We start from the raw sequence: 57,671 nt of genomic DNA on the forward strand, positions 1-57,671 counted from the left end.
TGCCTTTTGATCTGCTGCCTGCTCCTCGTTTCACAACCTGCGCTTGCCCAGGATGACGCCTTTATCCCGACTACCCCCGCGCGCCTGAAGACCACATTTGAAACACTCTCTCTCCCCGGCGGCGAAAAGATGGGCCTGCTGGGGGGCTCTTTTTTATTTAAAACCACAGATTCGCTGTCTCTGGGCGGCAGCAGCTACGGCGCGCTCACGGGCAACCGCGGCGGATTTATAACCCTCGGTCTGGCGGCTGAGCTACAAAAGCAGCTTCCCGGCAGCACTGAGGTTAACGCCGGGATGTTTATCGGCGCGGGCGGAGGTCGTGGCGGCAACGCCCTGCAAGGTGGCGGGCTGATGCTGCGCTATCATCTGGGTGGGCAATATAACACCCGAAAGTTTGGCAGCCTGGGTGCGGGCCTGAGTTATGTTGATTTTCCAAACGGGCATATCGAAAGCCTGCAGCCCTATCTCTCCTATGCCTACCCCTTTACCACCCTGTTCTCAACCGGCTGGTTCTCTGAACCTCCGCAACCATCCCGGGCCGATGACGCAGTCACAATCGTCAACCAGGAATTCGCCGTCGTTTACCAGGTCTATGACATCCCGTCGGATGTGCACAAGGATAATGGCAACCTGCAGCACCAGAGGCTCAATTTGATGGGGGTTGAATGGGATCGCTACCTCAATGACAACCTGTTTCTCAAGCTCGGATCTGCCGGTGCCATGGGGGGTGAAAGTAACGGCTACATGCAGTTGCAGCTTGGCGCCGGTGCCCGCCTGCCGATAACCGCCAGCACCGCATTAAAACTTTCCACCACCGCCGGTTACGCCGGTGGCGGCGGTGTAGCTACCGGCGGCGGTCTGCTGCTCGACGCCTCACTGGCTCTGCAGCAGGATCTGTGGCGGAGCTGGTTTTCTGAAGTCTCGGCTGGTTATGTTTTCGCGCCCGATGGCGAGTTCAAAGCCACCAGCCTGTCAGGCAAGCTGGGCTACCGCTTCAGAACCCCGGGCGTCGAGGGGGACAAAACCCTGCTCTCTTCTCTTTCGCGGTTCAGCCCGCAAAATATGCGGATCCGCCTGGTCCACCAGAGCTACATTAAGGCCGCCAGCGACTGGCGCAAACGTAACGCCGATGAGAATGTGAACCTGCTCGGGTTCCAGCTGGACAGCTTTTTAAATAAGTACTTCTATTTAACCGGCCAGGGGATCGCGGCCTACCAGGGACAGGCCGGCGGCTATATGACCGGCCTGGTCGGGATCGGGGCGACACACCCGCTGTTTAACAGTCCTCTCTCTCTGGAGGTTGAAGGCCTGATGGGGGCCGCTGGTGGCGGCGGGCTCGATGTCGCCGGAGGGCTGGTGTGGCAGGCTAATGCCGGCCTGGACTATAAGCTTTCGAAGGCCTGCAGTGTCATGGGCAGCTATGGTTACATGGCCGCGCCCAGGGGTGCGTTCCGGGCCAAAGTCATAGGCTTGTCACTGAACTACAAATTCAGCTTTTTTACTCTCTCCCATTGACGCAGATTTTTTTTGCCGCGCCTGTAACGAAGAACGAGCCCGGGGGACTTTATGACGCGCCCTCAAGTTTTCGGGGTGACGCGGCCAGGGCGACGACAATATCGACTGTACAACCAAGCCAGGGGTTTGCAATTTAGCAAAATTTGTATAATCTTCAGCTTAAGAAACCCCGGGACGACTTAACCTCAAACGTAAACGAGATGTCTGCTAACCACCAAATCTGAAGGGAACAGGTCACATTTATGGCTCAAAAAATTGCCATCAACGGCTTCGGCAGAATCGGTCGAAATCTGCTGCGGATCACAACCCAGAATGACGCCTTAGAGGTTGTTGCGATTAATGACTTGACTGATGCTGAAACCCTGGCCCATCTGTTTAAATATGACTCGGTGCATGGAACTTTTGCCGGCGAAGTCAGTGTGGACAAGGGAGATCTGATCGTCAACGGCAAGCGCATCCGGATTTATTCTGAGCCGGACCCGGCCAAACTTCCGTGGAAAGAGTACAACATAAATGTCGTGGTCGAATCGACCGGTCATTTCACCAAACGCAGCGCCGCCGCCAAACACCTTGAAGCAGGTGCCCGCCGGGTCCTGATCAGTGCTCCGGGCAAAGGGGATATTGATGGCACCTTCTGCATGGGGATCAACGAACACCTCTATGATCCGAGCAAACACTTCATTATTTCCAACGCATCCTGCACCACCAATTGCCTGGCTCCCATCGCCAAGGTTCTGGATGACGAATTCGGCATCCAGCGCGGCATGATGACCACGGTTCACTCCTACACCAACGATCAGAAAATCCTCGACCTCCCCCACTCTGACCTGCGGCGCGGCCGTGCCGCGGCGATGTCGATGATACCCACCACCACCGGCGCCGCGCAGGCGGTTGGCCTGGTGCTGCCGCAGCTCCAGGGGAAGCTGTTCGGCATGGCGGTGCGGGTGCCGACCCCGAATGTTTCTCTGATCGATCTGGTGATCAACACCGAACGCGAAGCCAGCGTAGAAAGTGTCAATGCCGCCATGAAAACCGCCGCTGAAGGAAACCTGAAGGGGATTCTTGAATACTGCGATCTGCCGCTGGTCTCGCGCGACTTTAATGGCTGCGCAGCCTCATCAACCTATGATGCCTCATTCACCACGGTGATTGACGGTCACATGGTCAAGGTTCTCGCCTGGTACGACAATGAGTGGGGTTATTCGAACCGGGTGAATGACATGGTCGCCTATATCGCTGCACGCGAAAATTAAGCCTGGCGGATTTTTTGCTCAACAAAAAGCCGACCCTCAAGCGGTCGGCTTTTCATCATTTTAAATAGTATGCGTCTTTTATTCAGGAGGATCCCTTGTTTAATAAAATGAGCATCACCGATATCGACGTCAGCGGTCAGCGCGTCTTCTGCCGGGTGGATTTTAATGTCCCCCTGGATGAACAGCGCAATATTACCGACGACACCCGTATACGCGCGGCGCTGCCGACCATCCGCTATCTGCTCGAACAGGGTGCGCGGCTGATCCTGGCCTCCCACCTGGGTCGCCCCAAAGGGAAAGTCGACCCGGCCTATAGCCTGGCACCGGCGGCCACTCATCTGCAGGGCCTGCTCGGAAAACCGGTCAGGATGGCCAGCGACTGCATCGGCGACCAGGTCAAGGCTCAGATCGCACAGCTGGCCGACGGCGAGGTCATCCTCCTCGAAAATGTTCGCTTTTACCCCGGTGAAACCGACAACGATCCGCAGTTCGCCGCCGAGCTCGCCGCCCTCGCCGATCTGTATGTCAATGATGCCTTCGGCACCGCTCATCGCGCCCATGCTTCGACCGAAGGGGTGGCGCGGCTGCTGAAACCTGCCGTCGCGGGTTTCCTGATGGAGAAAGAGCTGAAATACCTGGGCGAAGCCCTGGCCAACCCGGAGCGACCCTTTGTGGCGATCATCGGGGGCGCCAAGGTCAGTGACAAGATCCTGGTGATCGAGCAGCTGCTGGAAAAGGTCGACAGCATTCTCATCGGCGGCGGCATGGCCTACACCTTCTTGAAGGCTCAGGGGATCGCCACCGGCACCTCGCTGCTCGAGGCAGATCGGGTGGAACTGGCAAAAAAGCTGCTCGCCCAAGCCGAATCCAGGGGAGTCGAATTCCTGTTGCCCCAGGATCATATTGTCGCCGCTGAATTCAAAGCGGACAGCAGCGCGCAGACCTGCGGAAATACGGATTTCCCTGCAGACCGCATGGCCCTCGATATCGGTCCGCAGACCATCAAGCTCTACCGGCAAAAGATCGCCAGCGCCAAAACCGTCGTCTGGAACGGGCCGATGGGGGTTTTCGAATTTGACGCCTTCGCCAGAGGCACCTTCGCCATCGCCGAAGCCCTGGCAGCGTCAGACTGCCTGTCGATCATCGGCGGCGGTGATTCGGTGGCAGCGGTAAACAAGGCCGGCCTGGACGCTGAAATGACCCACATCTCAACCGGCGGTGGGGCCTCCCTCGAATTCCTCGAAGGGAAAGAGCTGCCCGGCGTTGTTGCGTTAACCGACAGGTAAAAATGTGAGGTGTGAGGTGTGAAGGGTGAGGCGAGAAAAGCTTTTACACTTCACTCCTCACCCCTCACTCTTCACCCTTCACGGAGGTTCTCATGCGTACACCCATCATTGCCGGTAACTGGAAGCTTAACAAGACCATCGCCGAAGCCGAAAGTTTCGCCTCCGAACTGGTGACGGCGCTGGCCGACGTCAGCGACGTTGAAATAATCATCGCCCCGGTCTTTACCGCCTTGAGTCGCGTCTCGGCCAGGTTGACCGGCTCTCCGCTCCGTCTGGCGGGACAAAACTGTTATCCGCAGGAGACGGGCGCCTTCACCGGTGAATTGTCCCCCCTGATGCTCAAGGATGCTGGCTGCAGCGCGGTGATCATCGGGCACTCGGAACGCCGGCAGCTGTTGGGGGAGAGTGATCAGCTGATTAATCTGAAGGTCAAAAAGACCCTCGCGACCAGCATGACCGCCATCCTCTGCGTCGGCGAGACCCTCGAAGAACGTCAAGCGGATCAGGCCCTCGATGTCCTGGCGCGCCAGATCAAAGGGGGACTGGCCGGGTTGAGCGCCCAACAGATGTTGGACCTGGTTATCGCCTACGAACCGGTCTGGGCCATCGGTACCGGCCAGACCGCCAGCGATGAACAGGCCCAGGAAGCCCATTCCTTTATCCGTGGATTGGTTGCGGGTCTGTTCAACCAGGAGACCGCCGAGGCCTGCCGGATCCTCTACGGCGGCAGCGTCAAGCCTGACAATGTCGACGGGCTTATGGCACAGACAGATATTGACGGCGCCCTGGTCGGCGGCGCTAGTTTGAAGGTTGCAGATTTCTGCCGGATCGTAAGATTCAACTGAGCCCCCGCAAACTTCGAACCTTCTCCCTCAGGGAGAGGGGATTGCGTAGCACAAAAAAATTAAAGTTAACGAATTAGCAAAAAGAATCAAATTGGATGGCTTGGAGGCTGCCGAACAATGAGGCGTACCCAGGTACGTCGAAGCAGTGAGCCGATTGCAGCAACACCGCAGTTGACGAGTTTTTGCGACGCCATCAAAGTTGGACCGCAGCCAACCAGTCCCTGTTCTCCAGGTACCAGTCGACAGAGCGCTTGAAACCATCATAGGGCGCGACCTGCGGCTGCCAGTCAAGCAGTCGGTCGGCCTTGGCGATATCGGCCCAGGTCTCCTTGATGTCGGCGATATGAAAGGGTTTGTGCGCGATCAAGGCTTTTTTGCCGAGGGTCTGTTCAATAAAGCGGATCACCTCGTTGATGGAGATCGGGTTGTTCCCGCCACCCAGATTGATGATCTCATAGCCGACCTCGCGCAGCGCCGCCAGGGTGCCGCGCGCGATATCGTCCACATAGGTAAAATCACGGCTCTGGCTGCCGTCACCGAACAGCTCGATCGGGGTCCCCTCATCGATCCACTTGATAAAACGGAAGATCGACATATCCGGGCGACCGCAGGGGCCATAAACCGTAAAGTAGCGCACCACCGAGATATCCAGCGCATAAAGATAGTGATAACTGTAAGCCATGACCTCGGCGGCTTTTTTGCTCGCGGCATAGGGAGAGATCGGGGTGTTCACCGCCAGCTCCTCGCTGAAGGGCATCTCCTGCCCGGCGTAGAGCGACGAGGTACTGGCGAGGACCATTTTTTTGCACTTGTGATCACGCATGCAATCAAGCAGGTTCAGGGTGCCCATGGCGTTGGTAGTCATGTAGACCTGGGGGTCGAGCATGCTGTAACGCACCCCGGCGCGGGCCGCCAGGTTGACCACCGCGTCGAATTGACAGCGCGAAAAGAGCGCCTCCAATGCCGGCTTGTCTTCAATATCGAGCTGCACGAATTCAAGCTGACCGACACAAAAATTGAGCGGCCCGACAAAGGTCCCTGCGTCCCCTTTATGCAGATCAAAACGGGCTAAAAATTCGGCCTCGGCCCCGGCGGCACGCGCCAGCTCTCTCAGCCGGTAGCATTTCAGCCGCAGATCGTAATAGCTGTTCAGATTGTCAACCACCACGACCCGTTCGCCCTGGGCCAGCAACATCTCCGCACAGCGCGCCGCAATAAAACCGGCACCGCCGGTCACCAATATTGTTTTCATCTCAACAACCTTTATGTTCAAGCAGATCAACCCGCAGCGGAATGAACCGCAGCCGCTACAAGCAACAACATATCCTGATTAACCACAGACCTCAATCAAGAGTAAGCGTAAATCAGCGTCCTATTCAGCCTATGACCAAAAATCTTAAAAAACCCTTGGACGCAGATACAATCTGATAACGTCTGATCCAGTCTGATATTAAGATCTACCCCAAGACATGGGTTTAATCAGATATGATCAGAATTTATCCGCTCTTTCCGCGTCCCAAAGGTTATGAACTCAGATACAAACCGTCAAGAGTAAAAGGCAGCCCCTTCCAGTTTCTATTCACAAGGATAAAAGGGATAAACAGGATAGATCGAAAACCAAAAAAAACGCTAGCTCTTGCACCAGAACTATCCCCTGCATCCCCTTCATCCCTGTAAATCAAGGTGTTTAGCCCTTGACAAAAACCAAGTTCTTGCCCTGCCCCTCTCTGTGTTCTCCGTGTCCTCTGTGGTGAAAAGCTTTAAAGCATTTACCACCCGTTCGCCACGCTCACTCAAGGCGCAAAGCACGCCAAGAGGATCCGGGTTCTATGGTTTCAAAACTCAAAAAAAAGATGGTGCCGGGTTCAACCCTTTGCGCTCTTTGCGCCTTTGCGATAAACAAGATTTATGCAAGCCCAAAATCATGCCCCTTTCAGCGTAAATCAGCATCCCATCAGGGGTAGGTTCAAATTGCAAATGCACCACCTGAAGCCGCATCGAAAACTTCTTGTGACGACCGATTATTTTGTTAAAGGAGAAGGACTCAGCTCGCCTTAAGGGGATCAACTCACCATGCTAAGCTTCATAATGGATTTTTCTGGTCGACTTAAAGCCAGATCGTATGTTGCCTGAAGGTTAAGCCAAAACTCGGGAGTTGTGTCGAGGGCTTGGGCCAGAAGCCAGGCTGTTTCCGAAGTGATGCCTCGCTTGCCACGCACGATTTCGTTGACACGCTGCACAGGGACTTTAATGTGTGCAGCAAATGCAACCTGGCTGATGCTGAGTTCATCGAGAAATTCCTCTTTGAGGATTCTACCAGGGTGGGTCGGAATGCGATGAGTGGGGATCATGAGATTTCTCCTTGTTACATTAGTGATAGTCTGTGAACCGAACTTCATAGGCGTTGCCGCCTTGCCATCGGAGCAGTATTCGCCACTGATCGTTGATACGGATACTGAACATCCCGGCAAGATCGCCCCGCAATAACTCCAATCGATTGCCCGGAGGGGAACGCAAGTCCAACACATCGTCCGCACCATTGATCATATCAAGCTTGTTGCGGGCTCTTTTGACGATCTCCGGGGGCAAGCGCCGAAGCTCCTTGTTTGAGGTGCCGTGATACAACGCCTCCGTAAGCTTGTCGCCAAAAGACGAAATCATAATATTAACCCTCCGAAAATATTTTAACGCTTACACGGGTACCGTGCAAGCGTAAAGCTTGACCATAAAGCTTGATCATAATGCAACAGATATTAGTGTAAAGGCCGACCCCCTATGCAATTGTCCAAAACTTTATTATTTACAGGGATATGCAGGAGGTACAGGATAACTTCTAAAATAAAATCAAGCTTTTGATTCTGCCATGGTCCTCATCCTGCCTATCCCTGTTAAAATTGCCTTTGCTGTAGATTAAAAAATGCCCTTTCAGCGTAAATCAGCGTCCCATTCAGCCTATGACCATAAATCTTTGAAAAACCATTGGACGCAGATCAAATCTGATAACGTCTGATCCAGTCTGATATTAAGATCTACCCCAAACCTGGGTTTAATCAGATCGGATCAGAATTTATCCGCTCTTTCCGCGTCCCAAAGGTTATGAACCCAGATACAAACCGTCAAGCGTAAAAGGCAGCCCCTTCCAGTTTCTATTCACAAGGATGAAAGGGATAAACAGGATAGATCGAAAACAAAAAAACCGCTTTTATCTCTTGCACCAGAACTATCCCCTGCATCCCCTTCATCCCTGTAAATCAAGGTGTTTAGCCCTTGGCAAGAACCAAGTCTTAGCCCTGCCCCTCTCTGTGTTCTCCGTGTCCTCTGTGGTGAAAAGCTTTCAAGCATTTACACCCGTTCGCCACGCTCACTCGAGATCACAGAGCTCACGGAGAAAAGCAGGTCTTAAGGGTTTAAACAAAACCGGTATTCAGATTAAAACCAAAAGCAAACGTCATTTTCTATTCACAGGGATGAAGGGGATGAACAGGATAGATCAAAACCAAAAACCTGCATTGTGCTTGGCACCAGACCTATCCCTTGCATCCCCTTCATCCCTGTAAATCAAGGTGTTTAGCCTTTAACCTACCCCCCTCTGTGTTCTCCGTGTCCTCTGTGGTGAAAAGCTTTCAAACCTTTACCACCCGTTCGCCATGCTCACTAGAGATCACAGAGTTCACAGAGCAAAACTGGTCTTTATGGTTTAAACCAAAAACAAGGATCAGCCCCGATTCACCTTTGCGCTCTTCGCGTCTTTGCGGTGAAAAGCCTTGTTACCGCCCGTTCGCATACGCTCACTCAAGGCGCAAAGTACGCAGAGAAAAAAGACTGTTAAAAGGTTAAAACCAAAAAACACGTCTTTGCCCTGCCCCTCTCTGTGTGCTCCGTGCCCTCTGTGGTGAAAAGCTTTCAAGCATTTACCACCCGTTCGCCACGCTCACTAGAGATCACAGAGTTCACAGAGAGAATCAGGCTTTAAAGGTTTAAACAAAACCGGTATTCAGATTAAAACCAAAAGCAAACGTCATTTTCTATTCACAGGGATGAAGGGGATGAACAGGATAGATCAAAACCAAAAACCTGCTTTTTGCCTGGCACCAGACCTATCCCTTGCATCCCCTTCATCCCTGTAAATCAAGGTGTTTAGCCTTTAACCTGCCCCTCTCTGTGTTCTCCGTGTCCTCTGTGGTGAAAAGCTTTCAAGCATTAACCACCCGATCGCCAGGCTCACTCGAGATCACAGAGTTCACAGAGAAAAGCTGGCCTTTCCGGTTTAAATCCAAAACAATGGTCAGCCCCGACTCAACTTTGCGCTCTTCGCGTCTTCGCGGTTAAGAAGATCCAGAGCAGCAACCCAGTGCGAGATAATTTCAGCGCCTCCAGTCGTTGAAAGACCAAAATTGCTACCCAGGAATCATGCTGTCCAAAATTCAATAAACCTCGTCATGATTCCCGATATTGACCGGAATGATGACCTGACCTTTGATCTGCAGCTCAAGAGTCATTCGATAACTCAAATTGATCGAAACAGAATGCAACTCATTTAAAGGGCCCTTTAAGCGATGAAGCCTTAAAGAAGGATGGTGCGGATTAAGCGCGAGAATCTGAAGCGTTTTAAGATACTGGCTCGCCAGATCGGGATGTTTGCGCAGAAATTGTGCTGCTCTTTTGTTGTAACCCGGAGTGTAAATAATCCGATAGCTCATGGCTTTTCAGACTGGATCCGTTCCAGGTGTTTTTCTGCGCTCTCTTCGATCCCCTCGCCTGCTTCGATTTCCTGGTGACACTGGTACAGCGCCGCATCCAGTTCACAAACACGCAGACGGTTGTAAGATGCCAGATCCATCACCACATAACGGTCCAGCCCCCGGACGGAGATGATCGCCTCGGTATCTTCACCTAGAGCCTGATCGATTGCGGCTACCCCGCGGACCTTTAATTCGTTTGCAGCAATATTCTTCATCGTAGCCTCCAACGACTTTAATCAGTACTAAAACAGGTACGATTAAAAGTACTACAACCAGAACCTGTAAGCAAGATTCGAAAGTGGAACCCGAAAGGTTAAAATCAATCTCGCCAGAAGCCCTGCGAGTTTGAACCTTTCATATCAACAAGGATGAAAAGGATAAACAGGATAGATCTAAATCAGAGATCTGCTTTTATACTTGGCACTTGCCCTATCCCTTGCATCCCCTTCATCCCTGTAAATCAACGTGTTTAGCCTTTGACAAAAACCAAGTCCTTGCCCTGCCCCTCTCTGTGTTCTCCGTGTCCTCTGTGGTGAAAAGCCTTAAAGCATTTACCACCCGTTCGCCAAGCTCACTCGAGGACACAGAGTTCACAGAGAAAAGCTGGTCTTAAGGGTTTAAACAAAACCGGTATTCAGATTAAAACCAAAAGCAAACGTCATTTTCTATTCACAGGGATGAAGGGGATGAACAGGATAGATCAAAACCAAAAACCTGCATTGTGCTTGGCACCAGACCTATCCCTTGCATCCCCTTCATCCCTGTAAATCAAGGTGTTTAGCCTTTAACCTACCCCCCTCTGTGTTCTCCGTGTCCTCTGTGGTGAAAAGCTTTCAAACCTTTACCACCCGTTCGCCACGCTCACTCGAGTTCACAGAGTTCACAGAGAGAATCAGGCTTTAAAGGTTTAAACAAAACCGGTATTCAGATTAAAACCAAAAGCAAACGTCATTTTCTATTCACAGGGATGAAGGGGATGAACAGGATAGATCAAAACCAAAAACCTGCTTTTTGCCTGGCACCAGACCTATCCCTTGCATCCCCTTCATCCCTGTAAATCAAGGTGTTTAGCCTTTAACCTGCCCCTCTCTGTGTTCTCCGTGTCCTCTGTTGTGAAAAGCTTTCAAACATTTACCACCCGTTCGCCACGCTCCCTCGAGATCACAGAGCTCACGGAGAAAAGCTGGCCTTTCCGGTTTAAATCCAAAACAATGGTCAGCCCCGACTCAACTTTGCGCTCTTTGCGTCTTCGCGGTTAAGAAGATCCAGAGCAGCAACCCGGTGCGAGATAATTTCAGCGCCTCCAGTCGTTGAAAGACCAAAATTGCTACCCAGGAATCATGCTGTCCAAAATTCAATAAACCTCGTCATGATTCCCGATATTGACCGGAATGATGACCTGACCATTTATCTGCAGCTCAAGAGTCATTCGATAACTCAAATTGATCGAAACAGAATGCAACTCATTTAAAGGGCCCTTTAAGCGATGAAGCCTTAAAGACGGATGGTGCGGATTAAGCGCGAGAATCTGAAGCGTTTTAAGATACTGGCTCGCCAGATCGGGATGTTTGCGCAGAAATTGTGCTGCTCTTTTGTTGTAACCCGGAGTGTAAATAATCCGATAGCTCATGGCTTTTCAGACTGGATCCGTTCCAGGTGTCTTTCTGCGCTCTCTTCGATCCCCTCGCCTGCTTCGATTTCCTGGTGACACTGGTACAGCGCCGCATCCAGTTCACAAACACGCAGACGGTTGTAAGATGCCAGATCCATCACCACATAACGGTCCAGCCCCCGGACGGAGATGATCGCCTCGGTATCTTCACCTAGAGCCTGATCGATTGCGGCTACCCCGCGGACCTTTAATTCGTTTGCAGCAATATTCTTCATCGTAGCCTCCATCGGCTTTAACCAGTACTAAAACTGGTACGATTAAAAGTACTACAACCAGAACCTGTAAGCAAGATTCGAAAGTGGAACCCGAAAGGTTAAAATCAATCTCGCCAGAAGCCCTGCGAGTTTGAACCTTTCATATCAACAAGGATGAAAAGGATAAACAGGATAGATCTAAATCAGAGATCTGCTTTTATACTTGGCACTTGCCCTATCCCTTGCATCCCCTTCATCCCTGTAAATCAACGTGTTTAGCCTTTGACAAAAACCAAGTCCTTGCCCTGCCCCTCTCTGTGTTCTCCGTGTCCTCTGTGGTGAAAAGCGTTCAAACCTTTACCACCCGTTCGACAAGCTCACTCGAGATCACAGAGTTCACAGAGAAAAGCCAGTCTTAAGGGTTAAAACCAAAGAACAAGGATCAGCTCAGATTCAACTTTGCGCTCTCTGCGTCTTTGCGGTGATAAGATGCGCGGCAGTTTTCGTTTAACCATCTCACTTCAACGCGCCTGAACCAGGCGGATACGGTCAAGCCCGAGGGTGAGGATCTGGTCGAGGTTTTTAGCGCGGTGGGCGTCGGAACCGAAGCAGGTATAGGCGCCGGCGTTCAGCAATGCCAGGGCGTTGGTCTGGACAGCCGTTCCATAAATGCCGGCGAAGCTGCCGAGGTTTCCCTGAAAGCGGCAGCCCATGTCGAGCAGATCGTTTATCTCGGCGGGAAGGCCTCCTGACCCGGTAGTCTCTGCGCGGTAGCTCGCCCGGCGCTTAAACCAGCGCCTGCCCGGTTTCTTCGCCTCAGGGAAGAGGTAGGTGTAACGTTCCGGGTGGGCCAGCAGCGGGGTGAAGCCCTGCTGGCGGATTTGGAAGAGAGCGTCTTTTACCTGCTCAGGGTCGGCGTGGGGCGAGGTTTCGGTCAGCACGAAGGGTGTCTCGCCCAGGGTCAGAATCTCCGGCCATTGGGACGGGAAAAATTCATCTATAAAATATTCCATCCCCGTATGCAGCCGCAGCGGCAGCCCTTCAGCATGCAGCAGCTCCTGAAGGGCTGCGACGGCTTCACGCACCGCGGTGGCGCTATTGGCGTAGAGACCCTGCAGGCAATGGGGGGTACAGTAAATATCACGAAAACCGCTGTCGATGAACTGTCTGGCCATGGCCAGCGATTCCTCCTGCGACACCGAACCATCATCCAGGTTCGGCAGCAGATGGCTGTGCCAGTCTGACTTACCCAACTCGCTCCCTGCGTTTGCTGCCTCGCTCACTTTTTTCCCAGTAACCTTTTCAGCAGCCCTTTAGGCTTCTTGTCCTCATAGCCATGGTCATCGCTGCCGTAGGTATAGGTCGTACCGTAGCGTTTACCGTAGTAGCTGTAGTAGCTGTAGTAGTCCGCGCCCTTACCGCTCTTGTCATTCAGCACCAGGCCGGAGATGGGAGCCTCCACCGAACGTAAAATTTCAATATTGCGTTGCGCCGCCTTGATCTGCACCCCGCCAACCTCGACCACCACCACCAGCTGGTCCGCCAGACGCGAAAGCACCGGCGTATCGGTCACCGCCAGCACCGGCGGAGCATCCAGCACAATGGCGTCATAGGTCTCCTGCAGCTTCAGGACTAACCGGGTCATGGCCTCCGAGCCGAGCAGCTCCGACGGGTTGGGCGGCTTGGTGCCGGCGTTGATAAAATCGAGCTCAAAAAACCCGGTCTTATGCACGGCATCTGCTACGGCACAGTCACCGATCAAAATCTCCGTCAACCCTGGCGTCTTCGCAACATTGAACATGGTGTGCAGGGTCGGTTTCCGCAGGTCACAGCCGATCAGCAGCACCTTCTGGCCGGTCTGCGCCAGGGTCAGGGCCAGATTCGCCGAGACGGTGGTCTTCCCCTCGTTGGGGAAGGTGCTCGCGACCAGAATCACCCGGTGTTCTTTTTTGACCCCGGAGAAATGCAGACTGGTGCGCAAACTGCGAAAGGCTTCAGCCGCCGGAGAGCGGGGCTCCAGCTGGGAGATCAGGATCCGCTGGCCCTCCTCACTCTTGATCTTGTCATGCTTTTCACGCAGCTCGATATGCGGAATAGTGCTCAGAATCGGCAGGCCCAGAACGCGCTTGGCGCTCTCACTGTCATTGATACTGTCATCGAGATATTCCAGAAAGAAGGCCAGCCCGACCCCCAGCATCCCCGCGACGATAAAGCCGAGCAGCAGGTTCTTGCGCTTTTTCGGCTTGATCGGCCGCTCCGGGGTGATCGCCGGGTCGATGACATTAATATTGCTGATGGTCGCGGCCTTGGCGATGCGCGCCTCCTGGTGCTTCTGCAGCAGGAACACATAGATGTCGGCATTGACCGTCGCCAGGCGGGTCAAGCGCGCCAGCTCCTGCTCGGCGTGCGGCAGGGTCCGCAACTTGGCTTCCCCGGTGAGCATCTGCTTGTGCAGGGTGTCGATCTGTACATCCAGGGCCTGCTTCGCCGCCTCGAAGGTCTGCAGCAGCTTGCGCTGCAGCTCGGCCATCTCGCCCTGAATCTTCTGCACCTGCGGATGGGCCTGGGTCACATCGGTCAACAGACCGCGCCGTTCAACTTCGAGTTCGGCCAGGCGCTGCGTAAGCGACGCAACAACCGCGTTGGCTTGCAGCACCGAAGGGGCGTAGACCTCGCCTTTGGTGCGGGCATCTTTCAGCGCTCGAATAGCAAAGTCGATCTGACGCAGCTGCAGCTGCAGGGTGTTGCGTTCGGTTTCACTCTCCGACAGGCGCGTGACCAGCAACTCCGCTTCGCTATCAAGCTTGACCACCTGGTTGGCGCGTTTGAAATCTTCGAGCTTCTGCTCGGCCGAGCCTAAAAAGGTGCGCACCTCGCCGAGCTGCTGCTCGATAAAATCGACCGACTTGCTCGCCTCTTCGGATTTGGTGTTAATGGAGCGCTCCAGATAGATCTGGGCCAGACGATTCACCACATCCCGCGCCTGTTGCGGATCGGCGCTCTGGTATGACAGCTGGATAATGTTGGTCCCCTTGCCCACCTCGCTGGCGCGCACGATTTGACGCACGTTTTGCACGGTGCGATTAAAATCCGCCAGGCACAAGCGGAAATGATCCCCCTTGTGCCCGCTCAGCCCCTGCAGCAACAGGCTGAAGCCCTGGGCGCGCACCAGAGTGCCCGACTTCCCGGTGGCAACCTCATGCCCGTCAGAGTCTTCAACGCGAAAACTGTCGGTCCCGGTCAAAACTATCCGATAACTCGGCTCTTCAGCCTGTGAGCTGAACTCCAGAATCGAAAATGACAGCCCGGCCTTGTTGTTATCGACCTGCCAGTTGAGATGCAGCTGCTTGACCACCTGCTCGATATTGGTGCGCGCCTTGAGAATCTCGATTTCGGTCTCGATGGGGTTATCGCGGCTTAAGCCCAGATCCCCGAGCATCGCGCCGCCCTTAACCTTCTCGTCCCGCACATGCAGAGTCGCGCTGGTCTCATAGATCGGGGTCTGCATAAAGGTAAACACCGAAACCGCCGCCAGCACCAGCACAAAGACCAGCAGCACCACGCGCCGGCGGCGATAAATCACCTGCAGATAATCCTGCAGATGCACCTCTTCGAACTGCTCCTGCGGGGATGGCGGGTTTGGCTGTGACTGGTTAGCGTGCATGTTGATCCTTGTCATGGCTATAGATGCAGACTCTCAAAAAAGAGCGGTTATAAAATGGAACTTCAATAATGCCAAACACCTACTTGGATGCTGATTAAACAAAATCAGCACTTGGATCTAAACCCAAAGCAAACGTCATTTTCTATTCACAGGGATGAAGGGGATGAACAGGATAGATCAAAACCAAAAACCTGCTTTTTCCCTGGTACTAGACCTATCCCCCTACATGCCCTTTATCCTTGTAAATCAAGTCACTTGAACCTTTTCCTATTCACAAGGATGAAAGGGATGAACAGGATAGATCAAAACCAAAAACCTGCTTTTTCCCTGGTACTAGACCTATCCCCCTACATGCCCTTTATCCTTGTAAATCAAGTCACTTGAACCTTTCCCTATTCACAAGGATGAAAGGGATAGACAGGATACATCGAAGACAAAAAAACCAGTTTGTATGCTTTGCACTTGCCCTATCCCCTGCATCCCCGTTATCTCTGTAAATCGAGGCACTTAAACCTTTTCCTATTCCCAAGGATTAAAGGGATAAACAGGGCACATCGAAATCAGAGATCTGCTTTTGGGCTTTGCGCCAGACATATCCCCTGTATACTTAACCCGGTAAATTTAGTCAGCACTGACCAATTCAAAATAATTATTAAATCGACGATATTCCAGTTTACTACAACCGAAGTTTATCAATAATCCAACATCAATGCCTGTTGCCTTAAGATAATTCAATATTTGGGCAGCATGTTCAGGGGCTATAGACTTAACAGCCTTTAGCTCCAGGAGTACCCGTCCCTCAACGATAATGTCAGCAAAAAATTCACCAATATTTTTACCGCGAAATTTCACGGTTAGGGGCGCTTGAGACTCGGCGACTAAGCCTTTTTCTCGTAATGCAATCAGCAGTGCTTTTTCATAAACGGATTCCAGAAACCCAATACCGAGTTCATTACTGACTTCAAAACAGGCACTAAGAATCGTAGCTGTCACTGCTTCAAATTGCATGGCTTCCTTTTCTCTATTTATATGAAGCAAAAGAAAAACCAGGAAAGATCAAAAACCAAAAGCAGCTTTATGTTTGGCAATTGCCCTCTCCCTTGCATCCCATATATCCTTGAAATCAAGTCACTTGAACCTTTTCATATTCGCAGGAATGAAAGAAATCAACAGGATAGATCAAAACCAAAACCTGCTTTTTTGCCTGGCACCAGACCTATCCCTTGCATCCCCTTTATCCTTGTAAATCAAGTCACTTGAACCTTTTCCTATTCGCAGGAATGAAAGAAATCAACAGGATAGATCTAATTCCGATCTGCTTTTTTGCTTGGTACCAGACCTATCCCTTGCATCCCCTTTATCCCTGTTAAATAGGGCTCCAGTCCCGAACCAAATGTAAATCAGCATCCAACGGCTGAATGACTTCAGCTCTCAAAGACATTAATCCAATACAAACTCGGCACACCATCTATGCAATCAGGGGTGAAAGCCCCTATTATTTCCCCTCAAGATAACGAATCTGAACGAAGGGTTGTAAAATCGCGCTGACACCCTGCAAGGTCGGCAGCAGCTCCGCGATCGCCTGGTTCCAGTTGCCGATGCGACCGCGCGGGGCGTAAACGATGTCCCCCTCTTGCAGGGCAAAGGGCAGGGCCTCGCCGCGCATGACCTTTTCGAGATCGACGACAAGCAGCTCGCCCCGCGTAACCGACAGCGAACGGATAATCCGGATCTGATTCAGGTTGGTCCCGACCTCGTCCAGGCCGGCACTCGACAGGGCCTGGCCCAGGCTCAGGCGACCGTTGGGCATGGTGACCGGACCGGGCTTTTTCACCGCGCCGAAGACAAAGACGTTCAGGTTTTTATCGTCGGGAACATAGATCGAATCACCCGGGTGCAACCAGACGTTCTGCCGCGCGGCGCCATCCTGCACCAGGCTTAAGATGTCGACCGGTTGGGTCTTGTTCTGGCGGATCAGGCGCGCATTGCGCATATCCGCCGTATCCTGCAGGCCACCACCCAGGGCCAGCCCCTGCAGCAGGGTCAGCGGGCGATCCATATAAAAGGTTCCGGCCGTCTTGAACTGCCCGAGCAGATAAAGGGGATGGCTCTTGTATTCGGCGACCTCCACCACCACCCAGGGATCAACCAGGTAGGTGCTGAACTTCTGGCGCAGGCTCTGTTGAATCTGTTCCACGCTCAGGCCGGCCACCGGCACCGTACCCACAAGCGGCAGATGAATATTTCCGTTACCGTCAATCCGGCTGCCCGCAACCGACCCGGTGGTAGCGATGGGGCTCCCAAGCTCGGGCCGCGCCGAAATATTGATATAGAGCACATCGCCGGACCCGACCAGGTACTGGGGAGAGGGTACTTCCTCCACTGACTCCACCGGAGTCGTAACGCTGACCGCCTGGCGCTCAACCACCGCAGAAGCGGAAACCTTTTTAACCGACCCGGCCGGCAGATCGGTATAAGAGGCGCAGCCCCCAAGCAGAAAAAACACAATAAAAAACCAGATAGGCCTCTGGTGAGCGACTGATCTCATATAAGTTTATCTCCAGCAATCATCAGATGACACAACCCCGGCAGACTACAATAAAAACGTCCAACGATCAACACACAAACCCCCAGTATTTAAACGAATTTTCCACGTTTCACCCTGCCCTGCACTTCTCTGTGTTCTCCGTGTCCTCTGTGGTGAAAAGCTTTGAAGCATTTACCACCCGTTCGCCAAGCTCACTCGAGGACACAGAGTTCACAGAGAAAAGCTGGTCTTAAGGGTTTAAACAAAACCAGTATTCTGATTTAAACCAAAAGCAAAAGTCATTTTCTATTCACAAGGATGAAAGGGATAAACAGGATAGATCAAAACCAGTGATCCGCATTGTGCTTGGCACCAGACCTATCCCTTGCATCCCCTTCATCCCTGTAAATAAAGGTATTTAGCCATTGACCCGAGCCATAGGTTTAATCAGATATGATCAGAATTTATCCGCTCTTTCCGCGTCCAAGGGTTATGAACTCAGATACAAATCGTCAAGAGTAAAAGGCAGCCCCTTCCAGTTTCTATTCACAAGGATAAATGGGATAAACAGGATAGGTCAAAACCAGTGATCCGCATTGTGCTTGGCACCAGACCTATCCCTTGCATCCCCTTCATCCCTGTAAATCAAGGTGTTTAGCCATTGACCCGAGCCATAGGTTTAATCAGATGTGATCAGAATTTATCCGCTCTTTCCGCGTCCCAAAGGTTATGAACTCAGATACAAACCGTCAAGAGTAAAAGGCAGCCCCTTCCAGTTTCTATTCACAAGGATGAAAGGGATAAACAGGATAGATCAAAACCAGTGATCCGCATTGTGCTTGGCACCAGACCTATCCCTTGCATCCCCTTCATCCCTGTAAATCAAGGTGTTTAGCCCTTGGCAAAACCCAAGTCCTTGCCCTGCCCCTCTCTGTGTTCTCCGTGTCCTCTGTGGTGAAAAGGTTTCAAGCCTTTAACCCCTGATGAACCTCTTCGTTCTCCGTGTCCGCAGAAACATAAACCTTGGGGCCTTTTCCATTATGGGCCGAAGCGCCACCATTTTCAGGTTTGAATTCCGGGACGATTTCGCGGAGTTTGGCGAGGATACCAGGCAGGTCGAGGTCGCGCTGCAGCTGATAGAGTTCTTCCAGCTGTTTCTCCAGAATTAGGGGGTCGATCAGGGTGGCCTCGGCGACCATGATCTTTTCGTGGCTGGTAGGTTTGATCCCCTCGCCTTCAATCAGGAGCTCCTCGTAAAGCTTCTCACCGGGGCGTAGACCGGTGAATTTGATCTGAATATCTTCGTAGGGGATAAAGCCTGACAGGCGAATCAGCTCCTCGGCCAGGGTGACGATCTTCACCGGTGCGCCCATGTCGAGCAGAAAGATTTCACCGCCCTGCCCCATGCTGCCGGCCTGCAGCACCAGCTGGGTCGCCTCGGGGATGGTCATGAAGAAGCGCGTGATCTCGGGGTGGGTAACGGTGACCGGGCCGCCTGCGGCGATCTGGCGGGTGAAGGTCGGCACCACGCTGCCGGCGCTGCCGAGCACGTTACCGAAGCGCACCGTGACAAAGTGGGTCGAACTGCGCCGCGCCAGAGACTGCACATAGAGCTCGGCCGCACGTTTGGTGGCGCCCATCACGTTGGTCGGGTTGACCGCTTTGTCGGTGGAGATCATCACGAAGCTCTCCACCTTGGCGGCGTGGGCGGTGTCAGCAACCACCCGCGTACCGCGAACATTATTGTTGGCGGCCTCGGCGGGATTATGCTCCATCAACGGCACATGCTTGTAGGCGGCGGCATGAAAAACCACCTGCGGCTGGGCCTCGTCAAAGACCCTCTCCACCCGCGCCCGGTCGCGAACGTCACCGACGATGGCGGTCAGATGCAGCCCCGGATAGCTCTCCCCCATCTCGTTATGGATAGCAAACAGCGGCGACTCGGCGTGATCGAACAGCACCAGGCTGTGAGGATTGAAGCGCGCGACCTGACGACAGATCTCACTGCCGATGCTGCCGGCAGCCCCGGTGACCAGCACCCGCTTCCCTTCCAGAAAGGCCCTGATACGATTTACCTCCAGGTGGGCCACTTCACGCCCTAAAAGATCATCCAGCGAAACATCCCGCACTTGCTTGATCGTAACCCGCCCATCGATCAGGTCGCCCATCCCCGGCAGGGTCTTAAAGCGCAGGCCCAGATCCTTACAGTGCCCGACAATATCCTGAATCTGCATACCGGTCGCCGAAGGGATAGCGATGATCAACTCTTCTGCCCTGGTCCGTCGAACCAGCTCTTCCAGCTGATCATGGTTACCAAGCACCGAAAAACCGGCGAATCTGCGGCCCTTTTTTTCAGGATCATCATCAATAAACCCGACCACCTTGTGCGGCAGATCAGGGTTTTGGCGAATCTCCTTGGCAATGGCCTGCCCGGCAAAACCCGCCCCGATGATCAGGGTGCGCAGCGTCTGGTTGCGCCGCTGCGTCTGCATCGGCAGGTAATTTTCGCGAACCGCGCGGGTCAAAAAACGCGCGCCTGCCATCATAGAGAAACAAATGAACCCATCGAGAAACAGCACCGAACGCGGGATACCGTCGAGACGGTGGATGAAGACTACATAGAGGATGAAGGCTATGGAGGCGAAAAAGTTGGCCCGACCCAGATCGACCACATCGGCGATGGAGACATATCGCCACCAACCGCGAAAGGTCCCCTGCCACCAGAAGATAGCCAGCTTGATTGCGATCAAAAAGGGGAGAAACTGCAGGTAATGCGACCAGGGAACACGTGTGAACGCGAAATCAAAACGAAACAGGTAGGCCAAAAGAAGTGAAGCGGCGATGACCGCAATCTTAAAACCAACAATAATCCAAAAGCGATGTTCTTTAAAAAGCTGTTTCAAGACAAACCCCTCGGATAATTCGAAATTTATATCATCATTCAAAAATAAAGGAGATATATCTTACATCAGCCGTTTCGCTTCTGTCGCTAGAAAAACCACAGGATTGGCCAAGTTTTAGGGGTAAACGAAGAAAGGTCAGAGGTTAAAGGTCCGAGGTCCGAGGGGCCTGTAAAGCAGATTGTGTAAACGGCCCGTCGGTCAGAGTGTTGGCATCCGGTCTTCAAAGATGATCGTAAATTGATTCAGGGCCGATTTCCAGTTGTGAATCGGCATGGTCCACTTCTTCGAGATATTTTGTAGAGCTAGGTAGAGCAGTTTGAGCATCGAGGCATCACTAGGGAACGAACCCCGATTCTTCGTGACCTTGCGCAGTGACATGTTAACCGATTCGATAGCATTGGTCGTATAGATCGCCTTACGAATCTCTGGTGGGTAGGAAAACAGTGGGGTTATCCGCTCCCAGTTTTGACGCCAGGATTTCCCGATGTCCGGATGACTGGCGTTCCACCTGGCTTCGAACTGCTCAAGTTGGATTTCGGCCTGCTCCAAGGTCGGAGCCCGGTAAATTTCTTTCAGGTCGGCAGCAACGTCTTTGCGCTGCTTCCAAGACACGTAGTTCAAGCTGTTCCGTACCATGTGCACCAGGCAAAGCTGAACCTGTGTGTCAGGGAAGATGGTTTCAATGGCTTCAGGAAACCCCTTGAGTCCATCAACGCAAGCGATGAAGATGTCTTTGACTCCTCGGTTTTTAAGCTCTGTGACCACCTGGAGCCAGAACTTTGCCCCTTCGGTATCGGCGGTCCAAAGTCCAAGGACTTCTTTGAGGCCGTCGAGGTTGACCCCGATGGCCAGATAGACAGCTTTATTGATGACCCGCCCATCTTGGCGCACCTTGATGCGGATAGCATCGAGATAGACGATGGGATAGATCTCGTCAAGCGGTCGATTCTGCCACTGCTCGACGTCTTCTGTAACGGCCTTGGTAACCTGAGAGACCAGCGTTGGAGAGATCTCTACGCCGTAGATTTCCTCCAGGTGTGCCTGAATGTCACGAGTGGTCATTCCTCGAGCATAGAGGGCGATGATCTTGTCATCGAAGCCAGTGAAACGGCTCTGACCCTTGGGAAGAATCACCGGCTCGAAGCTGGAATCCCGGTCACGGGGAACGGCGATATCGAGATTGCCGAATTCACCCTTGATGCGCTTTGGGTAGCTGCCATTACGTGAATTGCTGGTCTTTTTGCCAGCAGGTGCGTTCTTTTCATAGCCAAGATGTTCAGTCATCTCGGCCGTCATAGCGCGTTCCAGTAGTTGCTTGGTCAATTGTTTCAGAAGCCCAGTTTCTCCGATGAGATCTTCAGGATTCTTGTAGTTCTTCATCAGGGCATCGAGCATATCGTCGGGTATGGTCATCAGTTCCTCCAGTGGTTACGGGTTGTAACCGACTGGGACCATTTACACAAAATATTTTACAGGCTCGGTCCGAGGCTTAACCTTTAACCTTTAACCTTTAACCTTTAACCTTTAACCTGATCCAAAAATCTTCTTTTTGTCTTGATTAATCCGCCGATCATCCTCGAGATATCTTCCGTCTCAGCGATCCAACACTTCCCTTTATCTGCCGCAATATAGGTAATATCCATGCCGATGTAGATCTGGGTCCTCAGTTCACCGCAAGAGCCCTTCGCGTACAGAAGGAACTTAACACAGTCCTTCGGTGATTCTCTCTCAAACCCCTCAGAGATATTGCTCGGGACAGATAGGCCGGAACGCGTAATTTGATCCCGAAATCCATAGTCCTTTAAACTACTCAACTCTTTATAAATATCCGCACTCAACCTCGCAGCACGTTTCCAAACATCCAAATCCTCAAAGCGCATGCCCCCCCCTCTCATAAGTGTTAGGGGCGAGGTTCGCGGTTAAAGGTTCGAGGTTAAAGGTTTATTAAACCTCGATCCTAGCTCCTCGTTCCTCAAACCTTTGTTCGCAAACCTCGAACCTCGTTCCTCGAACCACTACAAACCTCAAATTCAAAGACTCCAATACTTCAAACCAACCTGCTCAACCGCAGCGCGCGTCATAACTCCCTTAACATCCATCACCACCCCGCAACCATTGCCATTACAGCACAGACCAGCCAGGTCTTTCGCCGAAAGCGATTTAAAAGCATCATGAGACACAGCATAAACAACAGCATCCACGGCAGCCAGTCCGTCAAGCCCGGTCAACTCCAGACCATATTCATGCATAGCCGCAGCGGCATCGGCCATGGGATCATGAACCAACACCTCAATCCCGTAGTCTTTAAGTTCATTGATGATATCAACAACCTTGGAATTGCGGATATCAGGGCAATTCTCTTTAAAGGTCAGGCCCAAAACTAAAACCCGCGCGCGCTTAACCGTCTTGTCGGCCCTGATCATCTTTTTCACGGTTTGTTCGGCGACATGCTTGCCCATTCCATCATTGATGCGTCGACCGGCCAGAATAACCTGAGGATTGTAACCAATGGCCTCAGCTTTATAGGTGAGATAATAAGGGTCAACCCCGATGCAGTGCCCACCGACCAGACCCGGTGTAAAAGGCAAAAAGTTCCACTTGGTCCCCGCCGCCGCCAGCACGTCACGTGTGGAAATCCCCATCCTGCCAAAGATCAAAGCCAACTCGTTCATCAACGCGATATTCAAATCCCGCTGGGTATTCTCGATTACCTTGGCTGCCTCAGCCACCTTGATGCTCGGCGCCCGATGCACGCCGGCAGTTACGATCAGCTCGTACACCCCGGCAACGGTTTCAAGAGTTGCGGAATCCAGACCCGAAACAACCTTGATGATCTTATCGACCGTGTGCACCTTATCCCCCGGATTAATCCGCTCGGGAGAATACCCCACCGAAAAATCAACCCCGCATTTCAAACCCGACTCACGTTCCAGAATCGGCACCGCAATATCCTCTGTTACGCCGGGGTAGACCGTCGACTCATATACGACGATACTCCCTTTGGTCAGATGTTTGCCAATGGTGCGACTCGCCGCTTCGACCGGGGTTAAATCCGGCTTGCGATTGGCATCAATCGGGGTCGGGACGGTGACGATGAAAAAGGAGGCTTCAGCCAGACGTGAGGGATCGGTGGTGTAATCAATTTGGGTACTCGCCAGATCAGCAGCAGTCAGCTCCCCTGTCGCATCATAGCCACTCTCGAGTTGTTGAATCTTCCCCGCATGAATATCAAAACCAATGACATCCACCTTGCGACCAAAGGCTGCGGCTAGTGGAAGACCAACATATCCTAATCCCACTACGGCGATTTTAGCTTTACGACTGGTGATTTGCTCGATGGTGAACAAAATGTACCCTCCAAAATGAGTTAATGAATAATAGTGATCTATAATTTCAGCGCAAATCAGCGTCCAAAGGATTATGACTCCAAAGAAAAGCAGTCAACTGTTATTTTTATATTTGTCTGAATCAGATTTGATCAGACTTTATCCGCTTTTTCTGCGTCCAAAGGGTTGAACGCCTTCAACAAAGATCTCTCATTTCGCCGCTGCAGCCATAACTTTTTCAACAACCCGGCAAGTCAAATTCATCTCCGCCTCGCCCAGTGTCGGATGAACCAGAAACAAGAGACTGGTTTCTCCCAAAGCCTTGGCATAGGGTAACCGAAAAGCCGGACCATAACCGGCTTCTGTAAAGGCTTTTTCAAGATAGATCTCGGGGCAGCTACCGCTATAACAGGGGACCCCTTCAGCATTGATCGCACTCATAATTCGGTCTCGGTCCCAGCCTGGTCTAAGGCATTCAGGTCGAACAAATACATAATATTTATAATAAGCATGCTCGCAATTTTCTAACGGCTCAAGTACGCGCAAGGCTGGCATTCGCTTGAATGTTTCGGCCAGTGTTGCTGCATGACGCTGGCGGGTCGCTTTCCATTCCGGTAACCGCCGCAATTGAATACGCCCAATCGCCGCCTGCATCTCCGTCATCCGCATATTGGTACCAAAGGATTCATGCAACCAGCGAAACCCGGGTGGATGCTCACGCTTGTAAACCGCGTCAAAACTTTTGCCGTGATCCTTAAACGCCCAAGCCCTTTCCCACACACCTTGGTCATTGGTGGTCAACATCCCCCCTTCTCCGCCAGTCGTCATAATCTTGTCCTGGCAAAACGAGAAAGCCGCAACATCACCGAGAGAACCGACAGGGCATCCCTTGTAAACCGCACCATGTGCCTGGGCACAGTCTTCGATAACCTTCAGTTCGTGCTCACGCGCCAACGCCATGATCGGGTCCATATCGCAGGGGTTCCCACCCAGATGCACGGCAATAATCGCGCGAGTCTTGGGCGTCAGCACTTCCCGGATAGTTTCTGCTGTGATGTTTAAACTTTCAAGGTCGACATCCGAAAACACCGGGATTGCCCCACGCATGACTATCGCACTGGCTGAAGCGATAAATGTGTAGCTGGTGGTGATAACCTCATCACCGGATTGGATTCCTAGGGCGTCCAATGCCAGCTCAAGCGCTACGGTACCGTTGGCTAAAGCAATGGCATGCTTAACGCCACAGTAAGACGCGAATTCCTTTTCGAACTCGCGCCCTTCTGTACCGGTCCAGTAGTTGACTTTGTTGGAGAGTAGAATATTTTTAATGGTATCGGCTTCTTCGTTTGTGAAGGATGGCCATGGAGCGAAAGGAGTGTTGAGCATGGAAATACCAATTCTAAAAAAAGCAGGACAATTTAGGGAATAAATACTTCGGCTTCGCCATCAATAACTTTCTTTTTTTTCACTACACAAACCGTCGAAAGCTTCACTCGCCTTGTTCTGAGATCAATGTCAGTTACTGTCACGGTTGCGGTAACGGTTTCACCAATATAGACCGCTCGTTTAAAAATTAAATTCTGTGCAGCATAGACACAACCTGAACCAGGCAATTTGGTACCTAAAATCCCTGAAAAAAAAGACGCTGAAATCATGCCATGGGCAATACGTTTTTTATATCGGGATGCACTGGCATACTCCTCATTTACATGTGCGGGGTTTTTATCACCTGACACACCTGCAAAAATCGTAATATCTGCCTCGGTTATTGTCTGGGCATAAGAAGCAGACATTCCTATTTCAAGTTTTTCAATCTCAGCAATAGGGAAATAAGTTTCTTTGGACATTGCGGCTACCCCTTCAGCCCGTCTCTGGTTAAAGGCCTTGCAGGGTTGCCGACAACCGTAACACCAGCAGGTACATTTTTCGTCACGACAGCCCCCATCCCAATAATCGCCCCCTCACCTATAGTTAAAGGTTTTCCGGGGCGACCTTGTTTAATAACAGCACCTGTCCCGATATAAGCATAATCAGCAATTTCAATATTCCCATTGCACATGACCCCTGGCGCAAAGGTCACAAAATCTCCGATGACACAATCATGCGCTACGTAACTATAAATGTTCGCCTGGAAACCTACCCCGATTTTAATGTTTGAGGTTAGAGTTACAAAAGGGCTCAAGATCGAGCCTATACCCATCACAACGTCATCCATTATGACAACATTTGACGCACGGATATCCAGAATACCGATACCATCATTCTTCAGTTTTTCGAAAATGACTTGCCTAACCTGACTGTTTGCAATTGCGACAACAACCGACTTAATAATCGCTGGCATTGCACGAAAACCTTCATAGTTCATAACTTGATAAGAATTCATCTGGGTTAATTCCGAGCCGTCATCAATAAAGACCAACTCGGCATCATGCACCCCCTCCATAAGCGATTCACGTACCAAAGGCATTACTTCACGACCAAAACCACTTACACCATATACACCAATTAAAGTTTTTGACATTTACTCACCCCCTTTTGGAGAACCCATAAATTCGGTCATCGTGGCCTCACCCGCATGACTAATCCCATCGCGTTTAAAAACCTTGGCAAGGGTCATCCAGAGAATTTTCATATCAAGCCATAATGATTGATTGTCAACATACCAAACATCGAGCTTGAACTTTTCCTCCCAACTGATGGCGTTTCGACCATTGACCTGCGCCCAGCCGGTGATGCCGGGGCGCATTTCGTGGCGGCGGGCCTGCTCGGGAGTATAACGGTCGAGATATTCCATCAGAAGCGGGCGCGGGCCAACTAAACTCATTTCACCTTTAATGACATTGATCAGCCCCGGCAATTCATCCAAGCTAAAAGAGCGTAAAAACTGACCAAACTTTGTCAAACGCTTTAAATCCGGAAGTAACCTCCCAAGTCCGTCCCTATCACTAGTCATTGTGCGAAACTTGTAAATTTGAAAAGGTTGTCCATCCAATCCCGGGCGTACTTGCCTAAAAAATACCGGCGAACCTAACCGAATACGTACCAACATAATCAACATTACAATAATCGGAAGGAACGCAAAAAAAACAAACGTAGAAGAAATAAAATCAAAAATCCGTTTATACATTGGTCATCTCAGCCTTTGATGTAAGCTCCATAATCTTAATGATATTACGATTAACATTATGAACATCAAATTTCTTCTCTGCGAGAATACGGCTTCGAGCTCCCATACCCACCAATTGGTCACGATGTTCAAGGAACCAGAACATTCGCTCTGCCAATGCCTGGGAATTTGCGTGGGGCACTAGGTAACCATTCTCGCCAGGAGTAACAGTTTCCCTACAACCAGGCACATCAGTGGTCAATATTGGGCGTCCCATTGACATGGCTTCTAAAACCGTGCGTGGCATTCCCTCATGGTAAGACGGAAGGACAAACACATGACAATCTGAAATGAATGAACGCACATCCATAGTCGCACCAAAATACTCGATATCTCCACTTTCATTCCATTTCTTAATTTCATGATCTGGTATGCCATCAGGTGATGAATCTTGCGGTCCGACAATTCTAAAAACTGCTTCGGGATAGCGAGCCTTTACAATTTTAGCGGCCAACACATATTCACGAAAACCTTTATCACCAAGCAATCGACCAATCGTAAGAAACACTATACCGTCAGAAGGCAATGGCACTAATGCAAACTTATTTAGGTCAACGCCTGAGCCATTAACAAGAGCGCATCTACTTTTATTTACAATTTTTCGTGAAACAAAATAATCTCGATTATCCTGATTTTGAAAAATAACTTTCTTTGCTTTTAATAAAGATAAGCGATAAAGCCAAACTACTACCATTGTTAGGCATCGTCGGATAAAACCACCTGCCTGAAGTGCAAACCCCAAACCTGTTACTAGTGCATAGAATTTAATTCGTGGCATGCCCAATAATGCCATACCGCCCCAAACCACTGGCTTGATTGTGTAACACATGACCATATCAGGGCGCGATTCCCTAAACACCTTGCGAAGAGCAAGATATGTTCGAATATCGGTTACAGGATTCAAACCGTTGCGTTGGACAGGAAATGCCCTGAAACCCACACCCATCTCAGCGAGTTGTTCTATGACTACAACGCTAGCATTTCCAGCCATCGCCGTAACATCATGCCCATTGGCAACAAAAGACTTAAGCAATTCACCTCTAAAATTAATCAACGACTCAGGCAGAGCACCAATTACAATAATTTTACTCAAACAAACCTCCACAAGCGCATTATTTTTAACAAATCATGTTTAACGATTAGCAGTTTCTTTTAATAGCCTAGCCAAACGAGGGGCAGTGACCTGAAGACAGTAATGATCCTCAACGGTATGCCTTCCTTCCAACCCCAATGAATGACGCATCTGAGAATTTGAACAAATTTGACGAAACGCTGTCACCCACTCCATAGTGCTTTCGGCCAAATAACCATTAACTCCATGCCTAACAATTTCCCTATTCACACCCACGGGTGAGGCTATCACTGGGACACCACAAGCCATGTATTGAACGAGCTTATAACCACACTTCCCTCTCTCCCAGGGGGAATTAAGTAAGGGCATAACCCCAATATCAAAGTTTTGAATCTCGGTGGTTTCTGATTTTTCTGACCAAAGGCGACATGAAACGTCTAAATCCTTTTCTGCGAACTTTGCACCAATAACACGCAATTGAATTGGAAATTCCGATGATATAGTCTTCAATGCAGGTATTAGCAAATCAAGATACTTAACTGTCGATGGCGAGCCAATCCAACCAATAACAATTTGGTTGCTAATATCTTTCTCAAAAACTTCATAACGATTGAGATCAATTACAGTCGGCAATATTTCAACCCGTCTCACATTTGCTTGTCGTGCCCTTGCAGCAAGGTACTCGTTTCCACACACGACCAGGGTTGCCCTATTCATGACTTTATCAATTTTTTTAGAGAGTAATTTTTTATATAGGTTATTGCTCAAATCATATCCGTGAAAAATTGCATCGTCATAATCCACAACATAGCGAACCCCAAGAGAATTCAAAAACTGCTCAATGAAGGATGGCAAATTGGGAAATAGTTCCTTTTCAATCCATAATAAATCAAACTTACGTACAGTACTTAAATAAAATAATCGATGCAAATAATCTTTAAATATGCCCATCCAATTGGTAGGTTCTTTAGCATAAAGTCTTTTGAGGTATTCATCGGGAAACAACGGTTCAACAATCACATCAATCCCAAGAGTAGCTAAATATGGTAAATACTGAAGCGTACGTATTCGACTACTCGCACCCAAACGGCCGTACCGAGTGAGAAAAAGGATATTCATATGGACTAATCTTCCAAGATGACAGGTCTTGCAAACAATGCTATCAAAGGGATTATATACATCCACTGAAAAGAAAAAGACTCTATATAGGGATTCGTATTAGAGGCGATAAACGCACAGAAAAAACCAGAGAACATAAACTTGTCAGAAGATAACAACTCTCTCCGTTTAGTGATGATATATATTTTCTTAAAATACCATATAAACGGGAGAGAATAAACTAGCGCACCTACCCAACCAACCCTAAGAATGGTGGCTAGCCAAACTAACTCATATCTCCAAGGAAATGTATAACTTCTCACATAATCAACACCAATCCCATGCCCTACACCTAAACCTAAGGAGTCAACGATTCCAACAATGAGGGCATTAGCTTGTTCTGATCGAGCGGTTCCACCAGCGGTGTAGAGATCCTTTATGAAGTTCTGTAATAAATAGATAACATCTATTGCAGTGAAATGGCTAAGAAGAAAAGCTGACACAATCCCAGAAAATCCAAGAATAAACACCACTTTTATATTTAATGTAGTGTTCATCCTTCCAATCATATCAATTTTATCTCTATAAGGAAATAGAATCCCAATTAAAATACCGACTGGAATAGAAAGAATCAGTGCAGACCGGCCTGATGTGAGTGCTGAACATAACAATGCTCCTAACAATAAAAACTTCAAAAGTTTATTCCGGATAATTTCAGGTGAAGAAAAAAATCCCCCAACCAAAAAGATCAAAGAACCATATACAAACATTGTTGCTCCAGCATATCCATCTTTAAGATTGAGGTTACCAGATTCTTTAAAAAATGATATAGAGTTTGAACCATATGTAATGAATAGAAAAAAATATAAAGATATCGACACACAACAAAGGATTGTCAACACAACAAACCAATTTATCAATTTATCTATACCAATAACTTGAATTATTCCGGTAGATATGTATATCCAAAACAATGGAGACAAGACATAAATAATTAAAACTTGCTGTGATGCAATTGATGGCGCCCCATAAATGAATCCGACAATTACAAAAATAATTGTTACCGTTACACTAAAAAAATATAAATGTAGAATATTTTTCATTTCTCTATTAAATGTAACTATGAATATTGATAAAATAAAACAGAAAAACATTATTGCAGCTGTAAATAATTGCAAAGAATTTGGTATAACAACAGTCAAAAACAACAACATAAACGACAATATAGAAAATATTATCTTATTTTGCTGTTTGCCTTTGTATTTTGAATTCCAGACTATCAAAACTTTATACTCCGTTACTATATGATATAAAACATTAACTAGTAAAAACACAAATTAGTTAAGATAAATCATATAGTTATTTCACTATCAAAAAGTAAACATTTAAGTAAATATACATTAAAAATCACCGCATCGACTATAACTAAGGACAAAGTTCCTGTATCCAACTGCTTAAAATGGCAGCCTGATATTTTCTGCTGTACTTCGCAATTTTACGAGGCAAGATTGGCACGCTACGATTTTCTGAAATAATTTCCTCAAAAAAGGCCAAAGCGCGATCGTTGTCGTCACCCAGGAAAATTCTTCCACAGTTAGATGATTCAAGTATCTTACCGGCTTCATTCCAAACAACGCTGAAGCAAGCGATATCCAAACCGGTGGCCATATATTCAAATAATTTGCCAGTTGCACATCCTACCCTGTCACCTGTAATCAGAAGAAGTACATCGCATCGAACCATCAATTCCAAGGCGATATTCCGATCAATATGGGGAACCATGCGATGTGAACAACCCAGACTATTCAGAAGATCCATTTCATCAAAAGTCAAATTTCCAGCGAACATGACATGGATACAATTCAGTAATTGCGGAGCTGAGTTAAAAAATTTAATGAGGTGGTTGAACGCCTTTAGGCTGGACTGGTCACTGGCGCTAACTCTCCCAAAATGCCCAATAATAATCTTTCCCTTAGGAAAGTCTGCAATAATACCTTGAGCTTCGGAAGATATATTTTCATGGAACAAAGTGGTGAATTCAGCAGGGTCATAACCGTTAGGTAACAGCTCAATCCTTCGGTCAGGGTATCGTTGCCGAAAGTCCTCAACAAGCGCGGAACTTACGCTGGCAACCAAGCTAGCTCTACCAACAACCTTTTTTTCGACAACTGGTCGTAATCGGGAAGCAATAGCCCCCTTCCGCCCGAGTGATTCAAAAACAAACCCATCCCTAAAATCTTGTAAGAACGGTATTTTAACTTTAGCAGAAAGACAGCAAGAGCAAATCAGGGCATCGATAGGGGAGTAAGTGCCGATAATAAAGCATTTCTCACCCCTTGCCAAAAAATCCCTACAAAGGCCTTCAGCAACGACCAAAGCATTAACAATCCAGCTTGAACGCAGTGAAAGTGAAAAGGGAAGTGCGTTGAAAAACGCTGACAAAAAAGCGATTAATACAACAAGTGGCGACGAGTGTTTACCGACACAATCCCCATCTATTGTATGTACGGTTACATTAGTATCTTCAAGGTAAGTTCTAGACCGGTGATTCCCATTAATACGCCGAGTAAGGATATGAATATTATAAATATCCTTGTCTAAGTATTTTGTTAAAGATTTAAATCTTTGTGAAGCGATGTTTCCTGAAGAATGGTGTGCTGCAAAAATGAATAAATTAATTTTTTCCATTTGATAAATGGTTCCATTTGATGGCAATAAATATGTTTAACAATAATTTAATTAAAACGCGATAAAAATAGATTATGAATAATCAAGCAGTGTGTTTTTGGTTTCATAAAAAAACCATTTTTTTAGCTGATATTTATTATGTCATGTTATTAATAACAATCTTAAAACTTATGATAAAGCAACTAATGCTTGCAGTTAAATTTTCATATTACCTATTCACTTTATTCAGGCATAATTCTTCTCAAACGACAGTATTCCAACAATTGAGAAACAGTTAAACTGGCAAGATCCAGAGAGAAAAAATCTTTATTCAAACACATTATATCGTATTCCCAATTCCACCATGAGATGTCACTTAAAATTTTGCAAGTTTCATCAGAAAATCGGAAACTAAGTACTTTTGCTGGGACACCACCAACGATAGCCCAATTTGGAACATCCCCAACAACGACGGCACCTGCGGCTATTACAGCACCATCACCAATTTTTACACCAGGGAGAATTATTGCATTTGCCCCCACCCAGACATCGTTACCAATATTTATTGATTTTGTGACCATCCTACTATTATCAAAAAGACTGCCGAAAGGACCTCGATGGCACAAATAAGTACTTGGAGTGTGCAACGGATGGTTGTCACATCGAATGAGGACACCGGAAGCAATCGAACAAAAAGCACCAATGCTAACCACAGAATCTCCATGTGCGACAATCTTAGTAGGCCCATTAATCATAGTCGCCCGACCAATTGACACTGGCCCAATTAGATCAACACAGCTTAAAACTGCGCCCTGCCCCAATATAACCTGTGAGTCAATTGTATTTTTACCTAATATTTCACAATAGGGATATTTCTTATAGTACAATACCAATTTATAAAAACGTGAAATTGATCTTCGAAATTCTCTATATGACAGACTAAAGATACCTCTTATAATTCTATTGGTATTTACAAGGAAGGAATACATTTATTTCGACCTTCTCAGAATAACATCCGAATATATAGTCATCAATTGCTCTAAAACAGCATCTACACTAAACCGATTTAGACAATCGCCACGAATAAGCTCGCTATCAAACCTAGGATATTCTAACTTCATTCGTTTTAATCCATCAGCCAAAGCCACAACATTGTTTTTTTCTACAAAAATGCCATTCCCCTCGTGCAGGATGTTTTCTGGTCCCCCGCATTTTGTCGAGACAACTGGCTTTCCTTGCGAAAGAGCTTCAATAACCACAACACCAAAGGTCTCGATTTCACTACTAAGAACAAATGAATGGCAATTTGCCATTTCTTGCAACACTTGACCACGATCTAGTTTCCCCAAAAGAACAACCTGGTCAGCAATGCCGAGATCCAGCGCCAGAGCCTTTAGTGGCTCCAACTCTGAGCCAACCCCACCAATGCGTAAAGTGACACCAGTATCCTCAGTAAAGGCCATCGCAAACGCGCGAAGCAAAAGATCCTGACATTTTATCGGGACAAGGCTGGCGACATTCAAGAACGTAAAAGCCTTTGTTGATGGATCCGATTGAGGAGCAGACAATGCAAAACCGTCCGAAAGAATATTTGGTATAACGCGCGCATTTGAGAAACTAAAAGAACAAGAGGTTTCTAGGGTACGGAGTAAATTAGCGCTTACGGTTATCAGAGCATCAGCGCATGAAAATACGTTACACGCGATGACTAAATCAGTGGGTGAAAAGAGACCTCGTGCAAACCCTGAGAAGTGCTCCGTAATCACAAAAGGGATTTTATGCTTTTTCGCTATAGCCATAGCAACGAGACCACCAGGAAACACTGAATGTGCATGTATTAGATCTGGTCTACCATTACTCTTGCAATAATTGTCAAACCAACGCAAAGATTTATTTACAAGTGTGTTCCAATTACCTGAATGCCATCGAGACCAACAAATACACCAAGGTCTATAAGTTATGACGCCCTCATCGATAATTAGATGAGGTGCACGATAAAAGTTCTTCCAAAGTTCGGGCTTTTTCGGAAGTGCCCTTGGGACAAGAACCCCAGTGAGCACACCATTTTTTGACAAAGCGATCGCCTGCTCACGAAAAAAACCCCCACTGAGATCATTTGATACGTTCGGGTACCAAGAAGGTATAATTAAAATATGCACAAATATTAGCCCAACAAACCTTAAGATGGAGAGGAAGGTAGCGTAATGTTCCCAACTTTTACCTTAGAAATTTCGTGCCGAAAAGCTATATATGCCAATATTGCCGCAACGGAGTAGCTCGTGCTTGTTGCTATCGCTGCACCCACTATCCCCATTTGAGGGATCAAAACAATATTCAAGCCAATATTAACTATTAAAGTAATAGCGCTAAGATATATATTGTACTTAGGTTTACCACGGCCCGCGAGATCGTTGGCGTAGATCCGACCAACACTCATTGCGCAAATGCCAGGCAAAAGCCAGCGAATACCCTCAGCCGCTGCTGAAAACGCTGAACCAAACAGAAGATTCACCATAAAGGAAGCAAGAAACCCTAATACAACAGAGCCCAAGGCAGTTATAGCAAACGTTGACAGCCCTACAATCCTCGTAAGGCGTTGCATATCCTTTTCACCATCCATCCCAGAAATTTTGGAAAAAACAATCTGAGAACAAACAGAAGATACAAGCCATAATTTCTCCGCGATACTCACTGCAACGCTATAAAAACCAGTTGTAACTTTCCCCATGTAACTATTCAAAATAAACATATCTAAGCGATAATTAAAAAAGGCTATAACATTGCTCATATGGCTAACAATGCCATACAAGAGAATTTTCTTTGCCCAAAATAGAAAATTATTAAAAACGGGGAAACCAATAGCTACTTTACATTTACGCACCCTAACTAGTGCAATAAGAAGTGCAACTATTGAATTAACCCACAAAACAGTTGTCACTGTTAGGTGCTGCGTTAGAATCAAGATGAAATAGCCAAGAGGAAGCAATGGTGCTGTAAACGATGCAAAACGGCCCAAATAATGGAACTCTTGCGTGCCATTTAATAGCGCATCTGCTTGACAGTTAACTAAAATACTAGGAAAACTTAAGATGGCAGCAAGATACACAAGCTCAATATTTAATCCTTCGACCAACCATTCTCCGAGGTATCGAGAAACAACAAGCGTCAAAAGTAATTGGATCAAAGCAACGATACTATTTAGGACAGCTGCCGCACCAAAGATATAGCGCACACAATCTCTGTGTTTTGCGGCGAAATGAACTACACCGGAATTAAGACTCAGCCCGGAAAGAGCCTGGACTGAAGTAGGAATCAACAAAACCAATGTAAGCGTACCAAAGTCCTCAGGCCCTAACCCCCGGGCCAGCAAAGAGGCAGACAGCAAAGCAAAAACCAATCCCACAATACGACCTGCAGTCAAGGAAGCAAAAGATTTAAAAAAGCTTCCTAGCATTGAGTAATATTATCTATTATCTGGTCTTGAACAGATTTAGGCATATATGGATATAACGGCAAGGAAAGAACAGTCTTCGCTGAGTCTTCAGAAATTGGAAAATCACCGTTCATATATCCGAGGTAGTTATTGGCTTTTAGTAAGTGCATTGGTTTCATATAATATATCATTGAGGGAATGCCTGCCTGATGCAATTGACATTTCAAAGCTTCTCGTCTTTTGCTACGGATAGTATACTGTGCCCATACTGAGTCATAACCACCTGGGACAAACGGCGAGACGATTGAAAAACCACTTGCATCGCCCTTAGCTACTAACCTCTGCGTATATCTATTAGCAATTTGTTGTCGCATTTCAATTTCTGCTTCGTAAATTTTTAATTTTTCGATCAATATCGCTGCCTGAATAGTGTCCAATCGAGCATTAAGACCAATTCGTACATTGTCGTACTTATCTAATCCCTTACCGTGAATAAGTAAGGATCGGATTTTCTCAGCCATTTCGTCATCATCAGTAAACACAGCCCCACCGTCCCCATAACAACCTAGGGGCTTAGCCGGGAAAAAACTTGTCGCCCCGACATGGGCCAGACCTGGTGCCTTGCGACCTTTATAGGTTGCGCCGAACGCTTGGGCGGCATCCTCAATTACGAACAGACCATACTTCTCGGCAATCGCCATAATGGCGTCATAGTCGGCAGGCAAACCGTAAAGATCTACAGGTATGACGCCACGAGCATTCAACTTCCCTTCGCAAATAACGCGCAAAATTGCCGCATCAAGCTTGATCGGGTCAATATTGTAAGTATCTGGGTCGATATCAACAAAAACCGGTATTGCACCGGTGAGTGCGATCATTTCGCAGGTAGCGAAAAAGGTAAATGGGGTCGTGAAGATCGCATCACCAGGGCCAACACCATAAGCCATCAGGGGCAACAAAAGTGCATCTGTGCCACTTGAGCAGCCAATGACTTGCTTCACTCCAACAAACTCAGCAAGCATTTGCTCAAGTTGTCCAACCTCGGGCCCCATAATATACTGACCATGATCAAGTACACGTTTTATCGCGGCATCAATTTGGGGGCGGATTCGATCTTGTTGAGCCTTCAGATCAATAAATTCCATTCTTTTCAACCTACTCCCGTTTAAGTTCATCATAAACGACCTTGCCAAAAGCCAATTCCTCGGGAAGTGAAGCTTCCTCATCAAGATCAAGGCAGCGCAATACGCCCTGTTCAATCTCTTTGTAACGTAGTGCACTTTCCGGGCAGACCAGCACACCATCAGTGTCTGGATTTTTAAGCATATGACCGTGTCGGCTCATCCAGCCCTTCTGCCGCGCAGGGACCCCAACCATCAGTGCGTAGTCAGGTACATCTTTCGCCACAACCGCACCAGCACCTACAAATGCATAGCGACCGATGGTAATGCCGCACACAATGGTCGCATTTGCGCCAATTGAACAACCCCGCTTCAACAAAGTTTCTTCATAGAGTGAACGGCGCAAAACTTGAGAACGTGGGTTAGTCACATTGGTCAGCACGCAGGACGGACCGAGAAAAACATCATTCTCGATGGTTGTCCCTTCATAAATCGAGACATTATTCTGCACTTTTACGTTATCACCAACTACTACCCCTGGTGCAACACTGCAGTTCTGACCGAAGCTACATTTTTCACCGATCTTCGCACCTGAAAGAACATGGCTGAAATGCCAGATTTTGGTACCCCTGCCGACAACCGCACCTTCATCGACAAAGGAAGATTCATGAACAAAATAATCAGACACTTCACTCTCCTTGGGTTAGGGACAAATCAATTCAGGGCTTCAGCATAGGATGTGTATGTCCGCCATTTATTCGAGTCGGCTTGGCATTTCTCAGTTCATAGACCAGGTTAATAGAGGGCCTGGCGTCTTCCAATCCGAATCCCCGCCCAGCCAGAATCTCCTGATACACAAGGGTATGCAGGTCGGTGAAACCTTCCGAGAATTCGAACTCCTCCCCGTCAACGGTAATCGAACGATAGGTAGTTTTGCCAGCGGCAACTACCTCTTCCGGCAGATCCTTGCGGTCCACTGAGAGAAACCAGCGCACATTAGCTTTTTCGAGTTCAAGGAAACCTGCCGTCCTACCATCTTCTGCCAAATGTACTTTGTGATGTTTAACCTCACCGAAAATCCACATCAGCATATCAAAGAAATGCACCCCAATATTGCTGGCAATACCGCCAGACTTAGCATGCTCTCCCTTCCAAGACGTAAAGTACCACCGCCCACGGGAGGTTATGTAGGTCAAATCAACCTTATACTTTTCCTTATTTTTAGCCTTAGCTATCTTCTCTTTAAGAGCGATTATTGAGGGATGAGTGCGTAGCTGAAGGATATTAAAAATCTTCCCTCCCGTCTCTCTTTCGATCTCTTGAAGGGCATCGACATTCCAAGGATTGAGCACAATCGGTTTTTCACAGATGGCGTCAGCACCAGAACGGAGTGCAAAACGAATATGCGCGTCATGCAAATAGTTCGGCGAGCAAATACTGACGTAATCAATCGGCTTCCCCTCGCCCTGCCGTCTCAATTTGTCGACATGCCGATCAAACCGCTCAAATTCTGTAAAAAAGGCAATATCCTGAGAGAAACTATCGAGGATGCCAACTGAATCCGAAGGGTCAACTGCAGCAACCAGATTATTCCCAGTATCTTTAATAGCTTTCATATGTCGCGGCGCAATGTAACCACCGGCGCCAACTAACGCAAAGTTCTTGGGTGTCATTTCTACAACCTCTTTCATTATTCCCTTCATAATTACTATCATCAACCATTATTAAAGAAATCACAACTTACCATCAAATAATGGACCTGGTTTTCAAGAACGGTAGATTCTATTCGTAAGTGCACCACCCGTAACACGGGCTAAAAAGCAGGACATGATGGGGTTTCTGGTAATGTTGGAAGTGCGAGCAACCAATACACCAGAAAGGAATCCATCATGCCCTACACACATCTTACTCCAAGAGATCGGTATGTCATCAGCCATTTAAAGGTGGCGAAGTTCAGTTTGCGAGAGATTGCTCGTCGCCTGGGACGACACCACACGACCATCAGTCGTGAACTCAAGCGTAATGGTCCAACCTACCCAGGCGGAGTTTACTGGTACTACTTTATCGAGCGACAAGTTGAAATAAATCGGCATAGAGCGCGAAGTTACCGGCGTCAGAGTCATCCCCCACTGGTTCAGTACATCGATACCAAACTCAGGGAAGACTGGCCGCCAGAAGTCATCGCTCAACGCCTGCGTTCAGAGTTCCCTCATGACGAACGCATGCGGATCAGTCATGAAACCATTTACCGCTGGGTGTTTCTCGACGCCGAGCAGGGTGGCAACCTGCATCGCCATTTGCGAAGACGGCATAAGTGCCGCAGACGGCAGAAACGCTACGGTGCCGGTCGCAGATTCATCCCCGGCAGGGTCGGCATTGAAACGCGGCCTGAGGTTGTTGCCGAACGAGGTCGCTATGGTGACTGGGAAGCAGATCTGGTCCTTGGCCGACGAGGTTCAGGCGCTATTGCCACCCATATTGAACGCAAAAGCCGCTATCTCATGGCGTCTTTATTGCCGGACCGAAAAGCCGAGACCTTCAATGCATCAGCGATTCCGGCTTATCAGTCACTGCCGCAAGGGATTTGCCATACGCTGACCCTGGACAACGGTAAAGAGTTCTCACGATTCAAAGACCTGGAAGCCGGGACTGGCCTCAAGGTTTTCTTTGCCGACGCCTATTCCGCCTGGCAGCGTGGAGCGAATGAAAACATCAATGGCTTGCTGCGCTTCTACTTCCCAAAAGGGATGAACTTTAAGCGCGTATCAGAAAAAGCGTTGGCCAAAGTGATACAGAAGATCAACAACCGCCCGAGAAAGTGCCTTGGCTACCGGACACCCCAAGAAGTTCTTGATGAGGCTTCAGATGGTGCACTTGCAATATGAATCTACCGCTGAACTAAAAAAGGTAGGTGACATCTTAAAAAAGCGGCTATGGGCAAAGAGCATTCAACAAAGTATATTTTGGGTGGGACAACTGACTGAACTTCGCTTCCAGCCGATGTGTCTAATTCTTTAAGTTTCCTGTTATGATTACTTTGCTCTCGGTTTGAGGGAACAAGTAACCATAACAAAAAGGGAGAGGTGGCCCCGGTTGTTCAGACAGTTTGGCGGCGTAAATAAGGTGGAAAGCCTTCATGGTTATGCCGCCAGTTGAATAGAAGGGCCAGCGTAGCCGAGCCGGGGTTTTTGCCAATATGCTTCATCCGGAGTTTTGTCGTCCAGTTTCGAGTGAGGGCCGCTCGTTATACCGTTTGATCCAATGGCCAATGCCTTGCCGAACCTCGCTGCCGGTTGCGAAGGCATTGAGATAGATACATTCGTATTTGAGCGATCGCCAGAGTCGCTCGATCATGACGTTGTCCATCCAGCGCCCCTTGCCGTCCATTGAGATGCGAATGTCAGCATCCTTGAGTACGGTGGTAAACACATAACTGGTGAACTGACTCCTCTGATCCGTGTTGAAGATCTCGGGAGTCCCATAACGTTCAATAACTTCTTCTAGCGCTTCCACGCAGAAGTCGGCATCCAGAGTGTTCGAGAGTAGCCAGGATAAAACCTTGCGACTGGCCCAGTCCATGATTGCGACCAGGTAAAGAAAACCGCGCCGCATCGGGATATAGGTGATGTCACTGCACCAGACCTGATTCGGTTTGTTAATGGTCATGCCACGTAGCAGATACGGATAGACCTTGTGCTCCGGGTGCGGCTTCGACGTATTGGGCCTCTGGTAGATAGCGGACAAGCCCATATTGCGCATCAGACGACTGATCCGCTTACGACTGACGCATTACCCTTGCCGCCGAGGATGACGGGCCATCTGGCGTGCACCGTAGTAAGGCGTTTCCAAATACTGCTCGTCGATCAGACGCATGAAGAGCAGGTTCAGTACCGTCTCGCCCGTCTCCTTGTAGTAATACGATGAGCGGCAGATCGACAACAGTTCGCATTGCCGCGCAATGCTCAAGCCGTGTGCCTGATCGAGTTCGACCAGGCTTTTCCTTCGGATGTGGCTCAGCGACCGAAGGCTTTGGCTAAAAAATCGCGCTCGATTGTTAACTGTCCGATTTTGGCGTGCAGACCCTTGAGTTGAGCTTCATCGAGTTCCTTGGAACGATCTGCTTTACTGGAAAAACCTTCAGCCATGTTGTCGATGGCTTGTCGCTTCCAGTTGGTAATCATGTTGGGATGGAGGCTGTATTTTGCAGCCAGTTCAGCCAGTGTTTGTTCACCTTTGATCGCTTCAAGAGCGACCTTGGCTTTGAACTCTGCTGCATACCGCTTCCGCTTGGTTTTGCTCATGGGTGATTCTCCTTCGTCGGTGTCTGGCTTTCCACCTTAAGACACTGTCCGAATTTTGGGAACCATCTCTCACGTAAAAATGAACTAGGGCTCCGCTGGTCTACAAAATATTTCAAAAAGCTGTGAAACCATGTGTCCTGAAAAGTGTTGCCAAATCATTGGTTCGATTTTCAGGGTTGAGGAAAACAAACAGGCCCCACTTCAATTGAAGTGGGGCCAAATACATTGTTTCATAAATTAATAATTATATTCAATTTAACGAGTAGGTTTTATTTAATGATCGTGCATCGTAAGGTGCAGTCGACCCAACCGTACGAGCATGAACCCGAAGGTTGTATAGGCCAGCGCCAGACGCCAAACTGGTATCCCAGCTCAGAATGGGATTCTGCTGCCAGTTAATGGCCACGCGCCACGCTGGAGCAACACCATTTGCATCATAGGTCCAAAGTTGATATTCGATCTGTGGCCCACCGCCTGTAGCCACTGCAGTGAGAGTGACAACCGAACCCACCGTTTGTGATGTTGCAGGGCTGGCAGTAAAGGTTACTGCGGTGACTGGAGTAATGGTAGTAGCAGTAGTCAACGAGTAGGTCTTATTTAATGATCGTGCATCGTAAGGTGCAGTCGACCCAACCGTACGAGCATGAACCCGGAGGTTGTATAGGCCAGCGCCAGACGCCAAACTGGTATCCCAGCTCAGAATGGGATTCTGCTGCCAGTTAATAGCCACGCGCCACGCTGGAGCAACACCATTTGCATCATAGGTCCAAAGTTGATATTCGATCTGTGGCCCACCGCCTGTAGCCACTGCAGTGAGAGTGACAACCGAACCCACCGTTTGTGATGTTGCAGGGCTGGCAGTAAAGGTTACTGCGGTGACTGGAGTAATGGTAGTAGCAGTAGTCAACGAGTAGGTCTTATTTAATGATCGTGCATCGTAAGGTGCAGTCGACCCAACCGTACGAGCATGAACCCGGAGGTTGTATAGGCCAGCGCCAGACGCCAAACTGGTATCCCAGCTCAGAATGGGATTCTGCTGCCAGTTAATGGCCACGCGCCACGCTGGAGCAACACCATTTGCATCATAGGTCCAAAGTTGATATTCGATTTGTGCCCCCCCACCTGTGGGCACTGCAGTGAGAGTGACAACCGAACCCACCGTTTGTGATGTTGCAGGGCTGACAGTAAAGGTTACTGCGGTGACCGGTATTAAAACCACACAACTATTTCCACCAACAGCCCAAGCGCTATCAACCATCGGAGAATTCACAGCCTTAACCCGATAAGAATATGTCCCGCTAGTTCTCCCAACGATCGTAGCCGAGGTTGGAGTTGTCCTGTCAGAAACAATAGAGATATTCAACGGATCAGTTGCAAAGTTGTCTGTTGACTCTTCAAGGATATACGTTGCCCCCACTGTAGCCGAAGCTGCCCATGAAACAGTGTAATTACCAGTATTGCTGCTAGCAGGTACAACAGGCGCCCCAGGTGCAGCAACCACCGTATTAACCGTCAACGGTACTACCGCCGAAGTCGCAAGCTGCCCATTGCTGTAATACACAACAGCCGTCAGGTTTTTCAGCCCACCCGTAGTCGGTGCCCAGACATAATCATAAGTTGATCCTGGAGCCGTTGGCACCAGCACAGAGCCAATTGGGCTTGCACCATCCATAAACATCACCAGGTTGACAGTTGCACCCGTAACGACAGCCGGTGTGGCGCTGAGGATTACTGAGCTACCAAGGTCAATGGTTCCGGCTGAGGTGGTAAAGACCGGTGCGGTAATCCCGGTGATCAGTACCGACACGGCGGGTGAAGTTGAGGTTGCGCCGTTAGTATAATTGACGGTTGCGGTCAAGTTGTGGCTGCCGGCGCCTACGGGGGTGTAAGAGAAGGTGTAGGGGCTGGTGGTCGTGCCACCAACCAGCAGGCCGTTATCGTAGAAATCGACACTGCCGACGACGTAGCCGACTGGCGTGGTCGCTGTGGCGGTGACGGGGAAGGCTGTACCCAGAGGATAGCTGGCCCCGGTGACCGGTGCGGTCAGGGTGGTGGTCAGCAGGGTGACGGCACAACCGTTGGCGCCAGTTGTGGGTGCGCTGATGGAGTAGTTGGGCGCAGTCGCGCTGACACGATAGTAATAGGTAGCGCCATCGGCCTTACCGGCAATCGGACTGCTGAGCGCGGCGATGTTGCTGCCGACCACCGAGACGCCGGTGGTGAAGTCAACCGAGGTTGATTCTTCCAGGGTGTAGGTTGCGCCAGGCGTTGGCGAAGCAGCCCAGCTGACAGTGTAGCTGCCGTTATTGCTGGTGGCAGGTACGGTGATGCTGGCCGGAGCGGCCGCCGGCAAGGTTACGGTGATGCTGTTAGCCGCCGTTACTGCGGTACTGCTGCCGCCGCTGGGGTAAACCGCATAGACGCGGTAGAAGAAGGTGAAGGGGTTGTTGCCCTTACCCGAGATTACAGTGCTGAGACCCGCGACCGGGATATCGGTCGGCGCCGTTGCGAAGTTATCAGCCGATTCTTGCAGTACGTAGCTGACGCCAGCGGTCGCCGAAGCGGTCCAGGAGACCGTGTAGCTGCCGGTGGTGCTGGCTGTTGGTACGCTTATAGAGCCTGGAGCCGCAACTGTTGCGGGTACAACATTGAACGGCAGCATCATCTCGTTGTCTTCGTGCTCGACGATATGACAATGCCAGACATAACGACCCAGAATATCGAAGTGCGCCTTGACCCGGGTGATCTGACCCGCGTAGGCCACAACAGTATCCTTGAAGCCTAATTCGTTGGCCATGGGAGCATAGGTGTTAGTCCCGGGAGTCATGACGCCAGCGGGATCGATACCCAGATCCTGACGATCGAGGATTTCAAAGCGCACCAGGTGGACGTGAATCGGATGCGCGTCGGCGGTGGTGTTGTAAATTTCCCAGATTTCGGTGGACCCTAAGAGCGGGTTGGTCGTGATCGGATCAGCCCAGCGTTCGGGTACGGCGATCAGTCCACTCCCACCGGGGTTGGGGATGACAGTGCCAAGCAAGGCCTGACGCGGTCCGGCGACATCACCCGTGGTACCGCCAATTGGAACAACCTGAGCGGGACCCCAGGCCTGTCCGGCAGCAACGCAGGCGTCAAAAGCAGCCTGGCTGGTGCCCAGAGTCGGGTCGGTATAAAGGAAATGGTAAAACTCACCCGTTACACCATCAACGGCGATACAGGTGGTATCAGAAACCATCTCATTGAGGGAAAGTTGACGCGGGTTAAGCGCATTGTCAGCCGCGCCGAGAGGCGTATCGGCTGGCAGGCTGAGGGCCGTAACCGGGGTACTGGTATCGCCGCCAACCTTGTTCACGCTGGTATCAACAACAAATTCCATTACCTGCCCGGTGGTCGCGGGATCAGCGACGCCGGCGTTGGCAAAACCGGAGAACGGACCGTCATCGGCGGTATTAATGATACGGACATGGGTTCCGGCGTGGAGGGTTGAGAAGTCAACAATAACGTCGGCACGTTCGGCCGGCATCATCAACAGCGCCTGGGGGTCCCCAACGGTCGGAGTGACGGTTGGCAGAGCCGCGCCGGGAGTCAGCTGGGACATGAAACCGGTCTCAACCATGGTAACCTTGGGCAGGAAGCCCTGATCGCCACCGATCTGGAAGAAGGGAATTTCGGTGCCGACCACATCAAGAGGATCGGTCGAGCTGACAATCTTCATCGCCAGGTTGAGGGTCCGCGAGTTACAGCCGTTCAACAGGCGGAAGCGGTAACGCTCGGTAGCGACGTTCAGTTTTGGCCAGGTCACGCCGTTGGCGACGATGGTGTTAAAGAAGGCCTCGGGATTCCAGATTTTAGCAATATCGGCTGGTGATTTAGCCGGGTCACCCAGGTAGGGGCCATTATAACCATCGAAATCTACCCGGCTGGTCGGGTACCAGAGCTTGGTGCCGACGGCCGTCGGGTCGCCTTGCGCGACCGGAGTGCCTGCGGCGTTGACCCAGTCAAAAGAGCGATCCTGAAAGACCACCGGAATTTCGCGGATGGAGTTACGTTTGGCATCCCCGACAATATTGAGCGGCAGGGTTGCATCGGTCGCGACCGGAGCCGGCCCGGGGAGGATACCAGGCGCGCCCGTGTTGTCCTGAATCATGCTGTCGCCGTGGGTGCCGCCGCGAATCAGCCAGAAACCGGCCGGGCCGGCGTAGACGTTAAGGCGGGTCATGCCCATGGAGTGGTCGTGATACCAGAGGGTCGTAGCTTCCTGGTTGTTCTCATAAGCGAAGAAGGCGGAGCCGGCGACGCTGTTCGCGCCATCGTTGGTCCACTGATTGAATCGGGTACCGCCGGCGGCGTAGGTGCCGGGGATATTGTCGGCGTTGGCCAAGAACCAGGCTTCAGGGTAGCCGTCGCTTTCGGGATTAACATGCGCGCCGTGGACGTGGGTGATGATCGGCACCGGCCCCATATAGGGGAGCTGGTTGAGGGTCTCGCAATCGGTGCGGTTGGGGTTAGTCATGCCGCCCATGTCGAGACAATCAGCGTTGCCCGGGTTGGCCCAGTGCAGGGTCTGATCGACCGGCAGCAGATGCGGCAGGTAGTTACAGGCGGTAGCGTTGGGCGTGGTGCCATAAAAGCAGGTGACAGGATCCTTTACCAGCTCATTGATCCAGCGCACCTTGTTCATCACGTTTGAGGTGTTCTCGACCGTGAAGGCGGGATAGTTGAATGAGGAGTTCCCCGCCGGCGCAACGCCGACACCGCCACCCTGAGCGCTGGAGTCAGGCATGGGGTCAGTGGCGCTGCCGTAACTCCAGACCGTGGTCGGCGGATAGGTGTAGGTGCCCGCCGCGTAGCCGCCCGCCAGATTCCAGATCCCCCCGGGGAGGATCTGCTGCTTGAACTGGCGCACCGCGATATCATAATTCTCGGTGCCCGGCGTTCCAATGGGCGTCGTAACCTGCGGCATAACCGGAGGGATGACCAATGGGGTCACGTATTTGGGTACCGTAGTCGGATCGAGGGTTCCCCCCGGCACCGCTGCCGCCTGGGCAACGGAGAATCCTCCGCTCACGACAACCAGTATGGCTGTGATCAGCAGTGCCAAAATGCGTTGTTTTAAAATCTTCATAATTAACCTCCGGATAATCGGGGCTATACCCCCTGCTCCTGATAACTCTTATAAGATGGCGTCACAAAAAGTCCGCCCTGCGGCCATACGGCTTTTTTCCAGGATCTTGACAGACCTGATGTCTGCCTGCGTCCCTGAAAAACCGCCAGGCCTTGCCGAACGAAATTTTTGCTTAGCCATCCCACGTGTTTTTGCGAAAGTATTTTATTCCGAACAGATGAATGCTTAAGTTCGGTATATATCCACATGTCGATCAAAGCTGAAATCATCTCAGTTCTTCTTCCCCGCTGCAGGGTGAACCGCAACCAGTTCGAGATCATAAATCAGCACACCGCCTGCTTCCAGCGACTCAGTGCGGCCACCAGGAGCGACAAAGACTTCCCACTCAGCGCCTGGCTTCATTTTGACCAGCGCCGTCTGCAGGCCCGGCAACATCTTGCTGATCGGATAGGTGCGCGGGGTGCTGTTATCTGAGCGCGTGGTCGCGATGGTCGTACCATCGGTCCGCTTGGTGGTGAAGTGAATATCTACCGTATCACTGGCCTTGGGGCTGGCACCCGAACCGGCCTTGATAACCCGGTATTGCGTGCCGCCGGGGAGTTCTTTAACCCCCTCTTTTTTGAGATTAGCGGCCAGGTAGGCTTTGGTGGTTTGGTAGTTTCTGGTGCGCTGATCCGCGACCACCTTCTGCTTAAGCGCCACCAGCAACGCCGTCATCTCTTTGGGGGCGATCCGGGGCTCGTTGGACGCGATGGCGTCCTGAATGCCCTCCACCACCGCAGTGGCGTCAAGACCTACACCCTGGCTCTTGAAATCGCCGCCGATCTGATAGCCGAGGCTATAACTGATCTGCGCGGTTTCGTCCTTCAGGTCGACCTTGGTCGCCGCGAAGGCACAGGCGGTGCAAAACAAACTCAGCGCTATGGTGACAAACACATGTTTTTTCATAAATTCTAAATCCATATCTGGCAAGTGGAGCGTTCCACATCAGCACGCTAAAATCATCTCGAAGGGGCCGGCATGACACACATCATGCCGGCCCGATCCGTTTTACTTGTTAATCCTCAGGTACATCACTGTCCCGAGCGAAGCCGGTGCCGCAGCACTGTCGACCGTGATAATGCTGACCGGGAAGGTCGCGAAGGTGCTCCCGGCCTTGACGTTAACCGCGGTCGGAGTGCCACTGATCAGACCGGAGGGCGAGATACTCAACCCGGCGGGCAGACCGAAGGCCGACCAGTTATAGGGTGCCGTGCCGCCGACTGCGGTGAGCTGCAGGCTGTAGGCGAAATTGACGGCACCGGTGACGAGGGCAGTGGTCGTGTTGGTAAAGACAGGTGCGGCCAGAGTGAGGGTTGTCGAGGATACGGTCGAAGCCCCGTTGGCATCGGTCACCTTGAAGCTCATGGTGTAAGGACCGGCGCCGGCTGGGGTTGAGGACAACCAGGGTTGCAGTACGGAATACTTGATGGTGCGGTTGGCGAAGTAATCATATACGCCGTCGTTATCGATATCCCAGGCGTAAGTGAGGCCCGGGCTGCAAGTGTCAACGTCGGTGCCGGAACCATTCAGCACCAGGTTGCTGCCGAAGCCGAGGGTGTAAGGTCCACCGGAGCTTGCTGTCGGCGCATGGTTAATGACGTCAATCAGGTTGGTGGCCGAAGAGGTCAGGCCGATGGCGTCAGTCAGGGTGAGGGTGATGCTGTGCGTACCCATGGTCATGGCCGGCAGCGACAATGTTCCGACCGTACTCGGCGCCTGAGCTACTCCGTCCACCGCCCAGACAAAGCTGTATGGTGCGGTCCCGGCGCCGGTGATTGAGGCGACCAGGGAGATCGGATCACAGAGCCCGATGGGGGCGCCCGCATTGGCGGTGAAATTAACCGCTAAGCCACCGGTCACCGTGAGCGTGGTGGTGCTGGAGGTGGTTGTGAGGACCGCCTTGTTGACTGTGCTGGTTGGCGGATCAGGAACTTCGGCGGTGACAACAGCAAAGACCTCATAAGTACCCGCCTGAACTCCGGTCAGGCTCAGCGTATAAGGTGCGGTCGTCGCGGTGCCGAGCAGGTTGGTGCCATTGTAATAATCAACCTTGGTCACGCTTTGCGCCAGGGGCGCGGCGACCGTGACGCTGAGATTTATCGACGCCGGCGCGGTGTAGGTGTAAGGCGCGCCGGGTGAAACATTGAGGGTCACAGCGCCGGGAGAGTTCGAGTAGGTCGAACCGCTCTGGTTATAAGCCTCGATAACATAGATATCACTGGTACCGACCGGGCTGACATCTTTATAGGCGGTATGGTTGGCCGGAACAGAACCGATCTTCTGATAGACGCCGGTGCCGCCGTCGGAGCGCCAGATATTGAAGCCGATTTCGTTGGTGTCGTCGCCGAAGTAGGCATGGGTCACATAGTCGACGGGAGTCGGGTCAGTCCAGCTGAGGTCGACTTCTGGCGTGCCCGGAACCGTATCGTAAGGTGTGGTAAGTGAGAAGTTCGTGTTGCCGACCAGGTTGGTCTGAACCAGCAGAATAATCGGCCGCATCATGTCCATCTCTTCGTGGCTCAAGATGTGACAATGCCAGACGTATTCCCAGCCGAAATCGTGGAGCTGGTTCACAACGCCACCGGCATAAGGCGATGGTGCCACATAGGCCTGACCGGTCGCAGGATCAGTGTTGCTGAGGCCCATAGTAGACCCGATGGGGATCGCCGGGCTTAAGGGACGCATACTGTTGGGGATACCGAAGGGCAACGCCGGGGCCGTAGGCCGCACCGCGACGATGGTATCTTCGAGGGGGCTGATACGGACAGTATCCTTCCAGCCAATTTCGTTGGGCAGCGGATATTCAACCAGTCCGTCCCAGCCGATACGATTGATCACCTGAACATCGAAGATGTGGAAGTGGATCGGGTGCGTGTCGACCCCGTTGTGCGAGATATTCCAGATCTGGGTGCCATCAGCTGCGGCCCCGAGGCTGGTTATCATAACTCCCGGAGGCGAGTTTTGCACGATCTCGGTCGGGACGTCATTAAAACCATACAGGTTGAGGTTAGCATTGTTGGTAGTCGGCGGCTGGATTTCAATCGCCAGGTTACCGCTCATGCGACCATATTCGGGATCAAAAGAAGCGCCCATTTCATCGTGGAGACCCTTGGGTTGCAGGGGTATTTCCACCTTCTCGTTATTAAGGGTGATGAACTTGAGCGTACGGTCCAGAATGGAGGTACGAGCGCCGGCCCAGGGCCAGGTCGAGGTGAAGGTTTTACCCTTGTAAGCCCCTTGATAATCCGGCTGGGTGACAACGATCGGCTCCATGGAGCGCTCAAACAATGGCAATCCACCGGCGTTGAGCAAGGCAGCGTGAGCCGGATCATAGGGATCGATGGCGGTCGGATCTGCGGCGGTGGTATATTCCTTCTGCAGATCGGCCAGATTAAAGGGGTGAGTTGCCGGGTTCGTAACCGTGTTACCGACAACAATCTGCATGACGGTACGCGTATTGGGTCCATAACCGGCAAACGGGCCATGTCCGCCTTCCCAGGCGCCGGTCACCGTGTTGAACCAGCCACCGGCCCCGTAACCGCCTGAATCACGGTTATCAGGCGCGCCGGTGTAGTAGTCATAGACAAAGAACAGCGCCGGCCAGGCCGTGGGAGCGTCATTGTAGACGATCAGGGTTTGACCCGCATAGGCCGAGAAGTCGACGACGACGTCGGCACGTTCTGCCGGCATCAGCGCGAGAGAGGTCTTATAGACGTTGCCAACCCAGAACGCTGTCGGATCGACACGATAGGTGACAGGTTGCGGATCAATAACGACCGGTCTGGGCAGGAACCCGGCATCGTTACCAATCTGAATCCAGGGCGGGCCGAAGTTACTGCAGCGCCCGGTGGTACAGTCGCCGGGATCAGGCACGCCGCCTTCACGACCATCGGTCGGCCAATCTGCTGGCCACCCGGGTGTCGTGGTGGCAGGCACCAGCTTGACTTCGGTTTGCGGCGAATATTTTGCGCTGACCGTATAGTTGTTGGTCGCGTTGCTGACCATACCCGGAGGAGTGCGCGTGGAGCCGGGGGTGATATCGCTGAGCTGTGTGGGATCGGCCTTCATAATCATGAGGTTCGAGCCACGGTCATTGGCAGCATTCAGGATGCGGAAACGATAGGCCTTGGGCTCAACTTCAAGCCGCGGGAAAGCGGTACCGTTGACGATCCAGGTGTCAAAGAAGGCCTCCATACCCATGGACGGATGCGGGGTTGCCGGGATCTCTGGCGGCTGGCCGGGGGTCTGACAGTCGGCCAGAACCCAGGGATTGCTGCTGCTGCAGTCAGGATCATAGTAGGGGTTGGCAATCGGCGGATGAGTAATAACCGTCGGGGGGTAGAACCAGGGACCATAGAACCAGCGGCCGAAGGGATTCACGCCGCCCGGAGAAGTAGGATTCTGGGCCGGCATGTAGACGTGTGAATACCAGAGATCACCGGTCTGGGGCTCGCGGGTCTTGCCATCGGCGGACATGGGCCCGGTACCCCAGTTCCAGAGGGGATCGGTCAAACGCACCGTCGGGGTCATGACGTTGTTATCCAGAGGATTGGGCGTCAGGGTCGCATCGACAAAGGTACGGTCCTGGATAACCAGTGGAATCTGGTCGGTCGGGTTCTTGCCGGGGATGATCTCCCGATCGATGAGATCCTGCTCGTACCGGTCAGTAATCAAATAGCCTGCGGCCATACCGGCGAGGACGTTGAGCCGGGTAATACCAAAGGCGTGATCGTGGTAAAACAGCAGACGCGCTGACTGCTGGTTGGTGTAGTAAAAGGTCATGGACCCTGGACCCGGATCGGGCATGTCCGGCACCATGGAAACACTGACGCCGCGCGGATAGGGGGTCGGTGTGGTGCGATCGGAGACAGAGACCTCGTTAGCCGGGGTGATCCACTGGTGAGGGGTGCCGTCACTGATCCAGGGAGTGCGGCCACCGTGCAGGTGAACCGTAGCCCGGGTCTGGGGAAAATAGTCACAGGTGTTGTTTTCGTAGTCAGTGTTGTTACAGGGTGAGCCGTCACGGTTCAACGGACCCTCCCCTGCGCCCATGACTGACTGATCAACCGGAAGAAAGAGATCGCCTCCGGTCCCGGCCGGGAGCTTGTTGGTGAACTTGACCCGCACCGGCCGATTGCGTCGCGCCACGACAAGCGGGCCCATGAAATGCTGACCCGCAGGCGCGATGGTGTTACAGCTGTTGTCTGAAGGGGTCGCACCAGCGGTACAACCACCGGCAACCGCCGTCTGGTCGGTGCCGTTATTGGTCTGAACATAACCGCGTGTCGGCGTGCCGAGCGGCATGTCGGAGTGCATCACCTCATGCCACTCTTCAAGACTGATTTCGTAATAGTCGCTCCCTGGATAGGTCACCGTGTCAGGCACCGCGACCGGCAGACATTGCCCCAGCTCATTTTTACCGGCAAGGCTACAATCGAGGGTCGGCAACCTGTCAACAAATTTTGCCAGTGGCGGAGAATAAGCCCAGTTAGCCGTGGTGTTATAATCGGGTACGTTGGGGTTACCCGCGGCATCGAAGGGCGCGGTCGGAATGGCCTTGAAATCTATGCCGAGAATCCCCAGCGGGTTGACCTGCGTTTGCCCCTTGACCCGAATCGTCGGATCCGCCTGCATCAGCTTGTATTCATGAATCTGTTGACGCAGCGCCTTAAGCGATTCGGCGGCGGCACGGCGCTCAGCATCGGAGACTCTCTGCTCCATCTGCTTGCGTACCACCTCGGTTTTTGTCACTAACTCTGGCGTGACAGCGGTATACGCCGACGCGGAGCAAACCCCGGCGCCAAGCACCAAAAGGGTTAAAACTAAATTTCGCAGGAATGCTCGTCCGATGCTTGTCATTCGTCCCTCCTTCGTTTTCGTCCTCATATCTGGACCTTTCATTTAGCGGCTAGCGGGGATATTTACATTTGCTAATAGTTAATTCAGCACTCTTTAAGTGCATAAAATTACGAGATTCTTATAGATGACTATTACAGGTAACATGCCAATTTAGAGCCTGAGGCTAACTGGTGAATTTTACTGCAACATCTTGTTGCAACACCAAAATTCAAGCCTCAGAGGGGTGCGAAAATCAGGACAAATTAATGGATGGGGTGCAAAAATTAGTACAAAAGGGGGAGTCTGGCTCAGGGACTGGCTCCTTCAGGTGCCTGTCCCTTTTTCGACCGTTTCAACCAAGGGGGACAGGCACCTTCGGAGCCTGTCCCTATTTTCAGCTCGACTGATTTTTTTATTTGTCAGTGACAGATTTTGAGGGACAGGCTCCTTCAGGTGCCTGTCCCTGTTTTCACTTTAACTGGTTTTTTGACTTTGTTAGCTCGGGGCCGGTTATGGGTGTATCGACATAGACGGTCCAGGGTTGCGGCAATTCGATGGGTAATGGTGCGAGGAAGTTATTTGACTGCGAATCAGGGGGACAGGCACCTTCGGAGCCTGTCCCTGCGGAGCGTTGGTGATGCGATGACCTGGGCAAGGCTGCTGTCGATTCGAACATTTTGTGTGAATCAGGGGGACAGGCACCTTCGGAGCCTGTCCCTGCGATGCGTTGGTGATGCGATGACCAGGGCCAGTTTGCTGTCGATTCGACCATGTTGGCGCGGACAGGGTTGCCTTCGACGTAGCGGATAACCGTGAGTAATTGTTCGCTTTCGTTAATCGCAAAGCTCTTATAGCGCCCCTGCCACAGGTGGCCGCTGCTGCCATAATGGAGATGATAACGCCGCGCATGGGTGGTTTGAAACCAGTGCATACCGCGACTCAGTTCTGTGCCCACCTGCGGCCTGACAACCAGATGGTAATGATTCGGCATCAAACACCAGGCCAGCATTTCGACTGCGTAGCGACTGCTCATTTCGGCCAACATCTCAGTGAAGGCCTGATAATCGCGGTCTTTATGAAACACCCGCTGCTGACCGTTACCTCGATTGATCAGGTGGTAGATGCAGCCATCAACGAGTTGCCTTGCTACTCTTGGCATGGAGCCCCCTCCTCTACGAACGAGTGTAAGATTAGGGGGACAGGCACCTAACGGAGCCAGTCCCCAATGAAAATATTGTACTTCCGGACCTTCAGGGACTGGCTCCGTTAGGTGCCTGTCCCTTTTTCGACCGCGACCGTATCGACCGAAGGGGACAGGCACCTGCGGAGCCAGTCCCCAATGAAAATATCGTAAGACCGAAGGGGACTGGCTCCGTTAGGTGCCTGTCCCCTTAAGGAAGCTGTCCCCTCCGATAACGCCTAGCGAATCACCCAGGGGCTGCGCGGGATCAGGGCGGGTTCCGGACCGGGGCCGATTTGCAGGATATAACAGCCCTTGGAGGCGTAGCGTTGGCCTGAGCCGAAGCTGAGGCGTTCATAATCGAAGACGATCTTGTCCATCTGCATGCTCAGCACATCAATGAGATAATCGCGGTTAAGATTGTCGTAAAGCAGCCGTAACCCCTGGGTGACCGACTGAGCGAGCATGACGGCCGTCCGGGTCGCGACACGCTTGTCGGCAAAATTCTTATAGGTGGTATTGATCGGATTTGGCGCCAGCTTGCCGAGCCCCTCTTCGTCCCCGAAATAGGGTTTGAGTCGGTAGGGGAAGGTGATATAGACCTGGGGCCGCAAGCTGTCAGGGATTGTGGTGAGTTGAGCGCCCATGATGCTGGACGAGACAAAAATACTCGCATCAGCGGCCGCTTGAGCGGCGATATCCTGCAAGTGCGGCAGGATTTTGGCGTCGGCCCAGATGAAGAGGAATTGTGGCTTGATATTGGCGATCAACCGGGAAAGCCTGGTCTTGTCCTGCAGAAGTTCAGCCGTCACCTCGATACGCTCGACGGTCGCCTTGGCCGCGGATTGATTGACGGAGGAAAACCCCTTGGCCAGGGCACGTCCGGCGTCCGAGTTCTGCACCAATTGCAGGATTCTGCCCTGCGGCTTTTTTAGGAGCAATGGTTGCAGAAAACGTGCTGCGGCCTCGCCTTCCTGGAAGTAGCCCTTATTCAGGTAGAGGGTATACCAGGAGTCGCTGTCGACCACGGGCAACATGGTGATGGGAAACAGACAGGGTAAGCGTTGTGCCTCACAAAAATCGTGGATAGGTTGCCAGCTCTGGTTGGAAATCCCGCCGAGGACGGCAAACACCGGGTCGGCATTATAGTAGGCGGCAAGCTGTTTTGCCCAGGTTTCGGGTGGGCCTTTAAGCTCCCAGAGCGCCAGGGAGGTTTTTCGAAAGGAATACTTCATGTCGCCGGTCGGTTTGTAACCAAACTTCAGGAAGTCACGGTACATATCAAGCTGATGGTTCTGGGAGGCAACGAAGCGCCGCAGCTGAACCAGCATCGCTTCGCGATCTGCGGCGCTGACATCATCAGTCAAAATTGTCGCAAACTTTATGAGAGTCGGGCTGGCCCCCGGGGAATCGTGGGCCGAGAGCAGTTCCAGATAACGCACCAGAATGGCCATATCAGACGGGGTTAAAGGATAGCGCGGCATAATGCCGTTAAAAGTGGTCCCTGCAGGGTCATCCCCGTAGCGCAGCGCCTCCTTAAGGCTTTCACGCGTATAGGCGGGCCGTTTCTGAATGGTTTTGGCGTAAGTATAACGCCCGTTAATATCAGGACGATCCTGAATCGACGGCGGTCTGATATAGGGTTTATAGAGTTTGCGTCCGGTCGCCGCAGGCGTGACCACTCCGCCTTCGACTGAGCCGACTCCAGAGCGCAGGTGACAACTTTCGCAGGAGAACGCCGAGCTGTCGACACTCATCTCTCCATACAAAGCTTCCATTACCTGGCCCGAAGGGAGAATCCCCTCGCGATACATGCGCTCGCCGAGATGGAGAACCTCGTCATCCGTGAGGCCATGCAGCAGTGGATCGGGATTCTCCAGGTAAAATTCGAGTGACCGGTCTTCAGCGACCGGCGTCAAGAATTTGTTCGCGGGGTCGGCTGGTTCTATCGAGCTGGTCACGGCCACAGCCAGGTTCGCGCGTGCAAAAAGCAGCAACAGCAGGCAGAACCCCTGAGCCAGTCTTCGGGTCATCAATTGCAATCTCCTCGGGTTAAAAATTAAAATTTATAGGCCAGACCTAAAAGCCCGATGTGTGCCTTCATATCAAGGGTGACCTTGCTGCCATCAACCAGCCTGAGCTCGGGTTGTGCGCTGATAAAATAGCGGTAACCCAGATCGAGCCGCAGGCGGGAATTGATATCCATAGTCAGACCACAACCCCCCTGCCCGGCAAAGACGACGCTCTCGTCATTTATCACCGGCAGCCCGCTGACCCGCAGCTGATCAACACGCACCTGCGCGGCACCGAGTCCGACGCCGAGGTAAGGGAGCAGCCACGTCCGGTTGTGAAAGACCGTGAAGGTGTTGAAGAGCAGACTGCGGACCTGTATCTCGCCGCTGGCGGGAAATAAGCCGTCACTGAATTCGGCCCGGGTGAGGCTGTTGCTCGACTGGGTGTAGGCCAGCTCAACCCGCCCCTCCCCCAGCACACTGTAGGCGGGCAGGTCATAACCCAGGGTCAGGGTCACCAGCTTTCCCGGGTCACTTTTAAGATTAAACCGACCGAGGCTATCGGTTGCCGAGGCTTTCCCCAGAGTCGGAACGCCGTAATATGCCCCGAGATAAAGACCGCTGTGTGAACCTGCCAGAGGCTTGGCCTGGGCCGTTGTGCAGAGCAAAATCATGACAAACAGGGTGCTCGTCAGCTGCCGCATGTTCATGTTGCATACCTTTCTTGTTGTACTTTCACGCCAGGGAGACAATCGGCGGCCCGACCCGGCGACAGATGGAGTTTTTAAGCGTTTAACGCTGTGGGTACCAGATTAATAGCTGTTAAATCCGGTACTGAAATCGATGCCGGTCAGACTTTGAGTGTCCAGGCTGATCTGGACCGGGTCCGTGAGCAACGGATAGCTACCGCAGGCCTCGCCGGAGTCGCAATTTTGTCCGTCGTTGTCCAGGTCGCTGCTTGCGGTCACGTAGTATTTTCCAGTGCTCAGCCCGGTAAAACTGTAGTGATAAGTCCCGCTGACAGGATCAGCGCTGACACTGAGAGTCTTCAGCCGGTTACCGGTGGCGGGGTCGACCAGATAGACGGTTTGCCGTCCCGCGTCGGCCACCCCGCTGGCCCCGACCTGCAGCAGCAGGGAGACAGAGAAACTCCCCGGCGTATCGGTGGTAAATGTGACCGCGTCGCTGTACACCCCGTCACTCAACCCGGTCCTATCGACCGTCACTGTATAATCTCCAAGGCCGCTGCCGGGCGGCGCCTCGGTACCCAAAACCACGGAGCTGATCCAGGGCGCGGTAAAGCTGACGCCGGTGATGTTAAGCGTGCCCCCGCCGGCATTCGACAGAGTGAGAAGGAGTTTGCTGGCGTTGGCCCCAAAATTCAACAGGCTCGGACTGAGTGCTAGCGAGGGCGGCAAACTGCCGCCACCGGCAAGAGCCAGAGTGGCGAGCAGGGCTTTCTGGGCATCAATCAACCCGTAACCGAAGCTGTCGTTACGCACCGCAGCCCCGTCGGCGCCGAGGTCCTGGGTGAGGGCGCCGGCGGCCAGCAGCAGATCGAACTCCGCCGGCGTCAGGGTCGGATCAACGGCCAGCATCAGGGCGGCAACCCCGGCGACCTGGGGAGCGGCCATGGACGTTCCCATGTAGGGGACATAGGTATAGGTCAGGGGTGTGGTGCTGTCGTTGCCGCTGGTACTGATGATGCCGTCGGGGACACCGTCCCCATTGCGGTCGGTGGTCAGATTACCGCCCGGCGCGGCGACATCGATGAAGGCGCCATAATCTGAATAAGGTGCGAGGTTTTTGTCAATATCAACAGCACTGACCGCGACAACGTCGGCGTAGGCCGCGGGGTAGACCGGCAGATTTTTCGCCGCGTTCCCCGCCGCCGCGACCACAATAATCCCGGCATCATGCAGCTGAGTGTAGAGATCCTGTTCGGCCTGTGAGAACCCGCCGCCACCAAAGCTGAGGTTGAGGACATTGGCCGCGGTCACCGGGAAGCTGTTTGCATCGTTGCTCAGTCCGGCGGCATAACGCACCCCCTGGATGATGTCATAGCTGGTGCCGTAGTTCACGCCCAAGACCCGCACCGGCATAATTTTCGCGGCCCAGTCGACGCCGGCGACTCCGAGGGCGTTATTTCCGGCGGCGCCGAGAATACCGGCGACATGGGTGCCGTGAAATGAGCTTGTGCCCCCCGGCAGGCTATGATCGCCGGGATCTTCGGGGTTCGGATCGATGCCATCGCCGTCTGCGCCGCTCAGGGGGTCGGAGACGAAGTCGTAACCGGCGCAGTTGTCCGTAGCCGTACACAACCGCCCGATAAGATCGGGGTGCGCGGACAGGACCCCGGTATCGAGGACCGCGACCACCACAGACGGACTGCCGGTGGACAGATCCCAGGCCTGCGGCAGATTGATCAGCCCGGCCTGCCACTGCACAGCATAGGAAGGATCATTGGGGACCAGCAGCGGACGACGGATATAGTTGAGATCTGCACTGGCCACATCGGCCCGGCGCCGCAGGCTCTTGACCTGGTCAAGGGTGGCGCGCTTCGCCTGCTGCAAGGCGGTGCCGGTCCCCTTACTCAGGGTGCCTGTCCCCGTCGCACTCTGGGCGCGAACTGCATTTGCGCTGCCGCTCAGGCGGTAGAGTTGCGACTCGCCGGGACGGCCCGCAAGGG

Annotated in this window: 41 protein-coding genes and 1 pseudogene (2 of these 42 running past the window's edge); 5 read left to right on the forward strand and 37 right to left on the reverse strand. The window is 51.3% G+C overall.

Annotation, left to right across the window (positions count from 1 at the left end; genetic code table 11):
- From D888_RS0109340 to tpiA, 4 genes are all read left to right on the forward strand, one after another.
- Window positions 1-1,515, forward strand: the 3' portion of a protein-coding gene (locus tag D888_RS0109340; protein ID WP_020676286.1) for a hypothetical protein. It extends 15 nt beyond the left edge of the window; 1,515 of the gene's 1,530 nt are visible here — the last part of the coding sequence; its start codon lies beyond the left edge, outside the window; it ends in the stop codon at window positions 1,513-1,515.
- A gap of 242 nt (window positions 1,516-1,757) precedes the next feature.
- Entirely contained in the window at window positions 1,758-2,768 is a 1,011-nt protein-coding gene (gene gap, locus D888_RS0109345; protein WP_020676287.1) for a type I glyceraldehyde-3-phosphate dehydrogenase, read from the forward strand.
- A gap of 95 nt (window positions 2,769-2,863) precedes the next feature.
- Window positions 2,864-4,054, forward strand: coding sequence for a phosphoglycerate kinase (locus tag D888_RS0109350; RefSeq protein WP_020676288.1), 1,191 nt, complete (start codon window positions 2,864-2,866; stop codon window positions 4,052-4,054).
- A 92-nt stretch (window positions 4,055-4,146) separates the two neighbouring features.
- Window positions 4,147-4,899 carry a triose-phosphate isomerase gene (gene tpiA / locus D888_RS0109355; protein ID WP_020676289.1) on the forward strand — a complete coding sequence of 251 codons (753 nt, stop codon included), beginning with the start codon at window positions 4,147-4,149 and terminating at the stop codon, window positions 4,897-4,899.
- A 193-nt stretch (window positions 4,900-5,092) separates the two neighbouring features.
- On the opposite strand, the gene D888_RS0109360 is transcribed toward tpiA, so the two are convergent.
- The 29 genes from D888_RS0109360 to D888_RS0109505 all read right to left on the reverse strand — a co-directional run bounded on the left by D888_RS0109360 (window position 5,093) and on the right by D888_RS0109505 (window position 38,175).
- Window positions 5,093-6,151, reverse strand: a complete 1,059-nt coding sequence (locus D888_RS0109360) for an NAD-dependent epimerase/dehydratase family protein (protein ID WP_020676290.1) — start codon at window positions 6,149-6,151, stop codon at window positions 5,093-5,095.
- A gap of 811 nt (window positions 6,152-6,962) precedes the next feature.
- Window positions 6,963-7,250 carry a HigA family addiction module antitoxin gene (locus D888_RS0109370; RefSeq protein WP_020676292.1) on the reverse strand — a complete coding sequence of 96 codons (288 nt, stop codon included), beginning with the start codon at window positions 7,248-7,250 and terminating at the stop codon, window positions 6,963-6,965.
- A gap of 19 nt (window positions 7,251-7,269) precedes the next feature.
- A complete protein-coding gene (locus D888_RS0109375) occupies window positions 7,270-7,560 on the reverse strand; it encodes a type II toxin-antitoxin system RelE/ParE family toxin (protein ID WP_020676293.1) in 291 nt (96 codons plus the stop codon).
- A gap of 1,763 nt (window positions 7,561-9,323) precedes the next feature.
- Window positions 9,324-9,599 (reverse strand): type II toxin-antitoxin system RelE/ParE family toxin, encoded by a 276-nt coding sequence (locus D888_RS0109385; protein ID WP_020676294.1) that lies wholly within the window; start codon window positions 9,597-9,599, stop codon window positions 9,324-9,326.
- Window positions 9,596-9,856: a hypothetical protein gene (locus D888_RS0109390; RefSeq protein WP_020676295.1), complete on the reverse strand. Its 261-nt coding sequence runs from the start codon at window positions 9,854-9,856 to the stop codon at window positions 9,596-9,598. Before D888_RS0109390 ends, D888_RS0109385 begins: the two co-directional genes overlap by 4 nt.
- A gap of 1,139 nt (window positions 9,857-10,995) precedes the next feature.
- Window positions 10,996-11,271, reverse strand: coding sequence for a type II toxin-antitoxin system RelE/ParE family toxin (locus D888_RS0109395; RefSeq protein WP_020676296.1), 276 nt, complete (start codon window positions 11,269-11,271; stop codon window positions 10,996-10,998).
- Window positions 11,268-11,528: a hypothetical protein gene (locus D888_RS0109400; RefSeq protein WP_020676297.1), complete on the reverse strand. Its 261-nt coding sequence runs from the start codon at window positions 11,526-11,528 to the stop codon at window positions 11,268-11,270. Before D888_RS0109400 ends, D888_RS0109395 begins: the two co-directional genes overlap by 4 nt.
- Window positions 11,529-12,028: 500 nt before the next feature.
- The gene (locus tag D888_RS21220; protein WP_020676298.1) at window positions 12,029-12,760 is read right to left on the reverse strand and encodes a tyrosine-protein phosphatase; all 732 of its coding nucleotides are present in this window, start codon (window positions 12,758-12,760) and stop codon (window positions 12,029-12,031) included.
- Window positions 12,761-12,786: 26 nt separating this feature from the next.
- Window positions 12,787-15,171 (reverse strand): GumC family protein, encoded by a 2,385-nt coding sequence (locus D888_RS0109410; RefSeq protein WP_020676299.1) that lies wholly within the window; start codon window positions 15,169-15,171, stop codon window positions 12,787-12,789.
- 621 nt (window positions 15,172-15,792) lie between these two features.
- Window positions 15,793-16,179 (reverse strand): GxxExxY protein, encoded by a 387-nt coding sequence (locus tag D888_RS0109415; RefSeq protein ID WP_020676300.1) that lies wholly within the window; start codon window positions 16,177-16,179, stop codon window positions 15,793-15,795.
- Window positions 16,180-16,666: 487 nt separating this feature from the next.
- Window positions 16,667-17,719 carry a polysaccharide biosynthesis/export family protein gene (locus D888_RS0109420; RefSeq protein ID WP_020676301.1) on the reverse strand — a complete coding sequence of 351 codons (1,053 nt, stop codon included), beginning with the start codon at window positions 17,717-17,719 and terminating at the stop codon, window positions 16,667-16,669.
- A gap of 944 nt (window positions 17,720-18,663) precedes the next feature.
- Window positions 18,664-20,601, reverse strand: coding sequence for a polysaccharide biosynthesis protein (locus D888_RS0109425; RefSeq protein WP_026362316.1), 1,938 nt, complete (start codon window positions 20,599-20,601; stop codon window positions 18,664-18,666).
- A gap of 198 nt (window positions 20,602-20,799) precedes the next feature.
- Window positions 20,800-22,014: an IS256 family transposase gene (locus D888_RS0109430; protein ID WP_020676302.1), complete on the reverse strand. Its 1,215-nt coding sequence runs from the start codon at window positions 22,012-22,014 to the stop codon at window positions 20,800-20,802.
- 104 nt (window positions 22,015-22,118) lie between these two features.
- A complete protein-coding gene (locus D888_RS0109435) occupies window positions 22,119-22,481 on the reverse strand; it encodes a four helix bundle protein (protein WP_020676303.1) in 363 nt (120 codons plus the stop codon).
- Window positions 22,482-22,631: 150 nt separating this feature from the next.
- A complete protein-coding gene (locus D888_RS0109440; RefSeq protein ID WP_020676304.1) occupies window positions 22,632-23,948 on the reverse strand; it encodes a nucleotide sugar dehydrogenase in 1,317 nt (438 codons plus the stop codon).
- Window positions 23,949-24,137: 189 nt separating this feature from the next.
- The gene (locus D888_RS0109445; protein WP_020676305.1) at window positions 24,138-25,313 is read right to left on the reverse strand and encodes a DegT/DnrJ/EryC1/StrS family aminotransferase; all 1,176 of its coding nucleotides are present in this window, start codon (window positions 25,311-25,313) and stop codon (window positions 24,138-24,140) included.
- Window positions 25,314-25,345: 32 nt separating this feature from the next.
- Window positions 25,346-25,774, reverse strand: coding sequence for a MaoC family dehydratase (locus tag D888_RS0109450; RefSeq protein WP_020676306.1), 429 nt, complete (start codon window positions 25,772-25,774; stop codon window positions 25,346-25,348).
- Window positions 25,775-25,779: 5 nt separating this feature from the next.
- Window positions 25,780-26,448 (reverse strand): PglD-related sugar-binding protein, encoded by a 669-nt coding sequence (locus D888_RS0109455; RefSeq protein ID WP_020676307.1) that lies wholly within the window; start codon window positions 26,446-26,448, stop codon window positions 25,780-25,782.
- Window positions 26,449-27,054 carry a sugar transferase gene (locus D888_RS0109460; RefSeq protein ID WP_020676308.1) on the reverse strand — a complete coding sequence of 202 codons (606 nt, stop codon included), beginning with the start codon at window positions 27,052-27,054 and terminating at the stop codon, window positions 26,449-26,451. It lies immediately after the preceding gene.
- Window positions 27,047-28,186 (reverse strand): glycosyltransferase family 4 protein, encoded by a 1,140-nt coding sequence (locus D888_RS0109465; protein WP_020676309.1) that lies wholly within the window; start codon window positions 28,184-28,186, stop codon window positions 27,047-27,049. The genes D888_RS0109460 and D888_RS0109465 overlap by 8 nt, the downstream gene beginning before the upstream one ends.
- Before the next feature lie 39 nt (window positions 28,187-28,225).
- Entirely contained in the window at window positions 28,226-29,284 is a 1,059-nt protein-coding gene (locus tag D888_RS0109470) for a glycosyltransferase family 4 protein (protein WP_020676310.1), read from the reverse strand.
- Between the two features lie 5 nt (window positions 29,285-29,289).
- Window positions 29,290-30,546 (reverse strand): hypothetical protein, encoded by a 1,257-nt coding sequence (locus D888_RS21225; protein WP_020676311.1) that lies wholly within the window; start codon window positions 30,544-30,546, stop codon window positions 29,290-29,292.
- Window positions 30,547-30,688: 142 nt separating this feature from the next.
- Complete coding sequence (locus D888_RS0109480) at window positions 30,689-31,951, reverse strand: glycosyltransferase family protein (protein ID WP_020676312.1); 1,263 nt, start codon at window positions 31,949-31,951, stop codon at window positions 30,689-30,691.
- 221 nt (window positions 31,952-32,172) lie between these two features.
- Entirely contained in the window at window positions 32,173-32,919 is a 747-nt protein-coding gene (locus D888_RS24750) for a DapH/DapD/GlmU-related protein (protein WP_083928826.1), read from the reverse strand.
- A complete protein-coding gene (locus tag D888_RS0109485; RefSeq protein ID WP_026362318.1) occupies window positions 32,920-34,089 on the reverse strand; it encodes a glycosyltransferase in 1,170 nt (389 codons plus the stop codon).
- A 20-nt stretch (window positions 34,090-34,109) separates the two neighbouring features.
- A complete protein-coding gene (locus tag D888_RS0109490) occupies window positions 34,110-35,384 on the reverse strand; it encodes a flippase (RefSeq protein WP_020676314.1) in 1,275 nt (424 codons plus the stop codon).
- Window positions 35,378-36,508 carry a DegT/DnrJ/EryC1/StrS family aminotransferase gene (locus D888_RS0109495; RefSeq protein WP_020676315.1) on the reverse strand — a complete coding sequence of 377 codons (1,131 nt, stop codon included), beginning with the start codon at window positions 36,506-36,508 and terminating at the stop codon, window positions 35,378-35,380. Before D888_RS0109495 ends, D888_RS0109490 begins: the two co-directional genes overlap by 7 nt.
- 10 nt (window positions 36,509-36,518) lie before the next feature.
- On the reverse strand, window positions 36,519-37,172 hold the full coding sequence (locus tag D888_RS0109500) for an acyltransferase (protein ID WP_020676316.1): 654 nt from the start codon (window positions 37,170-37,172) through the stop codon (window positions 36,519-36,521).
- A 31-nt stretch (window positions 37,173-37,203) separates the two neighbouring features.
- Window positions 37,204-38,175: a Gfo/Idh/MocA family oxidoreductase gene (locus D888_RS0109505; protein ID WP_026362319.1), complete on the reverse strand. Its 972-nt coding sequence runs from the start codon at window positions 38,173-38,175 to the stop codon at window positions 37,204-37,206.
- 198 nt (window positions 38,176-38,373) lie between these two features.
- Here D888_RS0109505 and D888_RS0109510 point away from each other — a divergent pair, with 198 nt between their 5' ends.
- Window positions 38,374-39,369, forward strand: coding sequence for an IS30 family transposase (locus tag D888_RS0109510; RefSeq protein WP_020674685.1), 996 nt, complete (start codon window positions 38,374-38,376; stop codon window positions 39,367-39,369).
- A 255-nt stretch (window positions 39,370-39,624) separates the two neighbouring features.
- On the opposite strand, the pseudogene D888_RS22660 reads toward D888_RS0109510, so the two are convergent.
- The 8 genes and pseudogenes from D888_RS22660 to D888_RS21260 all read right to left on the reverse strand — a co-directional run.
- Window positions 39,625-40,785, reverse strand: a pseudogene (locus tag D888_RS22660) (IS3 family transposase).
- A gap of 250 nt (window positions 40,786-41,035) precedes the next feature.
- The gene (locus D888_RS23075; RefSeq protein ID WP_020676319.1) at window positions 41,036-45,910 is read right to left on the reverse strand and encodes a multicopper oxidase domain-containing protein; all 4,875 of its coding nucleotides are present in this window, start codon (window positions 45,908-45,910) and stop codon (window positions 41,036-41,038) included.
- A 270-nt stretch (window positions 45,911-46,180) separates the two neighbouring features.
- On the reverse strand, window positions 46,181-46,858 hold the full coding sequence (locus D888_RS21240) for an FKBP-type peptidyl-prolyl cis-trans isomerase N-terminal domain-containing protein (RefSeq protein ID WP_020676321.1): 678 nt from the start codon (window positions 46,856-46,858) through the stop codon (window positions 46,181-46,183).
- Window positions 46,859-46,960: 102 nt separating this feature from the next.
- Window positions 46,961-51,811: an Ig-like domain-containing protein gene (locus D888_RS23080; protein ID WP_020676322.1), complete on the reverse strand. Its 4,851-nt coding sequence runs from the start codon at window positions 51,809-51,811 to the stop codon at window positions 46,961-46,963.
- Window positions 51,812-52,259: 448 nt separating this feature from the next.
- Entirely contained in the window at window positions 52,260-52,949 is a 690-nt protein-coding gene (locus D888_RS23085; protein WP_020676323.1) for an REP-associated tyrosine transposase, read from the reverse strand.
- A gap of 260 nt (window positions 52,950-53,209) precedes the next feature.
- Window positions 53,210-55,003 carry a type 1 periplasmic-binding domain-containing protein gene (locus D888_RS0109550; RefSeq protein ID WP_020676324.1) on the reverse strand — a complete coding sequence of 598 codons (1,794 nt, stop codon included), beginning with the start codon at window positions 55,001-55,003 and terminating at the stop codon, window positions 53,210-53,212.
- Between the two features lie 26 nt (window positions 55,004-55,029).
- The gene (locus D888_RS23090; protein WP_020676325.1) at window positions 55,030-55,692 is read right to left on the reverse strand and encodes an outer membrane protein; all 663 of its coding nucleotides are present in this window, start codon (window positions 55,690-55,692) and stop codon (window positions 55,030-55,032) included.
- 102 nt (window positions 55,693-55,794) lie between these two features.
- On the reverse strand, window positions 55,795-57,671 hold the 3' portion of the coding sequence (locus tag D888_RS21260; protein WP_020676326.1) for a S8 family peptidase. It continues 730 nt past the right edge of the window; only the last 1,877 of its 2,607 coding nucleotides appear in the window; the start codon falls outside the window, past its right edge; the stop codon is at window positions 55,795-55,797.

It is taken from the genome of Geopsychrobacter electrodiphilus DSM 16401, from assembly GCF_000384395.1.
GTDB lineage: Bacteria > Desulfobacterota > Desulfuromonadia > Desulfuromonadales > Geopsychrobacteraceae > Geopsychrobacter > Geopsychrobacter electrodiphilus.

Bases quoted from the DNA above. Each gene is read 5' to 3' on its own strand.
- gap (WP_020676287.1), top strand. From the start codon at position 1,758: ATGGCTCAAAAAATTGCCATCAACGGCTTCGGCAGAATCGGTCGAAAT.
- tpiA (WP_020676289.1), top strand. From the start codon at position 4,147: ATGCGTACACCCATCATTGCCGGTAACTGGAAGCTTAACAAGACCATC.
- D888_RS0109360 (WP_020676290.1), bottom strand. From the start codon at position 6,151: ATGAAAACAATATTGGTGACCGGCGGTGCCGGTTTTATTGCGGCGCGC.
- D888_RS0109370 (WP_020676292.1), bottom strand. From the start codon at position 7,250: ATGATCCCCACTCATCGCATTCCGACCCACCCTGGTAGAATCCTCAAA.
- D888_RS0109375 (WP_020676293.1), bottom strand. From the start codon at position 7,560: ATGATTTCGTCTTTTGGCGACAAGCTTACGGAGGCGTTGTATCACGGC.
- D888_RS0109385 (WP_020676294.1), bottom strand. From the start codon at position 9,599: ATGAGCTATCGGATTATTTACACTCCGGGTTACAACAAAAGAGCAGCA.
- D888_RS0109390 (WP_020676295.1), bottom strand. From the start codon at position 9,856: ATGAAGAATATTGCTGCAAACGAATTAAAGGTCCGCGGGGTAGCCGCA.
- D888_RS0109395 (WP_020676296.1), bottom strand. From the start codon at position 11,271: ATGAGCTATCGGATTATTTACACTCCGGGTTACAACAAAAGAGCAGCA.
- D888_RS0109400 (WP_020676297.1), bottom strand. From the start codon at position 11,528: ATGAAGAATATTGCTGCAAACGAATTAAAGGTCCGCGGGGTAGCCGCA.
- D888_RS0109410 (WP_020676299.1), bottom strand. From the start codon at position 15,171: ATGCACGCTAACCAGTCACAGCCAAACCCGCCATCCCCGCAGGAGCAG.
- D888_RS0109415 (WP_020676300.1), bottom strand. From the start codon at position 16,179: ATGCAATTTGAAGCAGTGACAGCTACGATTCTTAGTGCCTGTTTTGAA.
- D888_RS0109420 (WP_020676301.1), bottom strand. From the start codon at position 17,719: ATGAGATCAGTCGCTCACCAGAGGCCTATCTGGTTTTTTATTGTGTTT.
- D888_RS0109430 (WP_020676302.1), bottom strand. From the start codon at position 22,014: ATGACCATACCCGACGATATGCTCGATGCCCTGATGAAGAACTACAAG.
- D888_RS0109435 (WP_020676303.1), bottom strand. From the start codon at position 22,481: ATGCGCTTTGAGGATTTGGATGTTTGGAAACGTGCTGCGAGGTTGAGT.
- D888_RS0109445 (WP_020676305.1), bottom strand. From the start codon at position 25,313: ATGCTCAACACTCCTTTCGCTCCATGGCCATCCTTCACAAACGAAGAA.
- D888_RS0109450 (WP_020676306.1), bottom strand. From the start codon at position 25,774: ATGTCCAAAGAAACTTATTTCCCTATTGCTGAGATTGAAAAACTTGAA.
- D888_RS0109455 (WP_020676307.1), bottom strand. From the start codon at position 26,448: ATGTCAAAAACTTTAATTGGTGTATATGGTGTAAGTGGTTTTGGTCGT.
- D888_RS0109460 (WP_020676308.1), bottom strand. From the start codon at position 27,054: ATGTATAAACGGATTTTTGATTTTATTTCTTCTACGTTTGTTTTTTTT.
- D888_RS0109470 (WP_020676310.1), bottom strand. From the start codon at position 29,284: ATGAATATCCTTTTTCTCACTCGGTACGGCCGTTTGGGTGCGAGTAGT.
- D888_RS0109480 (WP_020676312.1), bottom strand. From the start codon at position 31,951: ATGGAAAAAATTAATTTATTCATTTTTGCAGCACACCATTCTTCAGGA.
- D888_RS24750 (WP_083928826.1), bottom strand. From the start codon at position 32,919: ATGTATTCCTTCCTTGTAAATACCAATAGAATTATAAGAGGTATCTTT.
- D888_RS0109490 (WP_020676314.1), bottom strand. From the start codon at position 35,384: ATGCTAGGAAGCTTTTTTAAATCTTTTGCTTCCTTGACTGCAGGTCGT.
- D888_RS0109495 (WP_020676315.1), bottom strand. From the start codon at position 36,508: ATGGAATTTATTGATCTGAAGGCTCAACAAGATCGAATCCGCCCCCAA.
- D888_RS0109505 (WP_026362319.1), bottom strand. From the start codon at position 38,175: ATGAAAGAGGTTGTAGAAATGACACCCAAGAACTTTGCGTTAGTTGGC.
- D888_RS0109510 (WP_020674685.1), top strand. From the start codon at position 38,374: ATGCCCTACACACATCTTACTCCAAGAGATCGGTATGTCATCAGCCAT.
- D888_RS23075 (WP_020676319.1), bottom strand. From the start codon at position 45,910: ATGAAGATTTTAAAACAACGCATTTTGGCACTGCTGATCACAGCCATA.
- D888_RS21240 (WP_020676321.1), bottom strand. From the start codon at position 46,858: ATGAAAAAACATGTGTTTGTCACCATAGCGCTGAGTTTGTTTTGCACC.
- D888_RS23080 (WP_020676322.1), bottom strand. From the start codon at position 51,811: ATGACAAGCATCGGACGAGCATTCCTGCGAAATTTAGTTTTAACCCTT.
- D888_RS23085 (WP_020676323.1), bottom strand. From the start codon at position 52,949: ATGCCAAGAGTAGCAAGGCAACTCGTTGATGGCTGCATCTACCACCTG.
- D888_RS0109550 (WP_020676324.1), bottom strand. From the start codon at position 55,003: ATGACCCGAAGACTGGCTCAGGGGTTCTGCCTGCTGTTGCTGCTTTTT.
- D888_RS23090 (WP_020676325.1), bottom strand. From the start codon at position 55,692: ATGAACATGCGGCAGCTGACGAGCACCCTGTTTGTCATGATTTTGCTC.